General features: G+C 41.8%; 62 protein-coding genes and 1 tRNA gene (2 of these 63 cut by a window edge). 35 read left to right on the forward strand and 28 right to left on the reverse strand.

The window, feature by feature from the left end:
• On the reverse strand, nt 1-711 hold the 5' portion of the coding sequence (gene mmp10, locus BHR79_RS00285) for a methyl coenzyme M reductase-arginine methyltransferase Mmp10 (protein WP_072560197.1). 522 nt of this gene lie to the left of the window's left edge; only the first 711 of its 1,233 coding nucleotides appear in the window; the start codon lies at nt 709-711; the stop codon falls past the left edge of the window.
• 290 nt (nt 712-1,001) lie between these two features.
• Between mmp10 and mcrB the strand changes: the two genes are divergently transcribed.
• The 8 genes from mcrB (at nt 1,002) to BHR79_RS00325 (ending at nt 10,150) form a co-directional block, all read left to right on the forward strand.
• Entirely contained in the window at nt 1,002-2,306 is a 1,305-nt protein-coding gene (gene mcrB / locus BHR79_RS00290; protein WP_072560199.1) for a coenzyme-B sulfoethylthiotransferase subunit beta, read from the forward strand.
• A 29-nt stretch (nt 2,307-2,335) separates the two neighbouring features.
• Nucleotides 2,336-2,830, forward strand: coding sequence for a methyl-coenzyme M reductase operon protein D (gene mcrD / locus BHR79_RS00295; RefSeq protein WP_072560200.1), 495 nt, complete (start codon nt 2,336-2,338; stop codon nt 2,828-2,830).
• 6 nt (nt 2,831-2,836) lie between these two features.
• Nucleotides 2,837-3,448, forward strand: coding sequence for a methyl-coenzyme M reductase I operon protein C (gene mcrC, locus BHR79_RS00300; RefSeq protein ID WP_072560202.1), 612 nt, complete (start codon nt 2,837-2,839; stop codon nt 3,446-3,448).
• Between the two features lie 4 nt (nt 3,449-3,452).
• The gene (gene mcrG / locus BHR79_RS00305; RefSeq protein WP_072560204.1) at nt 3,453-4,208 is read left to right on the forward strand and encodes a coenzyme-B sulfoethylthiotransferase subunit gamma; all 756 of its coding nucleotides are present in this window, start codon (nt 3,453-3,455) and stop codon (nt 4,206-4,208) included.
• A gap of 5 nt (nt 4,209-4,213) precedes the next feature.
• A complete protein-coding gene (gene mcrA, locus BHR79_RS00310) occupies nt 4,214-5,935 on the forward strand; it encodes a coenzyme-B sulfoethylthiotransferase subunit alpha (protein ID WP_072560206.1) in 1,722 nt (573 codons plus the stop codon).
• A 133-nt stretch (nt 5,936-6,068) separates the two neighbouring features.
• Complete coding sequence (locus tag BHR79_RS00315; protein ID WP_072560208.1) at nt 6,069-7,412, forward strand: glutamate-5-semialdehyde dehydrogenase; 1,344 nt, start codon at nt 6,069-6,071, stop codon at nt 7,410-7,412.
• Nucleotides 7,413-7,435: 23 nt separating this feature from the next.
• A complete protein-coding gene (gene proB, locus BHR79_RS00320) occupies nt 7,436-8,566 on the forward strand; it encodes a glutamate 5-kinase (protein ID WP_072560211.1) in 1,131 nt (376 codons plus the stop codon).
• A gap of 33 nt (nt 8,567-8,599) precedes the next feature.
• On the forward strand, nt 8,600-10,150 hold the full coding sequence (locus BHR79_RS00325) for a hybrid sensor histidine kinase/response regulator (protein WP_083432970.1): 1,551 nt from the start codon (nt 8,600-8,602) through the stop codon (nt 10,148-10,150).
• A 22-nt stretch (nt 10,151-10,172) separates the two neighbouring features.
• On the opposite strand, the gene ccsA is transcribed toward BHR79_RS00325, so the two are convergent.
• The gene (gene ccsA, locus BHR79_RS00330) at nt 10,173-11,222 is read right to left on the reverse strand and encodes a cytochrome c biogenesis protein CcsA (RefSeq protein WP_072560215.1); all 1,050 of its coding nucleotides are present in this window, start codon (nt 11,220-11,222) and stop codon (nt 10,173-10,175) included.
• Entirely contained in the window at nt 11,219-12,148 is a 930-nt protein-coding gene (locus tag BHR79_RS00335; RefSeq protein WP_072560217.1) for a cytochrome c-type biogenesis CcmF C-terminal domain-containing protein, read from the reverse strand. Before BHR79_RS00335 ends, ccsA begins: the two co-directional genes overlap by 4 nt.
• Nucleotides 12,149-12,388: 240 nt before the next feature.
• On the opposite strand from BHR79_RS00335, the gene BHR79_RS00340 reads away from it, so the two are divergent.
• From BHR79_RS00340 to BHR79_RS00370, 7 genes are all read left to right on the forward strand, one after another.
• Nucleotides 12,389-12,937 carry a CDP-2,3-bis-(O-geranylgeranyl)-sn-glycerol synthase gene (locus BHR79_RS00340; protein ID WP_268766005.1) on the forward strand — a complete coding sequence of 183 codons (549 nt, stop codon included), beginning with the start codon at nt 12,389-12,391 and terminating at the stop codon, nt 12,935-12,937.
• Between the two features lie 18 nt (nt 12,938-12,955).
• Nucleotides 12,956-13,498, forward strand: a complete 543-nt coding sequence (pyrE, locus tag BHR79_RS00345) for an orotate phosphoribosyltransferase (protein ID WP_072560221.1) — start codon at nt 12,956-12,958, stop codon at nt 13,496-13,498.
• Between the two features lie 138 nt (nt 13,499-13,636).
• Nucleotides 13,637-14,950: a phosphoribosylamine--glycine ligase gene (purD, locus tag BHR79_RS00350; protein WP_072560223.1), complete on the forward strand. Its 1,314-nt coding sequence runs from the start codon at nt 13,637-13,639 to the stop codon at nt 14,948-14,950.
• 1 nt (nt 14,951) lies between these two features.
• Nucleotides 14,952-15,860 carry an ornithine carbamoyltransferase gene (gene argF / locus BHR79_RS00355; RefSeq protein WP_072560225.1) on the forward strand — a complete coding sequence of 303 codons (909 nt, stop codon included), beginning with the start codon at nt 14,952-14,954 and terminating at the stop codon, nt 15,858-15,860.
• Nucleotides 15,861-16,164: 304 nt separating this feature from the next.
• Nucleotides 16,165-16,252 (forward strand) — tRNA-Leu (locus BHR79_RS00360).
• 109 nt (nt 16,253-16,361) lie between these two features.
• The gene (locus BHR79_RS00365) at nt 16,362-17,099 is read left to right on the forward strand and encodes an MBL fold metallo-hydrolase (protein WP_083432971.1); all 738 of its coding nucleotides are present in this window, start codon (nt 16,362-16,364) and stop codon (nt 17,097-17,099) included.
• 18 nt (nt 17,100-17,117) lie between these two features.
• Entirely contained in the window at nt 17,118-17,432 is a 315-nt protein-coding gene (locus BHR79_RS00370) for a nucleoside triphosphate pyrophosphohydrolase (protein WP_072560227.1), read from the forward strand.
• Between the two features lie 50 nt (nt 17,433-17,482).
• Here the strand turns inward: BHR79_RS00370 and BHR79_RS00375 are convergent, their stop codons facing one another.
• Nucleotides 17,483-17,749, reverse strand: coding sequence for a DUF3303 domain-containing protein (locus tag BHR79_RS00375; RefSeq protein ID WP_072560228.1), 267 nt, complete (start codon nt 17,747-17,749; stop codon nt 17,483-17,485).
• A 206-nt stretch (nt 17,750-17,955) separates the two neighbouring features.
• On the opposite strand from BHR79_RS00375, the gene BHR79_RS00380 reads away from it, so the two are divergent.
• The gene (locus BHR79_RS00380) at nt 17,956-18,408 is read left to right on the forward strand and encodes a hypothetical protein (RefSeq protein ID WP_083432972.1); all 453 of its coding nucleotides are present in this window, start codon (nt 17,956-17,958) and stop codon (nt 18,406-18,408) included.
• A gap of 80 nt (nt 18,409-18,488) precedes the next feature.
• Here BHR79_RS00380 and BHR79_RS10440 read toward each other — a convergent pair whose 3' ends face one another.
• The 4 genes from BHR79_RS10440 to BHR79_RS00395 all read right to left on the reverse strand — a co-directional run bounded on the left by BHR79_RS10440 (nt 18,489) and on the right by BHR79_RS00395 (nt 20,061).
• The gene (locus BHR79_RS10440; protein ID WP_157198638.1) at nt 18,489-18,626 is read right to left on the reverse strand and encodes a hypothetical protein; all 138 of its coding nucleotides are present in this window, start codon (nt 18,624-18,626) and stop codon (nt 18,489-18,491) included.
• Between the two features lie 54 nt (nt 18,627-18,680).
• Nucleotides 18,681-19,082 (reverse strand): secondary thiamine-phosphate synthase enzyme YjbQ, encoded by a 402-nt coding sequence (locus BHR79_RS00385; RefSeq protein ID WP_072560230.1) that lies wholly within the window; start codon nt 19,080-19,082, stop codon nt 18,681-18,683.
• A 21-nt stretch (nt 19,083-19,103) separates the two neighbouring features.
• Entirely contained in the window at nt 19,104-19,712 is a 609-nt protein-coding gene (locus BHR79_RS00390; RefSeq protein ID WP_072560232.1) for a hypothetical protein, read from the reverse strand.
• Nucleotides 19,713-19,791: 79 nt separating this feature from the next.
• Nucleotides 19,792-20,061 (reverse strand): ferritin family protein, encoded by a 270-nt coding sequence (locus BHR79_RS00395; protein ID WP_072560234.1) that lies wholly within the window; start codon nt 20,059-20,061, stop codon nt 19,792-19,794.
• Between the two features lie 82 nt (nt 20,062-20,143).
• Between BHR79_RS00395 and BHR79_RS00400 the strand changes: the two genes are divergently transcribed.
• Nucleotides 20,144-20,527 (forward strand): ACT domain-containing protein, encoded by a 384-nt coding sequence (locus tag BHR79_RS00400; RefSeq protein WP_234970465.1) that lies wholly within the window; start codon nt 20,144-20,146, stop codon nt 20,525-20,527.
• Between the two features lie 25 nt (nt 20,528-20,552).
• On the opposite strand, the gene BHR79_RS00405 is transcribed toward BHR79_RS00400, so the two are convergent.
• Nucleotides 20,553-23,597, reverse strand: coding sequence for an FAD-binding and (Fe-S)-binding domain-containing protein (locus BHR79_RS00405; RefSeq protein ID WP_072560235.1), 3,045 nt, complete (start codon nt 23,595-23,597; stop codon nt 20,553-20,555).
• Nucleotides 23,598-23,910: 313 nt separating this feature from the next.
• Here BHR79_RS00405 and BHR79_RS00410 point away from each other — a divergent pair, with 313 nt between their 5' ends.
• From BHR79_RS00410 to BHR79_RS10365, 4 genes are all read left to right on the forward strand, one after another.
• Nucleotides 23,911-25,035, forward strand: coding sequence for an ABC transporter substrate-binding protein (locus tag BHR79_RS00410; RefSeq protein WP_159429240.1), 1,125 nt, complete (start codon nt 23,911-23,913; stop codon nt 25,033-25,035).
• 17 nt (nt 25,036-25,052) lie between these two features.
• Complete coding sequence (locus BHR79_RS00415) at nt 25,053-26,126, forward strand: FecCD family ABC transporter permease (protein WP_072560239.1); 1,074 nt, start codon at nt 25,053-25,055, stop codon at nt 26,124-26,126.
• Nucleotides 26,126-26,878: an ABC transporter ATP-binding protein gene (locus tag BHR79_RS00420; protein WP_072560241.1), complete on the forward strand. Its 753-nt coding sequence runs from the start codon at nt 26,126-26,128 to the stop codon at nt 26,876-26,878. Before BHR79_RS00415 ends, BHR79_RS00420 begins: the two co-directional genes overlap by 1 nt.
• Nucleotides 26,879-27,024: 146 nt before the next feature.
• Nucleotides 27,025-29,160, forward strand: a complete 2,136-nt coding sequence (locus BHR79_RS10365; protein WP_083432973.1) for a histidine kinase N-terminal 7TM domain-containing protein — start codon at nt 27,025-27,027, stop codon at nt 29,158-29,160.
• Nucleotides 29,161-29,196: 36 nt separating this feature from the next.
• On the opposite strand, the gene BHR79_RS00440 is transcribed toward BHR79_RS10365, so the two are convergent.
• Entirely contained in the window at nt 29,197-30,012 is an 816-nt protein-coding gene (locus BHR79_RS00440) for an FTR1 family iron permease (protein ID WP_072560243.1), read from the reverse strand.
• A gap of 214 nt (nt 30,013-30,226) precedes the next feature.
• On the opposite strand from BHR79_RS00440, the gene BHR79_RS10775 reads away from it, so the two are divergent.
• From BHR79_RS10775 to BHR79_RS00450, 3 genes are all read left to right on the forward strand, one after another.
• A complete protein-coding gene (locus tag BHR79_RS10775) occupies nt 30,227-30,358 on the forward strand; it encodes a hypothetical protein (RefSeq protein WP_268766003.1) in 132 nt (43 codons plus the stop codon).
• Between the two features lie 238 nt (nt 30,359-30,596).
• Nucleotides 30,597-31,187 (forward strand): GxxExxY protein, encoded by a 591-nt coding sequence (locus tag BHR79_RS00445; protein WP_072560245.1) that lies wholly within the window; start codon nt 30,597-30,599, stop codon nt 31,185-31,187.
• Between the two features lie 16 nt (nt 31,188-31,203).
• On the forward strand, nt 31,204-31,479 hold the full coding sequence (locus BHR79_RS00450; protein ID WP_072560247.1) for a hypothetical protein: 276 nt from the start codon (nt 31,204-31,206) through the stop codon (nt 31,477-31,479).
• A gap of 44 nt (nt 31,480-31,523) precedes the next feature.
• Here the strand turns inward: BHR79_RS00450 and BHR79_RS00455 are convergent, their stop codons facing one another.
• The 3 genes from BHR79_RS00455 to BHR79_RS00465 all read right to left on the reverse strand — a co-directional run bounded on the left by BHR79_RS00455 (nt 31,524) and on the right by BHR79_RS00465 (nt 33,491).
• Nucleotides 31,524-32,369 (reverse strand): hypothetical protein, encoded by an 846-nt coding sequence (locus tag BHR79_RS00455; protein WP_072560249.1) that lies wholly within the window; start codon nt 32,367-32,369, stop codon nt 31,524-31,526.
• Between the two features lie 167 nt (nt 32,370-32,536).
• Nucleotides 32,537-32,998: an AN1-type zinc finger protein gene (locus tag BHR79_RS00460; RefSeq protein WP_072560250.1), complete on the reverse strand. Its 462-nt coding sequence runs from the start codon at nt 32,996-32,998 to the stop codon at nt 32,537-32,539.
• A 43-nt stretch (nt 32,999-33,041) separates the two neighbouring features.
• Complete coding sequence (locus BHR79_RS00465) at nt 33,042-33,491, reverse strand: hypothetical protein (RefSeq protein WP_072560252.1); 450 nt, start codon at nt 33,489-33,491, stop codon at nt 33,042-33,044.
• Between the two features lie 315 nt (nt 33,492-33,806).
• Between BHR79_RS00465 and purB the strand changes: the two genes are divergently transcribed.
• Entirely contained in the window at nt 33,807-35,150 is a 1,344-nt protein-coding gene (gene purB / locus BHR79_RS00470; protein WP_072560253.1) for an adenylosuccinate lyase, read from the forward strand.
• Nucleotides 35,151-35,158: 8 nt separating this feature from the next.
• The gene (locus BHR79_RS00475) at nt 35,159-35,746 is read left to right on the forward strand and encodes an FmdE family protein (protein WP_072560255.1); all 588 of its coding nucleotides are present in this window, start codon (nt 35,159-35,161) and stop codon (nt 35,744-35,746) included.
• Nucleotides 35,747-35,751: 5 nt separating this feature from the next.
• Here BHR79_RS00475 and BHR79_RS00480 read toward each other — a convergent pair whose 3' ends face one another.
• The 3 genes from BHR79_RS00480 to BHR79_RS00490 form a co-directional block, all read right to left on the reverse strand.
• The gene (locus tag BHR79_RS00480) at nt 35,752-35,937 is read right to left on the reverse strand and encodes a hypothetical protein (RefSeq protein ID WP_129597019.1); all 186 of its coding nucleotides are present in this window, start codon (nt 35,935-35,937) and stop codon (nt 35,752-35,754) included.
• An 85-nt stretch (nt 35,938-36,022) separates the two neighbouring features.
• Entirely contained in the window at nt 36,023-38,848 is a 2,826-nt protein-coding gene (uvrA, locus tag BHR79_RS00485; protein ID WP_072560259.1) for an excinuclease ABC subunit UvrA, read from the reverse strand.
• A gap of 118 nt (nt 38,849-38,966) precedes the next feature.
• Complete coding sequence (locus BHR79_RS00490; protein WP_072560261.1) at nt 38,967-39,170, reverse strand: DUF378 domain-containing protein; 204 nt, start codon at nt 39,168-39,170, stop codon at nt 38,967-38,969.
• 291 nt (nt 39,171-39,461) lie between these two features.
• Between BHR79_RS00490 and BHR79_RS00495 the strand changes: the two genes are divergently transcribed.
• Both BHR79_RS00495 and BHR79_RS00500 read left to right on the forward strand, forming a co-directional pair.
• Nucleotides 39,462-40,487, forward strand: coding sequence for a DUF21 domain-containing protein (locus BHR79_RS00495; protein ID WP_072560263.1), 1,026 nt, complete (start codon nt 39,462-39,464; stop codon nt 40,485-40,487).
• Between the two features lie 39 nt (nt 40,488-40,526).
• Nucleotides 40,527-40,955 (forward strand): desulfoferrodoxin family protein, encoded by a 429-nt coding sequence (locus BHR79_RS00500; protein WP_072560265.1) that lies wholly within the window; start codon nt 40,527-40,529, stop codon nt 40,953-40,955.
• A gap of 27 nt (nt 40,956-40,982) precedes the next feature.
• Here the strand turns inward: BHR79_RS00500 and BHR79_RS00505 are convergent, their stop codons facing one another.
• Nucleotides 40,983-41,279: a carboxymuconolactone decarboxylase family protein gene (locus BHR79_RS00505; RefSeq protein WP_072560267.1), complete on the reverse strand. Its 297-nt coding sequence runs from the start codon at nt 41,277-41,279 to the stop codon at nt 40,983-40,985.
• Nucleotides 41,280-41,363: 84 nt separating this feature from the next.
• On the reverse strand, nt 41,364-42,206 hold the full coding sequence (locus BHR79_RS00510) for a TatD family hydrolase (RefSeq protein WP_072560269.1): 843 nt from the start codon (nt 42,204-42,206) through the stop codon (nt 41,364-41,366).
• 199 nt (nt 42,207-42,405) lie between these two features.
• On the opposite strand from BHR79_RS00510, the gene BHR79_RS00515 reads away from it, so the two are divergent.
• On the forward strand, nt 42,406-43,422 hold the full coding sequence (locus tag BHR79_RS00515; protein ID WP_072560271.1) for an isocitrate/isopropylmalate dehydrogenase family protein: 1,017 nt from the start codon (nt 42,406-42,408) through the stop codon (nt 43,420-43,422).
• Nucleotides 43,423-43,455: 33 nt separating this feature from the next.
• On the opposite strand, the gene BHR79_RS00520 is transcribed toward BHR79_RS00515, so the two are convergent.
• Entirely contained in the window at nt 43,456-44,784 is a 1,329-nt protein-coding gene (locus tag BHR79_RS00520) for a homocitrate synthase/isopropylmalate synthase family protein (protein WP_072560273.1), read from the reverse strand.
• 278 nt (nt 44,785-45,062) lie between these two features.
• Between BHR79_RS00520 and BHR79_RS00525 the strand changes: the two genes are divergently transcribed.
• On the forward strand, nt 45,063-45,566 hold the full coding sequence (locus BHR79_RS00525; protein ID WP_072560275.1) for an amino acid-binding protein: 504 nt from the start codon (nt 45,063-45,065) through the stop codon (nt 45,564-45,566).
• Nucleotides 45,567-45,568: 2 nt separating this feature from the next.
• On the opposite strand, the gene BHR79_RS00530 is transcribed toward BHR79_RS00525, so the two are convergent.
• The 3 genes from BHR79_RS00530 to BHR79_RS00540 are packed head-to-tail and all read right to left on the reverse strand — an operon-like array spanning nt 45,569 to nt 48,712.
• On the reverse strand, nt 45,569-46,765 hold the full coding sequence (locus BHR79_RS00530) for an NAD(P)/FAD-dependent oxidoreductase (protein WP_072560276.1): 1,197 nt from the start codon (nt 46,763-46,765) through the stop codon (nt 45,569-45,571).
• A gap of 9 nt (nt 46,766-46,774) precedes the next feature.
• Entirely contained in the window at nt 46,775-48,058 is a 1,284-nt protein-coding gene (gene aroA / locus BHR79_RS00535; RefSeq protein ID WP_072560278.1) for a 3-phosphoshikimate 1-carboxyvinyltransferase, read from the reverse strand.
• Nucleotides 48,059-48,712: a thymidylate synthase gene (locus BHR79_RS00540; protein WP_072560280.1), complete on the reverse strand. Its 654-nt coding sequence runs from the start codon at nt 48,710-48,712 to the stop codon at nt 48,059-48,061.
• Between the two features lie 121 nt (nt 48,713-48,833).
• Here BHR79_RS00540 and BHR79_RS00545 point away from each other — a divergent pair, with 121 nt between their 5' ends.
• Nucleotides 48,834-49,277 carry a DUF488 domain-containing protein gene (locus BHR79_RS00545; RefSeq protein WP_072560282.1) on the forward strand — a complete coding sequence of 148 codons (444 nt, stop codon included), beginning with the start codon at nt 48,834-48,836 and terminating at the stop codon, nt 49,275-49,277.
• On the opposite strand, the gene htpX is transcribed toward BHR79_RS00545, so the two are convergent.
• The 5 genes from htpX to BHR79_RS00565 all read right to left on the reverse strand — a co-directional run bounded on the left by htpX (nt 49,274) and on the right by BHR79_RS00565 (nt 53,211).
• On the reverse strand, nt 49,274-50,128 hold the full coding sequence (gene htpX, locus BHR79_RS00550) for a zinc metalloprotease HtpX (RefSeq protein WP_072560283.1): 855 nt from the start codon (nt 50,126-50,128) through the stop codon (nt 49,274-49,276). The genes BHR79_RS00545 and htpX overlap by 4 nt on opposite strands.
• 94 nt (nt 50,129-50,222) lie before the next feature.
• Nucleotides 50,223-50,351 carry a hypothetical protein gene (locus BHR79_RS10780; RefSeq protein ID WP_268766002.1) on the reverse strand — a complete coding sequence of 43 codons (129 nt, stop codon included), beginning with the start codon at nt 50,349-50,351 and terminating at the stop codon, nt 50,223-50,225.
• A gap of 80 nt (nt 50,352-50,431) precedes the next feature.
• Nucleotides 50,432-51,385 (reverse strand): DUF5667 domain-containing protein, encoded by a 954-nt coding sequence (locus BHR79_RS00555; RefSeq protein WP_072560285.1) that lies wholly within the window; start codon nt 51,383-51,385, stop codon nt 50,432-50,434.
• A 27-nt stretch (nt 51,386-51,412) separates the two neighbouring features.
• Nucleotides 51,413-51,667, reverse strand: coding sequence for a hypothetical protein (locus BHR79_RS00560; protein ID WP_072560287.1), 255 nt, complete (start codon nt 51,665-51,667; stop codon nt 51,413-51,415).
• A 5-nt stretch (nt 51,668-51,672) separates the two neighbouring features.
• A complete protein-coding gene (locus BHR79_RS00565; protein ID WP_072560289.1) occupies nt 51,673-53,211 on the reverse strand; it encodes a hypothetical protein in 1,539 nt (512 codons plus the stop codon).
• Nucleotides 53,212-53,473: 262 nt separating this feature from the next.
• Here BHR79_RS00565 and BHR79_RS00570 point away from each other — a divergent pair, with 262 nt between their 5' ends.
• From BHR79_RS00570 to BHR79_RS00585, 4 genes are all read left to right on the forward strand, one after another.
• Entirely contained in the window at nt 53,474-54,310 is an 837-nt protein-coding gene (locus BHR79_RS00570) for a helix-turn-helix transcriptional regulator (RefSeq protein ID WP_143743592.1), read from the forward strand.
• A 91-nt stretch (nt 54,311-54,401) separates the two neighbouring features.
• Nucleotides 54,402-54,908, forward strand: a complete 507-nt coding sequence (locus BHR79_RS00575) for an amino acid-binding protein (protein WP_072560292.1) — start codon at nt 54,402-54,404, stop codon at nt 54,906-54,908.
• Between the two features lie 12 nt (nt 54,909-54,920).
• Nucleotides 54,921-55,919 (forward strand): homoserine dehydrogenase, encoded by a 999-nt coding sequence (locus BHR79_RS00580; protein WP_072560294.1) that lies wholly within the window; start codon nt 54,921-54,923, stop codon nt 55,917-55,919.
• Between the two features lie 16 nt (nt 55,920-55,935).
• Nucleotides 55,936-57,621, forward strand: coding sequence for an ATP-dependent DNA ligase (locus tag BHR79_RS00585; RefSeq protein ID WP_072560296.1), 1,686 nt, complete (start codon nt 55,936-55,938; stop codon nt 57,619-57,621).
• On the opposite strand, the gene hmgA is transcribed toward BHR79_RS00585, so the two are convergent.
• Nucleotides 57,622-57,671, reverse strand: partial view of a hydroxymethylglutaryl-CoA reductase (NADPH) gene (gene hmgA / locus BHR79_RS00590; protein WP_072560298.1) — the end only. The gene runs 1,195 nt beyond the window's last position; only the last 50 of its 1,245 coding nucleotides appear in the window; the start codon falls outside the window, past its right edge; its stop codon occupies nt 57,622-57,624. It abuts the gene before it with no gap.

Below are 57,671 nucleotides of genomic sequence, written 5' to 3' on the forward strand. Positions count from 1 at the left end.
TTCCTCTATCGAATGTGTAGTGATATTTTCCAGGACAGGGGAATTGCGCAGGATCAAACCTTCTTCGCGACTGTTGGCAAAACGCATCAATATTGCTCCTTTTGCATCCATTTCCTGAAGATCTGAAAGGGTTTTTTCCAGGATATCACCATCATTTACACTGGGAATCAGGACGATAGCAGCATATACATCACATTTTTCACAGAAGCGGCGAAGAATTTCAATTGAAGCTTCCGGCTCAGGATCATTCATGTATTTGGCCCTGAGTTGAAGGTCGGTTGCAAAAACCGTAAAAGAAACCTCACTGACACCGTTTTCAATGTAAAAGGAAGCGTCATCGGGATCGTCAAAGCCTTTTCCGCTTGTGTATCCCAGATGAATGGGCTTTCCAAAACGAGAAAGCGAGCTGACAAGTTCCTTGAGGTCAGGATAGCAGCTGATATCGCCACCCCCACTGATTGTGAATTTATCCGGTTCAGAAGATGAAAAACGTAAATTCTGGGATACATCCCTCATTATAATCTGCAGAGGTTTAAAGCCGGGATAGGATTCCCTTATACTACGTGTACAGTAATCACAACCCTTTGCAAAAGGAAAACAGTGCTTGCAACCAAAAGGTGGTACTTCCTGTACCTTCTTAAAATAACAATATGAACAAAACCCGCGGCAGTCAATTCCAGGACTGCCTCCAATATCAGCAACAATCTCCATGTGTCCAAGTGGTAGAAAAAGATATTACTAAATCTTTGTGGTTAATTAAGTAAAAAATCAAATGCAATTGATTATACATCATGAATAATCGTTGCATATCCTACCTGGTCAAAAAACGAATGCAAAAGTTTTAAAGGCAAAAACTCCATTGCTGACATGAATAAATTAAAGAAAACCGACTGGAAGGCATTCTCACCCTGAAAGTGCTTACAGCATATCCTCGCTCAAGCGTGGTTGCTTTCCAAATGGGGATTTTCTTTCCATTAAAAAAACTTAAAGGAGGAAAATACGTGTCTGACAAAATAGACATCTACGACGACAGAGGAAAACTCTTAGAAAGCGGCGTTGCAATTGAAGAGCTCGCTCCTACAAGGAACGCAGCAATTCAGCGTATCATCGGAGACACAAAGAGGACTGTAGCAGTCAACCTGGGAGGTATTCAAAAATCTCTCGCAACCGGTAAGATGGGCGGAAAGGCTCGTCACATGCCGGGACGTGAAATGGAACTCGATATTGTCGAAAACGCTGGTGCAATTGCAGATTCCGTAAAGGATCTTGTACAGATAGACGGTGATGACGACACAAACATCGAGACTCTCGGTGGCGGCAAGCAACTTCTTGTTCAGCTTCCAACCGCAAGGCTCACCGCCGGTGCTGATTACTCTTCCGCACTTACCGTAAGTGCAGCAGCAACCGTCCAGACCATTGTTGACATGTTCAACATTGACATGTTCAACGCACCTGTGGTCAAAGGAGCAGTATGGGGTAACTACCCACAGACAATGGATATGGCCGGTGGAAACATCGCTTCAATCCTGAACATCCCACAGAAGAACGAAGGTCTGGGTTACTCCCTGAGGAACATCATGACCAACCACATTGCTGCAATTACAGAGAAAAAAGCAATGAACTCAGCAGCACTGTCTTCCATCTTTGAACAGGCAGGTATGTTCGAAATGGGTAACGCAGTCGGAGAATTCGAGAGACATCAGCTTCTTGGATTTGCATGCCAGGGCCTTAACGCCAACAACGTAGTATACGATCTTGTAAAAGACAATGGTAAAGACGGAACCGTCGGTACCGTAGTACAGTCTGTTGTAGAAAGAGCAATTGAGGACAATGTAATCGAAGTCGACAACACTGCTCCTTCAGGTTATAACTTCTACAAGGCAAACGATGTATCCATGTGGAATGCATACGCTGCAGCCGGTCAACTTGCCGCTACAATGATAAACTGTGGTGCAGGCAGGGCTGCCCAGAATGTGTCATCCACAATTCTGTATTACAACGATATCATTGAGAAAGAAACTGGCCTGCCTGGCTGTGACATGGGTAGGGCACAGGGTACTGCTGTCGGATTCTCTTTCTTCAGCCACTCTATCTATGGTGGCGGTGGCCCCGGTGTATTCAACGGTAACCACATTGTAACCAGACACTCAAGAGGATTCGCAATTCCATGTGTATCCGCTGGTGTATCACTTGATGCAGGTACACAGATGTTCTCCATCGAGAAAACATCCGGCCTCATAGGTGACGTATTCGGTTCAATCAAAGAATTCAGAGAACCAATAAAAGCAGTTGCTGAATCACTCTAAATGAGTCACAAAGATTGAAGGTACCAATAATGGAAACTTCTGCTTCAGACACAAAAAAACCCATACAGATCGAAATATTCCCAAAACGTATGATAAAACCCGATACCGTAGAGGGGCTGCTCAATAAAATTTGCAGTCTGGAAGGTATACAAAGGGCATTCATACAGGGACCGCGCCTACCTACAAAAGTACCATTCGGACCTGCTGTCGGAACACCCGTACATCATCCATTAAGGACAAATGTACATTTTGGTAAGACCGAAATGGGTCTGGAAGTACTTGTGGGAAGGATTACACTGGAACTTGCCGGAAAGGAAGTCATGGAAGATATAAATGCAATTTGTGAAGACACACTTCCCTGCGGTTATGACATTAGGGAAGGGCGTTTCATCCAGACAAGGCAAACGGTTTCAGATTATGCAAAAAGGGGTCCTACTGCCGATCCTGCCCTATATGGTCTTTATGACCCGAAAAGCAAGATCGAATCACAGGTAAACCTCCTGAGAACAAACGAAAAGGAATGATTCCAGATGTTTGACCGGGAAACCCAGGTTGTAGATTGCAGACACGGAATGGGCCTTGGCAAAGGAGGCGGACTTGCCCAGAGAGGTACACTCTCCGAAGCCGGCAGGACCGACGTAGTCGCAGTCGCTATGAGTCCCGGGAGACGCCATATCACCAAGCCTATTTGCGAACTGACTTACGGAATGCGCAAAGAAGACATACAGGTAAGTGTGCTTGTGCTCAATTCGGGATCAGGAGTTCCCGATGAACAAATGAAATCCGGTTCCTTCGGCATCAACCCGGAGGAGATCAAACAGATAAATAGACACAAGATGGCAGTCATTCATACAGGAAACATTCGTGATCACGTTGTCAGGAAAGTAAGGGAAATATTGGTCCATGCAGAAGTGCCGGCAGTGGTTGTCTGTCAGACAATCGTGGACTTTGAAGATTTTGCAAAGGCCGGTATCCATACTAGATTGGTAAAACCTCAAGATAAAAACATCCAGACAAAGGGAAAAGTGATGGAGATTGTGACTGGAGTGACGCGAGGAGAAACTTGTCCACGAGACAAGTTAAACGAACTCGTCAAAGCAGTGAAATCCACAATGAAATCAATTGATAACAAAGGAGTGTAATCATATGGCATATGAAGCACAGTTTTATCCCGGAGCAACAAGTGTTGCGGAAAATAGAAGGAAACACATGTCCGGTAAAGTCGAAAAACTCAGGGAAATCTCTGATGATGACTTAACCATTATTCTCGGACACCGTGTTCCCGGTACAGATTACCCAAGCACCCACCCACCACTGGCGGAAATGGGCGAACCAGAATGTTCCATCCGTGAAATGGTAGAACCTACAGATGGTGCAAAAGCAGGTGACAGGATCAGATACGTACAGTTTGTAGATTCAATGTACAATGCACCTTCCACCCCATACTTCAGGTCCTACAACGCTGCAATTAACTTCAGAGGCGTAGACCCAGGTACACTTTCCGGCCGTCAGGTCGTTGAAGCCCGTGAAAGGGATATGGAAGAACTTGCAAAATTCCAGCTTGAAACCGAAATGACCTGCCCTGCACTTGCATGCCTTCGTGGTGCCAGTGTACACGGTCACTCCCTCCGTCTTCAGGAAGATGGTGTAATGTTTGACATGCTCGAAAGAGTACGTCTGGAAAACGGAACCATCATCGTCCAGAAGGACCAGGTAGGAAGACCAATCGACAAGAAGGTCGATCTCGGAAAACCAATGTCCGACGAAGAAGCTGCAAAAAGGACCACAATCTACCGTGTAGACAATGTCCCATACAGGGAGGATAAGGAAGTCCTCGAATGGGTACACAGGGTCTTTGAACAGAGAACCATGTATGGATACAAGCCAGCTGTACAGGAGTGAGTAAAATGGCAGACGACAGAAAAAGAATGTTCCAGAAAGATTTAGAAACTAAATTCACAAAGGAGCACGGCACCAACAAGATGGAAGGCGGCGACATTACAGATATGAGAATTCCATATTACCGCCTCGGTGTCGACCAGAACCCCAGGAAACTGGAAATGAAGAAAGTCGGTAAGGATATTGCAGAAAAGAGGGGCCTTGCAGGATACAACCCAATGATGCACTGCGGTGGTATCCCTCTCGGTCAGAGAGCTCTGACACCATCCTTCATCTCCGGCAATGATGACATGATGGTCGAAAATGATGACCTTCACTATGTCAACAATGCTGCAATGCAGCAGATGTGGGACGACATACGCAGAACCTGTATTGTCGGTATGGATATGGCCCACGAAACCCTCGAGAAAAGACTGAGTATCGAGGTAACCCCTGAAACAATCAACCACTACCTCGAAGTGCTCAACCACGCACTCCCTGGCGGTGCAGTTGTTCAGGAACACATGGTAGAGAGCCACCCTGCACTAGTCGATGACTGTTACGTGAAAATATTCACAGGTGACGATGAACTTGCAGACGAGATCGATGACCAATTCCTCATCGACATCGACAAACAGTTCCCTGCAGAACAGGCAGAACAGCTCAAATCCGCAATCGGCAATACCACCTGGCAGGCAGCCCACATCCCAACCATCGTATCCAGAACAACAGACGGTGGTCAGACCACAAGGTGGACTGCAATGCAGATTGGTATGTCTTACATCGCAGCATACGGAATGTGTGCCGGTGAAGCAGCTGTAGCAGACCTTTCCTACGCAGCAAAGCACGCAGGTGTTGTCAACATGGGTGACATGCTCCCTGCAAGACGTGCACGTGCACCAAACGAACCTGGTGGTGTTACCTTTGGTAACCTCTCAGATATCATCCAGACCAGCCGTATAAACCCAGATGACCCTGCAAACGTAACCCTTGAGGTAGTCGGTGCAGGATGTATGCTCTACGACCAGATCTGGCTCGGATCCTACATGTCTGGTGGTGTCGGTTTTACCCAGTACTCCACTGCTGCATACACCAACAACATTCTGGATGACAACCTGTACTATGACGTTGAATACATCAACGACAAGTATGACGGTGCAGCTGACAAAGGTATCGACAACAAGGTCGCCCCAAGCATGGATGTTATCAAGGATATCGCAACAGAGTCCACACTCTACGGTCTCGAGAACTACGAGAAATACCCAGTTGCACTTGAAGACCACTTCGGTGGATCCCAGAGAGCAACCGTCCTGTCCGCAGCCGCCGGTAGTGCAGGATCCCTTGCAACCGGTAACGCAAACGCCGGTCTCTCCGCATGGTATCTCTGTATGTACCTGCACAAGGAAGGTCACGGACGTCTCGGATTCTTCGGATTCGACCTGCAGGACCAGTGTGGTGCAACCAACACCTTCTCCTACCAGTCCGATGAAGGTCTGCCCCACGAACTCCGTGGTCCAAACTATCCGAACTACGCAATGAACGTTGGTCACCAGGGTGGCTACGCTGCAATCGCAGCCGCAGCACACGCCGGTCGTGGAGATGCATACGCACTCAACCCACTGATCAAGGTCTGTTTCGCCGACGAAATGCTCCCATTCGACTTCTCCCAGCCAAGGAAGGAGTTCGGACGCGGTGCGCTTCGTGAGTTCGAGCCTTCTGGTGAGAGATCCCTCATCATCCCGGCCAAATAAGCACAATGTTGAAGCAGGGTCACCTGCTTCTTCAACTATTTTTTAAGTCCTCGATCAAATAGCTAAAAGCTTTTTTTATATGATGATCTTATTTGCTCTTGCCATAGTTACAACCATATAATCAGGTGTTCCCATGACCGATAATACAGAGAAAAAAGTCATACCAGCAAAAGATGCCTCCATCAAACTTGCCAGCATAAATACACTCCTAAAAAATAAAGGGCTTGAAGCAATGGCAGAGGCCCTTGATCAAAATAGAAATTCGATACTTAAGGCAAACCGCAAAGACCTCGAATATGCTGAGCAATTAAAAAACCAAGGGAAAATCTCACAGGCTCTTGTGGACAGGCTGAAAGTAAATGATAGCAAAATCGATGGAATGATCGCAGGTATAAGAGATGTCATGGAACTTGAAGACCCCACAGGCAAAACTCTCAGCTGCTTAGAGCTTGATGAGGGACTGGAACTGTACCAGGTAAGTTGTCCTATCGGCCTTATAGGGGTTATTTTCGAGTCACGTCCTGATGTTGTTCCGCAGATCATGTCCCTGTGCCTGAAAAGCGGTAATGCAACGATCTTTAAAGGTGGAAGTGAAGCCTTTAATTCAAATCGTACTATTTTCAACATACTTAAAGAAGCCATAGAAGAAATCGGGGATATTCCTGCAAAGGCCTTTCAACTGATGGAAACCCGGGAAGAGGTAATGGACATCCTGGCACTTGATTCCTATATAGACCTGCTCATACCTCGTGGTTCGAACGCTTTCGTGAAGTTCATACAGGATAATACCAGGATACCTGTATTAGGTCATGCAGACGGGATATGTCATGTCTATGTGGACAATGAAGCAGACATAGAAAAAGCGATTGATGTCTGTTATGATTCAAAGGTACAGTACCCGGCAGTGTGCAATGCAATGGAAACATTGCTTGTAAACAGTGATATTGCAAGCAAGTTCCTGCCCGAAATGATCGAAAAATTCGTCAAAGCAGGTGTAGAGGTCCGGTTGGATGAGAAAACATACACTATTGCAGAAGATAAAGGCATCCGGGGTTTGAAAAAAGCATCCGAGGAAGACTGGAGTACCGAATATAATGATTTGATACTGTCTGTGAAAATGGTTGATTCAATGAATGAAGCAATCGATCATATTAACAGGTACGGTTCCCATCATACAGATTGTATAGTTACTAAAAGCAAGGACAAGCGCCGTACATTTACCGAACTTGTGGATTCCTCAAGCGTCATGGTCAATGCCTCTACAAGATTTGCCGATGGCTTCAGGTATGGTAAAGGTGCAGAGGTTGGCATCAGCACAAACAAAATACATGCACGGGGGCCCGTAGGAATGGAAGGTCTTTTGATATACAAGTATATTCTTCTTGGAAATGGTGACAGAGTATCCGATTATACCGGGGATAAGGCAAAAAAATTTACCCACAGAAAGCTGGATAAACAGATTAGTGACATTATTTGAAATGATATCCGGGGATAGTGAGTTTGAGCAAAAGAAAAGTCATCCTTGACAACGCTAAAAAAGTTGTCATCAAAATAGGAACAACTTCCATAAGTAATGATTGTGGAGGATTGAATGAGGAATTCATGAAACATGTGGCCTCACAGATTGCATACCTCCACAGTCTGGAAAAAGAAGTCATTCTTGTTAGCTCTGGCTCCATTGGAGTGGGAATTGACCTGATGCAACTTGGCTGTAAGCCACGGGAAATTCCGGTTCGACAGGCAGCAGCAGCCGTTGGTCAAAATATTTTGATGCAAAAATGGATGGAGGCTTTTAGTACTTACGATCTCAATGTTGCCCAGATTCTTTTGACCTACGACTCCTTCACCAGCAGGTTAACCTATCTCAACCTGAGAAACAGCATATCCACGTTACTGGAATATGGGGTAATCCCAATTATCAATGAGAATGACAGTACCTGTGTGCACGAGATAGAAGCTACCCTTGGAGATAATGACAGGCTTTCCGCAATGGTTGCCAGTAAAATGGAAGCCGATTTGCTGATACTCCTATCGGATATTGATGGTTTATATGATAAAAATCCTAAAAGGCACAAGGATGCTGTATTACTGAAAACTGTGTCTGAGGTTACACCAACTATAGAAAGTTATGGCGGGAGCCCTTCAAGTACAAAGGGTACCGGTGGCATGAGAACAAAAATAGATGCTGCCAAGATATGCAATATCGCAGGCTGCCATATGGTAATTGCAAACAGTTCTATCCAAAACGCAATCCTCAAAATAATGGAAGGCGAAGAAATCGGCACCCTGTTTTTAGCTGAAGGAGAAGTACATAAGAACCGCATTCGATGGATTTTACTTGCTCATTCCTCAGGCACAATCGTGGTAGATGAAGGAGCCAGAGATGCGGTAAGAAACCGCATGAGTCTCCTGCCTTCGGGTGTAATTGGAGTGGATGGTGATTTTGATCGCGGAGATATAGTAAAGCTCGAGTGCAACGGGCAAGTATTCGGGAAAGGAATTACGGATTATACCTCAGATGAATTGCAGAAAATAAAGGGAAAACATACCAATATGATAGCAAATATCCTGGGATATAAAAATTATGATAATGTTCTAAATAAAGATAATATAGGGATTTTTAGAGAATGAATTAATATATAAGTATGAATATCTAATATAGTAATGGCATCTGGATGTGGTGACATGCTTGATGATATAATACCTACAATTGCCCTTATAAGCAGCAAAAATAACGATAAATTGCTAGGGTACCTGTCAGCATACAGGATACTACAAACAGAACCCAAAAAAGATACTATTTCTTTTATCAAAAAAAATACACCGACTATAGTTATAATTGACAATACTGTACCTGAAGAGGTTAACTACCGCATTTGCAGGGAGCTTAAGCAAAATACAGGTAATCGATATCTCCCCATAATTATGGTCACCAAAACAGACAAAGAAGAGATAAGGGCAGCTCTTACAGAGGGGGCAGATGATTTCATAACCGACCAGTCCGATGATCTGGAAATTCTCACAAGAATCAATTCCCTGTTACAAATAAAGAACCTCTATGATAAACTTTCAAAAGAAAGGGATCAGGCACAGACTTACATCGATGTTGCCCAAACAATAATAGGCGTAGTTGACAGGGACCTGAAAGTAGTACTTGCCAATAAAAAAGCTTCTGAAATTCTGGGGTATTCCCAGGAAGAAATTATAGGACAGAAATGGTTCGATGTCTTTTTGCCGGAACGAATAAGGGACATGATAAAGACCGGCTATAAAATGGTCCTGGAGGGGGAAATTGAACCTCCCGAATTCTCAGAAAAACCTATTCTTACACGTACAGGTGAAGAACGATTGGTTTTCTGGCATGATGTTGTGCTCAAAGACGATAAGGGGAAAATCATGGGTACCATCAGTTCCGGTGAAGATATTACTGAAAAAAAACAGGCAGAAATGGCCCTTTTAGAGGCAAATAAAGAACTTCAGGAACTGGACAGCATGAGAAATGAATTTCTCGCCAATATAAGCAAGGAATTACAAATACCTCTTGCATCCATCAAAGGTTTCAGCGATTTGCTCGCCAAAGGCGAGTTCGGGGAAATTAATAGCAAGCAAAAAGACGCCCTGCTTACAATAAATAGAAATTGTGATAGGCTACAGCAACATGTCAATGCTCTTCTCTATGCCAGTGAAGACTTTAGTCAAAATGTGATATACAATTTTGAAGATACAGATATAAATTCCCTTCTCAACAAGACCCTGAATGACCTGACAATTAATTTTACAAAATATAACCTGACACTTGAAAGAAACCTAGAAAATATTCCACATATAAATGCTGATGAAAGACACCTGGAAAATGCTATTTTCCATATACTCGATAATGCAATCAAGTTTACTCCTGCAAATGGTAACATAAAAGTTTCCACCAGTAGAACAGGCAAATACGTCGAGATAAAAATAAGGGATTCAGGAATTGGAATAGCCAAAGACAAGTTAGAAAATATTTTTAAAAGTTTTTATCAGGTAGACGGTTCCACAAGAAGAAAATATGGAGGAACTGGCATTGGCCTCTACATCTGCAAGAAAATCATTGAAGGTCACAATGGTCAAATCCTGGTGAAAAGCTTAGAAGGAAAGGGTAGTGAATTCACAATTCAACTCCCGGTTCGCACCCGACCTGATCATACCACTACTGAAAGCCTGGCTGTTGCCCGCTAAAAATAAAAAGCAAAGAACAGTTTCAATCCTGTTCTTCAAAATACCTTTTTGCAAGCAGCGATGTTCCCATAAGCGTAATTCCTGCAAGGAATATACCTATTAAGAGGCCTTCTGCATTGAAATCCTGCCAGGAATGGACAGAAGCCCACATACCACTTCTCGTAACAAAAGTTGCAAAAATTACAAGTATAAATGAGAAAATAGCCATTGCTGGCGCCAGGAACCTGAACTGTCCCTGCCTGCCGTATATTGTATGCAGATAAGCTGTCGCAGTTATCCAGGGAATTAATGAAGAGGTCTCAACCGGATCCCAGCTCCAGTACCATGCACCCCAGCCAAGTACCTCATAGGCCCAGAAACCACCCAGACCTATCCCTGCAGTCAGGAATAACCAGGAAACCCGCATCCAATTATTGGCTATTTTGCGCCAGCTGTTGTCATTAAGGAGCAAACCCGCAATAGCAGATGCAAAAGGAATAGTAAAAGCTGCATAGCCCAAAAAAAGGATGGGAGGATGGACGGCCATCCAGGGATTGCGAAGCAGCGGATTCATGCCCTGTCCATCTGTTAGGTGATAGGGATGGACAAACGGATTCCAGTTGCTTACCATAATGGAGCCGGCTTTTGAGTAATATACTGCAAACGGATTGTCAAGTACAAGCAGCATGAGGAATACCGAAAGAATACCCAGGGATAGTATCCTTGTGACCATGAATACATTTCCTTTGGAAAAGCGCAAGGAATACCTGAGAACCAGAAGCATAACCGAAATGGCCCAGGCCCACAACAAAAGAGAACCTTCCTGACCTGCCCAGAAAGCTGAAATACGATAGTATGTGGAAAGATCAAGACTGGAATGATTATAAACATACTCAAAGAATGCAGCTACATCATAAAGATAGTATATCAGCATGACAGAAGCAGCTGTGACCAAAACAGTACAGGCAATTTCAAGTCTTAATGAAAGTTTCCGGTAATTCTCATCTTCCCTGCGAAAACCCAGGTATGAATAGACCATAGCAAACAAACCAAACAGAAATGCCACCCATATAATAATCATTCCAAAATTCATGTGGCCACCTCATTTTCATTGTCTGGTAGCACTGTACTTCCAAGGAGCAGTATTAACATACCACCAAGCATTATGTAAATACCAGCCCACAGAAAACTGATAAATGGAACTACCCGCAGATACAGATCAACTTCTCCGGATTTTTCATCGAGGGCTTTTGGGGCAATAAAAACCTCTTCCATGATTGCGCGGTTAATATAGGTAGAAGTATAGGTCTGTCTCCATTTTATATCGGTTATATACCTAACTGTACCCCTGTCAAACTCATTCCCGTTTTTGGAAATTATAAGACCAACATCCGTTGCATACGATGAACCGGGATAATTGTCATAGGGAGTACCTTCAAAACTTGAATCCATACCCATCACACTCACAGAATAAGGAATCCCCTCAAATGATGTTTCTTCACCAATGCTAACTACAGCTGAATCTTCTACTTTCATTGCCGAACTGAAGATGGTGCCGAATATCACCAGCAAAATCCCAATATGGATAATGTGGGCACCTATTCCCTTGAAACGTGATTTGCCACTGCGTTTTCTGATAACATGAACCAAGCGGTACAGGGATGCCGCAAAAACAGCAAGCATGGGAATTATAGAAATGTCTACAAGCAGTTTCCCGGTAGGAGAAAACACTGCCATGAGTACAGACAATAAAACTATACTTCCAAGCAGGATACCAATATACCTGCTGGAGATATGGGTGACAAGCAGGCAGGCACATAGCAGGATTACAAGTAAACCGGCAATCGGTGCTGCCCTGTTATTGAAATATGTTGCATCCATACCTATTTGCATACCGCTTAAAAACTGAACCACAAGGGGTGTCAGCATTCCAATTGTTATCAAAGCTGCAAGTGCCCCGAATGCTGTCACTGTTACAAAGATAAGGTTTTTTCTGGAAATGAGGTTTTGTAGATCCATGTAAACAAGCCTGTCCTGTAAGAAATATATTAGCAGAAAGGAAGATTTTCATGTATAAAGGAGTTTGTACATTTTAGTTCACACTGTTAATTATTTAAACTGATAGTGATTCTTCTCAAAAGAATAATGTTCAGGGAATAGTTCAAATCCCACCGGCCACACAGGAATAAAAACAGCAAACCCTTATATAAAAACGAAAATAATTGAAGTCAAAAGGGGCTGATCAAGACGCTTGATACAATTATTATCGCTGTGTGGTTAATGTTGCCTGCCTACCTTCCAAGTCCTTTTGCAGCTCTTTTGGGAGGAGGAAGACCCATTGATGGCAAAAGAACCATGGGTGACGGAAGAAGGATACTTGGTGACGGAAAAACGATAAGGGGATTTGTCGCCGGAAGTTTAATTGGGATCGTTGCCGGGATTCTGCAAACATGGATTGCCTTTAGCAGAATCGAGTTTATGGGGATCAGATTACCACCTTTTGGTTATACAATCCCGGATGTAATAATTCCGATTGCTGCTCTTTCGATTGGCTCTCTTCTTGGTGATCTGGCAATGAGTTTTGTTAAAAGGAGGATAGATTTGAAAAGAGGAGCTCCTTTGCCTATTGCAGATCAGCTTGATTTTGTAGCAGGTGCCTGGATATTGACCTACCTGGTAGCTCCACAATGGTTTGTTGCAAATTTCACCCTGAATATCATTATAGTTTTACTGATACTAACACCCCTTTTACACATAGGGACCAATATAATAGGTTATGTACTTGGAATCAAGAAAGAACCCTGGTAACCTCAGGAGACCATTGCCATGCAGGAAAACAATGAGAAAGATGAACTCATAGAAGCTCTCAAGAAGTGTGAAGCCGTCAAGTTCGGCCAGTTTACCCTTGCCTCGGGAAAAAACAGCAAATATTACGTAGACATAAAAAAGGCAATTTCGGATCCTGTAACCCTCAAAAAAATATCAGATATTGCCTCAACCAGAATTGATCTTCCTACAACAAGTCGTATTGGCGGAGTGGCCCTTGGAGGAGTTCCTCTTGCAACAGCTGTCTCCCTGAAAACAGAGATTCCCCTTTTACTCATACGCAAGGATGCAAAGGCTTATGGAACCGGGGGAAGGTTTGTAGGTGATCTGGAACAAGGAGATAAAGTCATACTGATAGAAGACGTTACCACAAGTGGCGGATCTGTTCTTGAAGCGATCAATCTTCTCCGGGACTTCGGTGCCAATGTCGATGAAGTGATTACCGTTGTTGATAGGGAAGAAGGAGCAGAAGCAAATTTGTGGAATGAAAATGTGACATTGACTCCACTTGTTAAAGCATCCGATCTGCTCAAAGATAAATAAGCTGCAAAAGCGGAAAGTATTTATTTAATTATCCGGAATGCTCTATTCTAATAATAACTGTTTACAACACAAATTTGCATAATATAATGAATATTTAGTAACGTGTTTTATAGGATTTTTAATCAGAGAGGTCTACAGATGAATGTTTTGCTTATCGGTGGAGGTGGCAGAGAGCATGCCATTGCTGAAGCCATCGCCAGAAGTAAGAGAGAGCCTGAACTGTATGCAGTAATGAGCAAAAAAAATCCCGGTATAGCAAAGCTTTGCAGGGATTTCTTACTTGAAAAAGAAACAGATGTGGAAAAAGTGGTTGAATATGCCACTTCACAAAAAATAGACATTGCATTCATAGGTCCGGAAGCGCCTCTTGCAGCCGGTCTTGTAGATGCTCTTGAAAAAGTCAAAATCCCTTCAGTGGGTCCTAAAAAGGATGTTGCCCAGATTGAATTCGATAAATCATGGGCGAGGACTTTCATGAAGGAAGAAAATATCGAAGGATGCCCTGCTTTTAAAGTGTTCAAAGATGAAAAAGGATTGAAAGAATATATCGAGGAACTTGGTGATGTCGCCATAAAACCTGCCGGGCTTACCGGAGGTAAAGGCGTCAAGGTTATGGGCGACCAACTGCCAGATACTACAGATGCCTATGAATATGCACTTAGCATCCTCGAAAAAGATAGTGTGGTTGTTGAGGAGAAACTGAAAGGAGAGGAATTCACCCTGCAGGCATTTGTTGATGGTAGCACTCTTGCTTTTGCTCCCTGCGTACAGGATCACAAGAGAGCATTCGAAAATGACCTGGGACCAAATACCGGCGGAATGGGAGCCTACTCTAACACCGATGTAATCCTGCCTTTCATGATGGTAGATGACCTGGAAAAGGCCAAAGCCATAATGCAAAAAACCGTAGAGAAACTCTGTGAGATTACAGGAATCCCGTACCAGGGCATCCTTTACGGCCAGTTCATCCTTACCAGGAAAGGACCCAAGGTCATAGAGTTCAATGCGCGTTTCGGAGACCCCGAAGCTATGAACGTAATGCCCCTGCTTGAGACCGATATGCTTGATGTCATGGAAGCTATCGTGGAAGAGCGCCTGGAAGATCTCGATGTGGTGTTTAGCAAGAGGGCAACTGTGTGTAAGTACGTGGTTCCTGCAGGATATCCGGATAACCCTGATTCAGACAAAGAGATAGTGTTTGGGGATATGGGCGATGCAATTTTGTTCTATTCCAGTGTATATGAAAAAGATGGTAAAATCTATACCAGCACATCTCGATGTGCAGCAGTTGTCGGTATCGCTGATTCCATAAGCAAGGCTGAAAAAATAGCACAGGATGCACTTGAGAATATCATCGGCGATCTGCATTCACGCCGGGATATCGGTACCCGGGCTCTTGTACGAAAAAAAGTCACACATATGAATAAGATAAGAGAGCAAAAACAGAGCTGATATAATGAAACATGTCCTGTCAATGACGGACCTTTCCAAAGAAGATATACTGGATATATTGGAGACGGGAGAGGATCTGAAAGAAAAGAGAATTAAGGGCAAGGTCACCGATCTGCTGAAAAACAAAAGCCTTGCGATGATCTTTGAAAAGTCATCTACCAGAACCCGGGTTTCCTTTGAAGTGGCCATGAGTGATATGGGTGGCCATTCCCTGTATCTTAACCAGAGAGACATGCAGATAGGCAGAGGAGAAACTGTTGCAGACACCGCAAAGGTCCTTTCCCGGTACGTGACGGCTATTACTGCCAGGGTGAACAAACACTCTACCGTGCAAGAACTTGCCGAACATGCCACCGTGCCTGTTATCAATGCCCTCTCCGATAAGGAACACCCCTGCCAGATCCTGGCAGACCTGCTGACGATCAAGGAGTACAAAAGCACACTGGAAGGGCGGAAACTTACCTGGGTAGGCGATGGCAACAATGTGTGCAATTCAATGATACTTGGTTGTGTCATGGTAGGAATGGAGATTGCTGTGGCCTGTCCTGATGGCTATGACCCGGATTATGATATCGTAAGCATGGCACGCGAAATGGGTGGCAAGGTTGAGATTCTCAGAGATCCGATAGAGGCTTCTACTGATGCTGACGTTCTCTATACCGATGTATGGATATCCATGGGAGACGAAGAGGAAAGAGATAAAAGGCTGAGTGACCTGGCGGATTACCAGATTAACAGTAATTTGCTTGATGTCGCAAAGAATGATGTAATCATTATGCATTGTCTGCCGGCCCATAGGGGAGAGGAGATATCGGCCGAGGTAATGGATGGTACCCATTCAGTGGTTTTCGATCAGGCAGAAAACCGGTTGCATGCACAGAAAGCCCTGATATTGAAACTTATCGGATGAGAAGTAGCTCATCCATTTGTTCCTTTTTCATTTTAATAACCCTTTATATTTTTTAATGCCATACTCATAGTCACCTCTCGTTGGAAAAAACAGGCAAATGAGGCTATATACAGGCCATGCATTCTTTTGATAGGGGAGAAATACAAATTCTAACCCCTTGCCGGAGGTTAAAAACTTCCGGCTTACAACCTCCAAAAACAGACTCCTATATTTAGATGTCAGGGTGAAATATCCCTGACCTACTGTTTATTCAAGACCAAAACCCTTAAGAATCAAAAGCCCTATCTATAGCCAGAAATCGTGTGCGAGGGTTGCCCAGCCAGGCCAAAGGCGATAGGTTCAGGGCCTATTCTCGTAGGAGTTCGAGGGTTCGAATCCCTTCCCTCGCACCACAACCTTTTTTGCTGTGCCATTAAAAATAGTTATTTAGTTAATTCTACTGCCCTGAGACAACATCTTACTTACAGAACTGAATAGGCAAAATTAAAATATATAAGCACTATGCCAATTGCTGAAATAAGTAATACCTCCAAATTCAGGAAAGTTATGCCACAATCCCAATCTTACAAAGTTACTCCCATACATGCGGGTGCATCAAATGCTTACCTGATTACCGGAAATAGTATAACTATAATGGTTGATTCCGGAAGCAGGGGCAACACCCACAAATTTAAGACAGCGTTGGAGAACAAAGGATTGGATTTTCAGGATATCGATTATATCATCCTTACACATTCACATTACGATCATGTGGGATGCCTGGAAGAAATAAGGAAGAAAAGCACAGCAACGGTTATTGCCCACAGGGCAGAAGTTGAATATCTAAAAAGGGGTTATACTCCATTTCCGGAAGGCACCATGTTATTTTCCCGACTGATTTGCGGCTTTGCGAATAAATTCCTCCCGGACAGGGGCAGGTATACCCCTATAGACCCTGATATAGTCATTGATGGAGAGTGTGAAATACCACTATCAGATACCACAATTCAAATATTGCCTTTAGCCGGCCATACTTCAGGCTCCATCTGCGTTATAATCGGTAAAAATGCAATTGTAGGAGATACTCTTTTCAGTTTCATGCCAGGATCGGTTTATCCTCCATTTGCAAATGATGAGAAAGAATTGCTTAAAAGCTGGAAAAAACTACTTTCCACAGGATGTAATATCTTTTATCCCGGACACGGGAAGCCATTCTCACGTGCCAGATTTGAAAAATGTTATAGAAAAAAGAAAGATTAAGCATAAAGGAGTGGAATCTTGGTCAGGACACATAATAAAGCAGTCCGGGACAATATTGCAGACATCATTACAAAATCCGGCAAAAACTGCACTGTGCAACAATTGGATGACATGGATTTTCTGGTAGAGATGGAAAAGAAACTGTACGAGGAAATCGATGAATACATGGCTGACAGGGATATAGAAGAATTAGCAGACATTCTGGAAGTGATTTACAGGATCGCTGAACTCAAGGGGTACTCGGGCAAAGATCTGGAAAAAATAAGGATGGAAAAAAGAGCCAAAACTGGCTGTTTCTCCAGAAACCTGTATTTATTTGAAACTTCAGATTAAAAGGAATTGATACAAACAACTAATTTGCATCATTTTAAAATCCCATCGATTCACACATATTCAGACATCATTTGCATAAACTTACCTGTTTCCATTACAGGGAATGTCTCAATCTGACAAAGACCTTTCCAGGGTGCCGCAGCAGCGGCAAAACTTTTAGAATCCTCTACATCCACTACAGCTACATACCGACAGGCTGAAAGGTCTGTCCATTCATTGATCACTGTCACACCTTCAGGCCATTCCCATTCGACATACTTTTTGATTACTTCTTCGTTGTCCTTCGGATCCCAGGTTATTATATCCATGAATATCATATTCTACCACTCCCATTACTTAAGGGAAAAATAATAGCCCCATTTATTACCAGGGTTACAATGAGGCATATAGATTACGAAATAAGGTTACGTAGTTTATTTTCGAATCCATGGTAACCGAACGCACTAAATAATGCTATATAGAATAAATATCAGATTATTAATTAACTTAAAAAGTACAAATTAGGTAGGGTGATAAATTGAATATGAGAAAATTATTCGTGGTTTTGGCCATTGTCTCTCTGGTTTTGCTGGCGGGTTGTTCGGGGAATGACAGCGAGAATGACCAGACATACCAGTACAGTGATGAAGAAGGGGAAGTCGAAGTTCATACCACCGGCGGAGGGGACGGAGATTGCCCTATAGGCACAGTCATGACTGTAAATAATCCACAAACACGAGAATCCATGAAATTCGAAGTTGTGGGAACCGAAACAATTGATGGCATTGAAATGTGCAAAGCCGTCTATGAAACCAACGCCGCAGATACAGAAATAGCTTCAGGGGAATATTTGTGGTCAGAGGATGATAATGCCTTTATTATGAAGATGTATGACAGCAGCGGCAAAACTGTGTACGAAATGGCCAGCATCAATGGGGATACAACCATTATTGATGCAGAGGGTAATGAGATGCACTACAATACCGGTAGTGAATAAGTATCAATCTTTCACAAAGTACAGTATTCAAACTTGATGCTGTACATTAATCCTTTATGGATGATTTTTTGTAAAAAATATCATTCACAGGTATCCAGCAGATGTCGGCTTTGTCCTACCCGCTCATTTCCCGGATGCACCGGCTCCACATGTGCCACTTTCTTTTTCTTATCTTTGCCTTCAGTTTCTTTCTCCTTCTTATTCTCTTTTTCCACCATAATAGACCACCTATACATAATTAGCACTGATTAAAGATATTAGGGGCTGATAATTCATCCCCTAAAATCAGATGATGATACCACTATATCTACATTCCTCTTGCGCGGCCCATCCAGTTCCACAAGAAATATGCTCTGCCATGTACCAAGCTCAATATCTCCTTTTCTCACAGGCATCGTTTCACTGTTTCCCAGAAGAACAGATCTTAAATGGGCATCTGCATTGTTATCTATCCTATCATGATAGTAGCCTGCACTTGAAGGAACCAGTTTTTTCAGCAATTCCATTATATCAGAAACCAACCCCGACTCGTTTTCATTGACGATTATCGCGCAGGTTGTATGGGAAGTGCTAATCACACATATCCCTTCATCGATATTACTGCTTCTCACCACACTGGATACTTTATCTGTAATATCCATAATTTCAACACGTTTGCTGGTGGAAAATTGCATATAATCCCCTCCATAATCAAATCACAAATCATCACTGAATGCCTTTTCAACTACCCCGGCTGCTATATTTTCAGCAAGGTGGCGTCTATAGTAGGGATAGGTTACGAGACCTTTTGTAGTATCGTTTATGGTGAGTTGCCCATGTCGCAATAACTGATAACCATCCATAGAAGAAAAGACAACCGGCTTATCAAAATCATCAATCAGCATATCCAGGTATTCCATGTTGCCTGTATGGGAATAAACAAATTCTACATCCATAGTTGCAGTTGAGTAAAAGGGATTGTAGAAAATATCTGGTTCATTTACAACAACAGCAAGTGCAGTACTGTCATAAATAACTGGTTGCATTGAAACTGTTTCCACTTTAAATCCTTTTTCTTCAAGAAGGTCTGCAATCTCATCTTCAAGAATTACAGAAAATCCATTTTCGTCTTTCAAATCAAGGTAAACAACACCTGTTGGAGCCACAGCGGATGAATTCGGTTGGGAGAATGAATAGCCACTTATCTTTTGATCGACTCCTGTATTTGAATTAGAAGCGCCTGCATCCACAAATGCCAGAAATAGCGCAAATATTACAAAGACGACAATTGAAACTATCAGAATACGATTATTTTTTACATTCATAATTGATCACAAGGTCCCCTACCCACCTCTAATATCAAAATAAACAGCCGCAAATATATAAATTTTATCTGACAAAGTATCATTTGCGGGCAAGGGAATAATCTGCCATTATTTCCAGATATTCCTGATCATATTCAAGAAGTACAGATTGGAACATGGCAATATGAAGTTTTTCTTCCTTGGCAATATCCAGAAGTACTGCACGTAGATCATCATCATTTGTCAGGCCAGCCATCTGTTCATAAATATTGACCGCATCGAATTCTGCGATTATAGCTGCCCTTAATATCTCTTTATCGATGTCTTCTGAATCTATCTCTTCAAGTATTGCAGGAATTTGTGATAACAACTTTCAACCCCTATGAAAAGCATGTGTTCATTTTATAAATAATATAAGGAAACACAGGTAGCAGAACAACGGAAGCAGGAAAGTGGAAAACATAACACAAAATTCAATTGGCCTTATATTGATAAACGAGAAATTTGGGATTTGTAAACTAAAAGCAACTGAAAAGTTACCTGAATGGGTATTATCTTCCAGCATCTTTTCCCTAACCAGAACCAAAGAAGAACTTTCCGTCATCTGCCCGGAAAATATTGAATGCGAAAAAGACTGGAATTTCTTCAAAGTAAAGGGGCCGTTAGAGTTTGACCAGATAGGCATCCTGGCAAGGATCAGCAATACACTTTCTGAGAATGAAATCAGTATTTTTGTAATGTCAACCTATGATACGGATTATATTTTAGTAAAACAAAAAAATTGCAAGGCAGCTTTTTATGCACTGGAAGCTGCAGGTATGACAATAGAAAAATGACACCCCTTATAGGGTGTGTCAAATCTTAGTTCTGCTTGATGTATTCTATCATCCGGGGTGTCAAAAGCGGTGCAATCTGTGGAAGCATGTTGGGCATCAGATTCTCCATTGCTTTTGGCATCAGGTCCGGAAGCTGTTCTTCCATGTAGTCGGGCATCTGGACATGACGGGTAACTGCTTCAAGCATATCCGGCATGACCTTCGGCATTAAGGAGGGCAGGAGCATCGGCATCATTTTGGGCATCATCGGCGCCATTAGCTTATCCATACCCGGTACATATTTGACCGTTTTCATCATTCCCCTCATATACGAAGGCATCGCTTCCATCATCTGTGGCATCAGTTCCATCATCAGATTGGTCATGTTCTCAGGTTTCATAAGATAGATCATCTGCTCAAAGACAGCCCAGCCCGCCAGAGCATCATTGGTAGTATCCGCAATATCATACCCCATACTACGGGCCACGGTTGCACCCAGATCCTGTACATCCACAGGGATATTGCTCTTCTGTGCAGATACACGCAGCTGCACCTGACAACATGGGCAGGCAGCAAGCATAATATCCGCACCCACAGCTTCGGCTTCTTTCAGGCGCATACCACCGATTACATTGGCAACGTCAGGCTCGTCTACCAGGGTCAATACTGAACCACAACAGTGTCCGTTTTCCCTGTTGTGCTCCATTTCACGGAATTCAACACCAGGAATGGCTTTTGCAAGCTTTCTGGGAGGCTCATAGATACCTCCGGCACGTCCCATATGACAGGCATCATGGATTGTAACGGTCTTTTCCAGTGGAACCTTGAGTTTGGGTTCAAGTACATCCATCCTTTCAGCAAGTACTTCGGAATAGTGCTTGACTTCAAAATCATAATCAATTCCCAGTTTTTCGGCCCACTGGCGATAATAGGTATGCCATACAAACCAGCATGCAGGGCAGGAAGTAATTACGGTTTTGACACCCTTTTTCTTCATGTTGCCCACATTCATTTTCATGATGTTTTCGAAAACATCCCACTTTCCGGCTGCAAGCATAGGAATACCACAGCAGGATTCCTCCTTACCCAGAATCGTAAAATCAATTCCGGCATCAGAAAGCATCCTAGCAGACGCTTCTGCGATATCTTTTTCCACAAAAGAAGCCGTACAACCTGCAAAATAGGCATAATCGGCCTTTTCCTTGATTTTAGGTTTAAGGTCCTCAGGAACCCATTCGTCCCTGCCCTGACGGTATTCCGCCCAGATATTGCGTTCCTTGTTCAGACTCTGAGCCATGATCTCAAATGGTGGGAAAGTCATTTTGCCACGCTGCTGCACAAGGTTTTCCCTCAGGCGCAACCATGAATTCTCAATGGGAAGATCCAGCTGGCACCGCACATCACACAATTCACAGGTAGTACATGCAAGGAAAGTATCCGTTTGTTCCTGATTAATCTCATCCCTTCCGGCCAAGTATTCCTTGATAAAGAACCATTTACCCCGGGGGGATTGGGATTCCCATCCACGCCCGTAATACTGATCGCATTCATTTACACAATAGCCACACTGTGCACAGGTATAAGCATGGGAAATTATGTCACCCGGGATGTTTTTCTGATCTTTGAATTCAGTCTTATCCACCCCTGACATGTTACCCACAAAGCGCATCAGAGGTTCCATTTTACCTGCCATGGAAAGAGCAGAAGTGAATAATCCCCTGCCGGTAAATGTCTCAGGATTCATGATATCGGAAGGATCGAGCTCCTTTTTGACATCCATCAATTGCTTGAGCCTTTCACCGTAAACTTTCTCAGCTTGGTCAGCAAAGTAGAGACCAGAAGCATACATCCTGCCTCCGTTATCTTCAGCAATCTTGATAATACTAAGACCCAGCGAGAATGCCATATTGAACTTAAAAGACCTCTCCGAATGAGGAATAAAACAGAGGAGTACAACTTCGCCATCCCGGGAAACCATCCCTTCGATCAATACAGGCAGCGAAATTTTTTCATTAATCTCATCGATTACCTTACTGACCTTGTCCTGTGGCACTACTACCTCGGCTGGAATAAAAGAAGGCCCAAGCCTTTTGACTTTCATCGTCCTGAACCATTCACCTGTTTCATGTTTTGAAATTTGCTCAGGAAGGATGGAACCACCGGCTTCTTTGATGGTATCTTCAAGACCAGCTACATCCCTGTTATCCGGATAAAAAAAGTTGCATATATAAGCTACAGGTAAATCGGTATCCTCCAGTATGATGGGTTCACCGTGGTGCAATTTTTGAGGAGCACGATTTTTCATGTCAGCAAAACCTGGGTTTATAAATGATATGGACCAGAGCGCAATATTGCGTTCATCAATCAACTGCAGAGCTTTTTGTAAATCTGCAGGATTCCCAAAACTTGCAGAAACGGCTTTTGTTTGACTGTGTGGTCGGATCTTGACCGTGACCTGTGTAATGATACCAAGCGCCCCCAAATTACCTGCAATCTTTTGCAGATCATTCCCTTGGAACTCACGCACCTCACCTTCGGGAGTTACCAGTCTTGCGGAAAGCATTGTGTCCTGGGACCAACCGTACTCATAACTTCCGTAACCCAGACCGTTCTGCCCAAGCCAACCCCCAACTGTTGCTGCCGGTGCGCTTGAAGGCAGGGCACAGACGGAGAGATCAACATGATTCAGTTTGGATTCCAGTTTTTCCCAGACTATTCCAGCCCCGACTGTTGCTGTCAGATTTTCCCTGTCAATATCGTATATATGGTTTAACCGGCCAACATCAGCAATGATTCCTCCCTTTGTAGGAATCACACCACCATAGCCGGATGTAGCTCCAGCTCTGGGTACAACAGGTACTGAATAGCGGGAAGCAAAATCCATCAATTTGACAACGTCATCCTCATCCTTGAGTTTAACAATAGCAGCAGGTTCCGCTTTTCCAAGGAGTTTCTTTGCCATTGAAGGCAAAGCTCCTACATCATGGTTATAGAAATGACGTTCCCTGCGACTTACATTGACCCGTTCCCCGAAAAGATCGGAAAGTTCCTTTTTCTGCTGTTCTGAAAACTCAAAGATTTGTTGTGACATAAATACCCTCCATTGATAATTATGAACTAAATATTATATAAAGTGAACATGGTATATAATGGTTTTGGGCATACCGCGCAAAACCTATGTTTCGTTTTTTGTTTTATAGTGCTAAAAAATACAAAAACAATCATGAATAATACGCAACAAATATTTATAGAATTAACTGCTACGAAATTGAATAATAATAGCACTTGATATGACATTATGATCAATTATTGTATACTATTAATTTGAAGATGATCGTATGAATAGAACAAAAATATTACTCACACTGGCAATATTAGGAATTTTTCTAGCATCCTGTGGATGCATGGATTCCTCAGAACCAGAAAATAAAGGAAATGAGGGAGATAATGGAGTGTTAACCATAACCGATTCTTATGGAAGACAAGTAGTAGTTGCCAACGAGATTGAACATACTATCTGTATAGGGGCAGGCACACTACGTTATCTGTGTTATCTAGGGGAACAGGATACAATTGTCGGAGTTGAAGACATAGAACAATGGAAAGAATCTATTGAGTCTCCTGAAAGACCATACAGGATCGCAAATCCCCAGTTCGGAGATTCTGAAAAATATCCCTATATTGGTGCTTTCAGGGGTAAGTATGACGCAGAATCCATACTGACCCTCAACCCTGCCCCGGATGTCATATTCTATAGTTTCTCCAATGCCGAAGATGCAGAAAAGTTATCTTCTGATGTCGGAATACCGGTAGTTGGTCTGAATTATGGTAATACCGGGGATGGAAACATGAAGCAATCCCTCCAGATTATGGGCAAGGTAATGGACAGAGAACAAAGAGCAAACGAAGTAATAACTTTCTTTGAAGAAGAAATTGCCGAACTCAATGAAAGAACTAAGGATAAAGAAACTCCCACTGCATATATAGCAGGAATTAGTTACCGGGGCTCACACGGCATTCTTTCCACACAGCCGGATTATCCTCCTTTTGAATATGTTAATGTCAACAACGTAGCCTCGAAAATCGGAAAAACCGGAGAATGGCAAGGCTATCAGGTAGGAGATGATGCCCTTTTTAATTGGGATTCCAAGCCGGGCATAGATTATATGTTCGTTGATCTGGGCACCTATGATTTTTCGGAGAATGGGAACACTCATACCAACGAAAAATACGGCATTGATTCTTTTGCAGCCGGCGGGGTTTATGCTGAGCTGGATGCAGCAAAAGCCGGCAAACTATACGGAGTGATGCCTTACAACTGGTACACAACAAACCACGGAAATGTGCTTGCAGATGCATGGTATGTAGGAAAAGTTGTCTATCCTTCAGAATTCCAGGACGTGAACACTCAGGAAAAAGCAAATGAGATCTATTCATTCCTCTATGCCGAATCGCCTGTAAATGAGGATATCTACGAAACTATGACCGACAACTTCGGTCATGAGTTTGGACAGATTTCTTTTGAATAATACTATCAGGGGATTACATGGAATATTACTGCAAAAAATATGAGGATGAAGTGGAGACACTTCCTGAAAAGTACAGAAGTTACATTGGCAGAAAAGTTTCCTTTATCCTCATTTCAATATTGTTGACCGGCACAATATTCCTGTATTCCCTTTCAGTAGGCAATGCCGACCTTACAATCTTTGACATAACCCGCACGATACTTGGAATGCCAACTGAATTAACACATTCCAAATCAATTATCTGGAATCTGAGAATACCCCGTGCTATTGCTGCAATAATTGCAGGTGTCGCCCTTTCGATATCAGGGGTCGTATTGCAATCCATCCTGCGCAATCCTCTTGGATCTCCCTATACACTGGGAATATCCCATGCAGCCGCTTTTGGAGCCACACTTTCAATCCTGGCAGGTACACGCAACTGGCTGCCGATGCTCGATTTGCCTTACATGACAACGCTTTTCGCTTTTGCTTTTTCCCTGATATCAACTTTAACAATCCTGGCAATTGCAAAATACAAAAATGCAACCCCGGAAGTGCTTATACTTGTTGGAGTGGCATTGAGTTCATTACTTACAGCTGCCACTATGTTGTTACAGTTTTTTGCAGATGACTCGGAACTACCGGAAATAGTGTTCTGGACATTCGGAGATCTTGGAAGGGCTTACTGGGAGAGTATCTACATAATGGGGTTTATCACACTGCTATCTTCAGCCTATTTCCTCTATAACCGCTGGAATTATAATGCGATTGATGCAGGAGATGAGGTAGCCAGGGGACTGGGAGTGAATGTTGACAGAGTGCGTCTGACAGGAATGCTTGTGGCATCACTGACAACTGCAGCAGCTGTGTCTTTTCTTGGGATAATAGGATTTGTTGGACTGGTGTGCCCGCATATCGCCCGCCGGTTTGTAGGAGATGACCAGCGCTTCCTGATACCTTCTGCCTGTATTGTAGGTGCGGTTCTTCTGCTTGCTTCTGACGTTGCAGCACGCCTGATAATTGCACCCTATGTACTCCCCGTAGGAATAATTACTGCATTCATGGGGGCACCTTTATTCCTGTATCTGCTTATCCGGGGGTATAGCCACTAATGCTCAAAATAAGAGAACTTCAGTTTGACTATAAAAAAAGGGAAGTACTCAAGGAAATTGAATTTGATCTCAAACCCGGGGAAGTACTGACAATCCTGGGACCTAATGGTGTAGGGAAAACCACATTGCTTCGATGTATCAACACAATTCTTGCTCCAAAATCCGGAAGTATAATTGTAGAAGGGGAAAATGTTCTGGAACTTCCCCGTATAGAAATAGCAAAAAGGCTCGGCTATGTTCCCCAGAATACCGAACCCAGTCGTCTGACAGCATTTGATGCGATATTACTGGGGAGGAGACCTCACATCGAATGGGGCATGAAAGAAAAAGACATGAAAATTACCCGTCAGGTAATATCAGATATGGGGATGGAAGAGCTTGCATTGCGCTACATTGATGAAATGAGTGGTGGCGAACTGCAAAAAGTAAGCCTTGCACGTGCATTGGTGCAACAACCCCGAATACTCCTGCTGGATGAACCCACAAGCAGCCTGGACCTGAAAAACCAGCTGGGTATCCTGAATACTGTTGTAGAAGTTGCCAGAAAAGAACACGTTTCAGCAGTAATAACCATGCATGATATAAATCTGGCAATTAGATATTCCGATCGTTATGTCCTTATTAAAGATGGGGAAGTTTTTGCACACGGAAAGGAAGAAGTAATCACACCTGAAAATATCGAAGCAGTGTATGGGGTCAAAGTGACTATTGGAGAAGTCAATGGCTACAGGGTAATCGTGCCTGTTGAGTAAGATTCACATATATTTCTGAATACTATGTAAATTCTATATATAATAGTAGTAATATATAAGTAAAATGGATACTTATTTTTCATTTATAGATACATTACAGGTGGCTTATATTATCCCTTCAATGAGGTGTGGCTATCACTTTACAAATGACTCCCTACGCTCTAATATTATTAGTATCAACGATTATATCCGCGTTTGTAGCATTGACAGTGTGGTATAGACGTACCTCTGCCGGAGGGTTTACCCTTTTTTTTCTGATGCTTGCAATTATAGAATGGCAACTTTGCGGAGCCTTTGAATCAATTGTTACAAGCTTGCCTGCAAAAATCTTCTGGTCAAAGGTTTGTTACATAGGATCACTGGCTACACCTTTGTTGCTGTTTATTTTTGCAATCCAATATACAAAAATGGAAAAATGGCTTACCCGAAAAAACATTGCCTTGCTTTGCACGATACCAGCTGCCATATTCATCCTTACATTGACCAACGAATGGCATAGCTTGATATGGACAAGTTATACACCGGCATCTGCATTCAATACTATTATTTACGGTCATGGACCGGGATTCTGGATAATGATAGCATACAACTACCTGATATTGCTAGTTGCCACACTGATATTATTGTTTTCAGGAAAATCTTCCAGAAAAATATATCGTCAACAGTTAGAACTGATTATTGTTGCTCTTGCATTTCCATGGGCAGGAAATATCTTATACCTATTAGATATGGGACCTTTCCCCGGACAGGATCTTACAATCGTAGGATTCACCCTGACAGGACTTATTCTTTCATTCAACCTCCACCAATTCAAATTCCTTGACCTGGTCCCCATGGCTCGTGATCGGTTAATGGAAAAAATGAATGACGGAATCATAGTTGTTGACAATAAAGAACGTATAGTGGACGTAAACCCTGCAGCAAAAGAGATATTCAGCAACAAACCAGAAAAATTGCTCGGCAAAAATATAGGACAACTGTTTCCTGACCTGAACACTAAAATAGAGAGAAATGATCTGTTTGAGAATGTATCCAGGGAGCAGGAGATATGGAGAAATGGATTGAAAAGCACCTATAATATCAATATTACTCCACTTGACGATAAACAAGGAAATCCTTTCGGGAAACTTATTCTGTTACATAATATTTCGGAGCTGAAGAAAACTGAAGAAATACTGCGTGAAAGTGAGGAAAAATATCGTGCAATCGTAAACAATACCCATGAGATGGTCTACATCTATTGCGGAGAACGGTTTCTGTTTGTAAATGATAGGATCTGCGAAATTACAGGTTATACAAGAGAGGAAATCGACAATATGAAAGTGCTTGACCTGGTGCACCCTGAGGAAAAGGAAAAAATCAGGCAAATCATACAAAAAAGGGCTGACTGCGAGGATGCACCCGCAACTCTTGAAACCTGTATAGTTACCAAAAATAGGGAAAAAAGGCAGGTAGAAATTGCAATAAGCAATATTACATATGAAGGCCAGTATGCGGCACTTGGCTCAGCCAGGGATATTACTGAAAGGAAAGAAAACGAAAATGTGCTTGTACAGGCAAAAATGAAAGCAGAAGAAGCAGACCGCACTAAATCCGAGTTCATGACCACCATGAGCCATGAGCTCAGAACACCCCTGAATTCAATTATTGGTTTTTCTCAAATGCTTCTTGAAGTTCCCGATAGTGAACTTTCCAATGCCCAGAACAAATATGCTTCTAACATCCTGAAAAGTGGGGAAAATCTCTTACATCTCATCAACGACATATTGGATATTTCCAGAGTTGAAGCAGGAAAAAAAGAGGTTGAAGCGGAATATTTTGATATTCACCAAGCACTCGATGACGTGGAGATGCTAATACATCCCCTCGCCTTAAAGAAAAACATAGAAGTCATTATCGATTGTGAAAATGCAAATAATTTACTCTATGCGGACATGGTCATGTTCAAACAAGTCATGTACAATCTTCTCAACAATGCAATCAAGTTCACTGCAGAAAAAGGAAAAGTATCTGTCACAGCCAAGTCCGGAGAAAATGAGACAAGTATATCGATAATCGATAATGGAATCGGCATACCTGAAGATAAAAAGGAAATGATCTTTGAGCCATTCAAGCAAATTGATTCTGCAAAAAACAGAAGATATGAAGGTACAGGGCTGGGTTTGGCTCTTGTAAGAAATTATGTGGAAATGCATGGAGGTAACGTGCGGGTCGAAAGTGAAGAAGGAAAAGGCAGCACCTTTATTTTCACAATTCCACAACAGGATATTCCTGGTAAATAAAAATGTATATTCCAGATGGAATATGTGTTTACAGCATTATGTAGTCTGCACAGTACCGTTTTTACTCTTTGAATTCAAACCTTTTATGCCAATACCAAGTGCTACATAGTAACCTATGTATGAAATTACTTCCAGCAATGAAGGGTTTCCATTATACCCGAACAAGGACTTCAGCAATGACCCTGCAATTCCATCTTCACTCAATATGTGGTTAATATCCCACAGATGTTCATTGAATACCGGAATGAGAGCCGCTTCCTGAAGTTCATGGATACCATGGGCAGTGAGTCCTGCAGCAAAGAGTATCAGGAAAACACTGGTAAGATTGAAAAACATACCCAAATTCAGGTGATATGAGGATTTGAATACCAGATACGCTATGACCACAGAAACGGCCAGTCCCAGCAAACCGCCGTAAAGAACGGTACTTGTTTCTGTGTTCATTGCCGCAGCACCCATAAAGAGTACCGTTTCAATACCTTCTCTGAATACAGACACAAAAGCCAGACCCATCAAGCCATATTCTGTTTTGGAATCTACATTCTTGCGTATATTTGCAGATATATTACTGCTTTCTTTGAGCATCCATATGATCATTGACGTGAGCACAAGAGCTGCAAGCAACATCACTACTCCTTCAAAAAGTGCCTCATTCCTGCCTTCAAATTCAATTGCAAGTATATTGAAAGTCACTGCAGCCAGCAAACTGCTAAGAATACCAAGGCCCACACCGGCATATACATACTTATTCACATAATCTCTGTTTGTTTGTACTAGGTAACCCAGAATAACTCCCACAATCAAAAGGGCTTCCAGGCCTTCCCTGAATGTAATCATAAAGCTTTCCAACATGTTTGTTCTCCTGTAATATTTAGGTACCCCTAATTAACATTGTGAACTATATAAAAGTTAGGGTTCCCATAAATATAACCGGTATTAAAATCGAAACTGGGGATAATGGACCATAAATTCAGCCGTTTAAATTCCAGACCAATGTCAAAGAATTAATGTTACAAACCCAAACATAATTAATAATAAAAAGTATATTAATATAACTGGGAAAGACATGCTCATTATAAGGAAAAATGGAAACACTAAAAGAGGAAATGGGCGGCTTAAATCTGAAATTGAACATATAAAAGAACCATATCTCGAAAAAATAGAAGAAATAAAGAAAAAATACGATATTGAGGAGTGAGAACCTTATTTATTCAATGGTGTGAAATTGACATGGATATTGTTGAATACTTTCTTAAATAAGAAATAGTAATATTTATATAATGTATTGACACACCTTACTTTCATAAATGTTGCAAGGTGTTTTGATAAATGCTATCAGCTGATGATGCGATTGAAGCTATTGTATTAATTTTTGTTATTTTAGTAGGTGGATACGTAATATATTACGTGGCAAAAACACTAATTGGGTTCTGAATATGCAATCAACAGATTTATTAATATTTTTTGGAATTATTGTTCTTATTATTACAGTATCTCTTTTCAGTAAATCTGGTTCTAATTCATCAATCAATAAGAAACATAATAAACCAAAGTATGAAAATAAATCTCCAAACCTGAATACTAATACATCTTCAACATACACTTCTGATGAGATGTTTAATAATGTGGTTAATTTCCTTCAAAATGAAGTTGTATTAAGACGTGGTAAGACAAAGAATGAGAAGGACTATCAGGATGATTTATACCAACGTATGAGTGTCCTGACAGAACGATATGGATATGAAGTTGATTATGAATCCACAAATAATAGACATAGGGTTGATTTTTCCATTGATGATAGAATTGGAATTGAGCTAAAGGTTCATCATGGTGGCACATTAGTTAAAAAACAATTATTCAACCAAATTACTGATTACGCAAAATATTACGATATGATAATTGGACTTGTATTGAATAAAAATGATAAAGATACAAATGAAGAATTGAAAAATGATATTAAATCAAAACTATTGGAACAGAACGTAATATCAGAAGACAACTACAAAATTGTTGTAATAGATATTTGAATTCGGAGTGGAAAACATGGTTGATAAAAAATCAAAGAAACAACCGAAAACATCTAAAGGCAAGATGAATAAGATGATGACAGGGGATGGAAGAAAAAATCCAGCTAAAGAGTTTGCAAAACAAATGGGATTAGATACATCAAAGAAATCTAAAAAAGAACCCACAACTGCAAAAGGTATGTTAAGTAAAACACTTACCGGAAAAGGAAATCGGAATCCATGTAAACAGTATGCAGAACAGATGGGACTGGATACATCAAAGAAATCAAGAGGTAAGAAAAAGAAGAAATGAGTAATTACATACGAAGATTATAATAAATATCTTCTCGTTTCTTTTTAAAAACATTGTTTCTGAAGAAGTAATCTGCCCGATACTATTAGTCCATAAATCCATCCAATCAGATGAGATTCCCAACCTGTAGTTCTAGATGGAATAAATGATTCATAGGGTATAATAAAAATAATTATAAAGGCCAATGTATAAAATCCTATTTTAAAATTACCTAACATTTTTGTTTTTGAATTTTCCAACAGTATAGAAATCACATTTTCTATTTTTGATTTTTTAGAAAATCTTTGTTCTATATACAATAAAGGCAATATTATTAACATTGGCACTATAAATAGCAAAATGTATGAAGGAACTGATATATTAGATAGAGATAAAAATAAAAAAATGGATAGTATATTAATTGGAATGAAAATAAAAACATGATATACGTTTATTGGAAGATGGTATTTATCCTTAACATATCGATATGATGCAAAAAACAAGTAACCCTGTAAACATTTTACAATTCCTGATAGGCCCATACCGCTTTCGATGAAAGGTATTAGAAGGAAAGAATTTACAATCGGAAAGATTAGAAGACATCTAATCATAAGAGATTTGAACTTCTTTTTATCTTCAATATACTGAAAACTCATTATGAGAAATAATGAATACAATATAATATTTTCAAATAAATGAACAAAATTTATATGCGTATAACTTGACAGAAATATATTTGTATTTAAATTCGAAGTGTCTAAAATAAAATATCGCACAAAAATAGGTTTAATTTCTGGATGGGACGATGCTAAGTACTGATAGAATAAATAAATTGCCAAAACCAATGCAATAACAGAATATAAATAAAATATACGCTCTTTTTTTGGTAATAATTTATTTATAGATATCATCTTTACTAAAAGATAATTCTATATTATAAAAATCTTTTACATTTTTATATCTATAAATTACAATATTGGAAATTATATGAATAGAAAACAATGAATACACTTTCAAAAAATCTACGCATATTATATCCTAAATTCCCCATTTCATAATGCAGGTGTACTATGATAAATTATATGAATAAATAATATACGATTGCAATTAAGATTACAAGTATCATTAATAAAAGAATCTTATTGTTCAAAATCCAATTTCTTCGGGATGGATTATATATTTCATTTATTTGTGTACTGGGAGTAGGTGTTCTATAACTGATTCGAGCTTCATCTGATTTACTATTTACTGGATAATTTCTTCTCAAAATCGGTTGAACTACTTCATAAGGATCATAGTCAACTTTGGATTTCTGTCTAGACTTGAACTCCTCATATGAAACAGGGCATTCATGTTTTTCTGGCAATCGATGATTCACACAAAAAGAATGTCCACAACGTTTACATTTGAATAAGAACCCTTCCCTTTCTGTGTTGACTCTTTTTTCACCACCAGTTTCATAAGAATATTTCATATTTGTTGGTGATTCGCTACAATACCAACATTTATTCTTATCTTCTTTGTTATTACCTGAAGACATAATTGCCCCAATAAAATCAGCATGTTGTCAAACAATACTATATTCAATTTTTACCTTTAATGGATTTGAATATATCACCTACTTTGGAAGCTAATTTTTCAGATAGAGATTTTGGTTTCGATACCGATAGTGGTTGTTTGTAAAATGTTGTTTTATCAGAAGAATAATTGTATTCATTTGTAGAAGGATTTATCACATCTATGTTTGTTTCATACCCTAACGCTATCTTGATGTGCTTAATTTCAGCTTTCAATTTTCTTTTCAGTCTGATTTTTTCATCATTGGGTATCCCGTAATTGTTTTTCACAGATTCCAATTCTGCCGTCTTATTTTCTAAAGTAACGTGTGATATTTCATATTCACTAACAGGCCTTTCAATAGAAGGACTAGGATACTTTATTTTCCATCGTGGAGGTTCATTTATAGGTGATTTTTTTATGTTTTTACCATTTTGTTTCTCTTTCTGTTCTTGTATAACCCTATCAATTCCCATTATGATGCACCCCTGTTTCATATATTTTCAAAGTATTAAAAAATGTAGGTTATGCCAAAATATCACTTAAAACCAAATTGTATAATTGACTGATATTAAGAAAACTTACTTATGATAAATGTCTGTATGGGTATTAATCTACATATTATGTGGAAGATGAAATATAGTCTAAAATTGAGTGAAATAGAGGCATACGATTGAATTATAATTAAAATCGCAAAACCACAGGGTTAATACATAGGTAATTATAATTAAAAACAATCTGTATGCCATTGTAATTAACGCACTGATCCAATTCACAAAAGGAGAATATCAATGGCCATCCATCCCATAGAATATCGATACGGAACCGAGGAAATGAAACATGTCTGGAGTGAAGAGAACCGTCTGGCATGTATCATGAAAGCAGAGGCATCCCTTGCAAAAGCAGAAGCTGATGTGGGATTAATCCCAGAAGATGCTGCTAAGATAATAGAGCAAAGCATTGAAAATGTGGAACTCAAAAGGGTCAAAGAAATCGAAGATGAGATCCACCATGACATGATGGCAATTGTGCTTGCCATCTCCGAAAAATGTGGTGAAGATGCCAGTAAATGGGTACATTTCGGTGCAACATCAAATGATATGCTGGATACAGCCACCGGCCTCCAGATGAAAGACGCCATTGAAGTAATGGAACCCAAAATCAGACAACTACTGGAAGTGCTCCTGCGCCGGGCTGAAGAACACAAAGAAACTGTGTGTGCGGGCAGAACCCACGGACAGATCGGTGTACCAACAACCTATGGACTGCGTTTTGCAATCTGGGCTTCCGAGATTGGCAGGCATATAGAGAGACTTGAACAGCTCAAGCCCAGGGTAGAGGTAGGCCAGATGACCGGCGCTGTCGGCACCCAGGCTGCTTTTGGTGAAAAGGGTATTGAAATCCAGAAAAAAGCGATGGAATATCTTGGTATCACAGGTGTGGATGTCTCCAACCAGATTATCCAGAGGGACCGTCATGCTGAATTTGTCATGTGGATGGCAAATGTCGTAACAACACTGGATAAAATTGGTGTTGAATTACGAACACTGCAGAGAAGTGAACTTGCAGAAGTAGAGGAAAGTTTCGGCAAAAAACAGGTAGGTTCCTCTACAATGCCCCATAAACGCAACCCCATCAAATCCGAACAGATCTGCGGGCTTGCAAGAATTGTACGCTCCATGATTGAACCTGAACTTATGAATAATACATTATGGGACGAGAGGGATCTTACAAACTCTTCATGTGAAAGGGTTGTTTTCCCGGAAACGTGTGTATTAACCGACCACATCCTGAAACTCGGTATCCGTGTGACCGATAACCTGCGCTTCTACCCGGAAAACATCAAGCGTAATCTTGAATTGCTCAAAGGACTAAATATGGGCGAAGCTGTCATGATAGAACTTGCAAAAAGAGGTGTCGGCAGGCAGGAAGCCCATGAAATCGTACGTACAGCTGCCATGCAGGCCCATGAGAGCGGAAAACACCTGCGTGAAACCCTACTTGCAAATAAAGAGGTATCCGGCTATCTTAATGAGAAGGATATCGAAAAACTTGTTGATCCTTACAGATATACCGGTACTGCCGTCAAGCAAGTTGAAATTACAGTTGAAAAATTAAGAAAACAATACCTATGAGGAATTTAATGGAAATTGAAGACGCAATAAAGTTTCACGGCCATCTTTGTCCCGGCTTATCCCTGGGATTCAGGGCTGCAAAAACAGCAGAGGAACACTTCAAAAACATAAGGGCAGAAGACGAAGAGCTCGTTTGCATAGTTGAAAACAAGTCATGCTCTGTGGATGCCATACAGGTGGTTAATGGATGCACCTTCGGTAAAGGTAATCTGATATACCGTGATTTTGGAAAACATGCATACACTTTCTTCAATCGGGGAAATGATAAAGCTCTGCGACTTGTGGTAAAACCTGATGGGATGAAAAATGATGAAGAACATCAGAACCTGTTTCCAAAGATCAGAGAAGGCATTGCTACAGAAGAGGAAAAGAAACAATTCAAGCAAAAACATGAAGAAAAATCCCATGAAGTCCTGAACATGCCTCTTGAAGAGCTGTTCAAAATTGAGGAAATCGAAATAAAACCACCTGAAAAGGCAGTTATTTTCCAGACCCTCATCTGCAGCGAATGCGGCGAAGGAATGATGGAAAGCCGGGCAAGAGTTATGAACGGCAACTATTACTGCCTTCCCTGCTTTGAAAAATATGATATATGAAGGAATCAGCGATCAAGCTCTTCCTTCTCTTTTTCATCCCTTAGTATTTTGCATAGTGTCTTCTTATATTCTATCTGGGTTTTAAACCTGGCCACATCAGGAGTAGGCTCCCTGCCTTCCTGATGTGACATAATATCCCCAAGATATTCGAGGTCATTCTTGATATTCTTGCAACGGATTTTTCTTACCATACATACACCCCCGGTAAACCCGGTAACCAGTATTTTAGTCATGTAAATTTTTTCCTGAAAGAAAATAAACCTTGTGGCCGAATTTTCAGGAGAGAATATTTTTCAAAAATTCACCTGTATAGGAACCTTCGACCTTTGCCACATTTTCAGGCACTCCTTCTGCAACAACACGTCCTCCACCTTCTCCACCTTCAGGACCAAGGTCAATAATCCAATCTGCAACCTTTATAACATCCAGATTGTGCTCTATGACAATTACTGTATTGCCTCCCTCTACAAGGCGCTGGAGCACTTCAAGTAACTTCCTGACATCATCAAAATGCAATCCGGTGGTTGGTTCATCAAGAATATACACTGTTTGGCCGGTAGAGCGTTTACTCAGTTCAGTAGCAAGTTTGACACGCTGGGCTTCCCCTCCTGAAAGCGTAGTTGAAGACTGGCCTAGTTTGATGTAGCCCAGACCAACGTCAAAAAGCGTTTGTAACTTACGTTTTATTTTTGGAACATTCTCAAAAAAACCAAGAGCTTCTTCCACGGTCATATCCAGTACATCGGCTATGCTTTTATCCTTGTAAGTGACCTCAAGGGTTTCCCTGTTATACCGTTTGCCATGACAGACTTCACAGGGCACATAAACATCGGGCAAAAAGTGCATTTCAATAGTGATTATTCCCTCCCCGCCACAGGTCTCACAACGGCCTCCACGTACATTGAAACTGAAACGACCCGGTTTATAGCCGCGGGATTTGGAAAGTTTTGTCTGGGCAAATAATTCACGTATGGGTGTGAAGAGATTGGTATAGGTAGCCGGATTGGATCTGGGAGTCCTGCCAATGGGAGACTGGTCTATTGTAATTACCTTATCAACATTTTCAAGACCTTCGATAGCGGAATATTTTCCGGTTCTCTCCCTGGCACGATTGAGTTTGCGGGCTAACACTTTATTCAGGGTTTCATTGATAAGTGTACTTTTACCTGACCCTGAAACCCCGGTTACACATATCATTACAGAAAGAGGAAATTCCACATCAATTTCCTTGAGATTGTTTTCACCAGCTCCTATCAATTTTATGAAACCCTCAGGAGTACGCCTTTCCGACGGAACCGGAATCTTTAGTTTCCTCTCAAGGTATTTCCCTGTGAGAGAATCCGGGTTTTGCATAATTTCCAAAGGAGTTCCCTCCGCTACCAGACCACCTCCATGAATACCAGCTCCGGGCCCCATATCCACAACATGATCGGCGCTCATTATTGTTTCTTCATCATGCTCCACAACAATAACGGTGTTACCGATATCACGTAAGTGTTTGAGAGTGTTGATAAGCCTTAGATTATCCCGCTGATGCAAACCAATACTCGGTTCATCCAGAATGTACAGTACTCCCATCAGGCTGGAACCTATCTGGGTGGCAAGACGGATACGCTGGGCCTCCCCTCCCGAAAGAGTGGATGCTGAACGACTCAAAGTTAGATAATCAAGACCCACATCAACCAAAAAACCCAGTCTGGACTTAATTTCTTTCAATATCAGGCGGGCTATGGTAAATTCCCGCTGGTTCAGGTGAAGTTCCAGTTTTTCAAAGAAATGGAGACAATCCTCAATAGACATATGAGTTGTCTGGATTATATTGAACCCGTCTATGAAAACAGACAGATTGGCTGGCTTGAGCCTTTCACCTTCACAGGCCGGACATGGTTTGGTGCTTATATACCGTTTGAGCCGGTCCTTGGTATTCTCTGAATCTGTGCGATTGTATATCTTGGAAATGGCAGCAATTACACCTTTAAAGCGACTGTTGCGTTTCCAGATACCTCCACCTTTACCGGTATGGACCATCGGGACCTTGGTAGCCGTCCCATAGAGAATCATATTCTGATACTGTGGCTCCAGATCTTCAAACGGAGCATCCATAGAAAATCCGAAATGATCAGCAAGAGACTGGAGAGACTGCATGTAATAGCCATCTTTTCTCGTACCCCACGGTTCAACTGCTCCTTCATTGAGAGACAGGGAACTGTCAGGGATTATTAGGTCCGGATCGAATTCCATAGAAGTTCCCAGGCCGTGACATACATCACATGCTCCCTGGGGGCTGTTAAAGGAAAACATGGCAGGCTCCAGCTCCTCAAAACCGCTACCACAATGAGGACAGGCGAGTTTTTCGCTGAAGACAAATTCGTCACCATCGACAATATCAGCTATAACAATACCGCCACTTCTGGCAAGGGCCTGTTCCACTGAATCAGAGAGGCGCTCTTCTATTCCTTCTTTGATGGAAAGCCTGTCAACCACAATTTCGATATTATGTTTATTGTAGCGCCCCAATTCCAGGGAATCAGCTTCATCTAGCCGGGTTATCTCCCCATCCACACGTGCACGGGAATAACCGTCAGAACGGATGTCAGCGAGAAGTTTCCTGTATTCCCCTTTACGCTCCCGTACAACAGGCGCCAAGATGTGTAGTTTGGTTTTTGCAGGGAATTTCATTATGTTGTCCACAATCTGGTCAACACTCTGGGGCTCGATTGTACGTCCACAATCCGGGCAGTGGCGAACCCCTATACGGGCAAACAGCAATCTCAGGTAATCGTATATCTCGGTAACGGTACCCACGGTAGAGCGGGGATTCTTGCTGGTGGTTTTCTGTTCGATGGAAATAGCAGGAGATAGACCTTCAATGTATTCAACATCGGGTTTTTCCATCTGCCCCAGGAATTGCCGGGCATATGATGAAAGCGATTCAACATAGCGACGCTGGCCTTCGGCATAGATCGTATCAAAAGCAAGAGATGACTTGCCCGAGCCACTTAAACCCGTGATAACAATCAATTTATCCCTGGGCAACACTACATCAATATTCTTTAAATTGTGCTCTTTGGCACCCTTTATCATTATGTTTTTGAGAGACATGTGTCCTGTAAGTCTAAAAGGTCTTTGAAGATTAGATGTGAAAAGAGAATATTGTAGGGAAGAATTAAAGGTTTGCTATTGCAGAAACGGAGAAATACAAAAAAATAAGACCACCGAATTACTGGTGGTCTTTGCTTGCAAAGTATATCATATACAGGGCAGCCAATCCTACAAGGATATAGACAACACGCGCTATTGCACTATATCCAAAGATAAGTTCTACCAGGTTATAGTCCTGTGATATACCAAACAATCCCCAATTTAACCCCCCAATTACTACAAGAGCAATTGCTATCCAGTCTAATGCTGTTTTCTCAGTCATATTTTTCCCTCACTCAAAACCTATTTTGTATAGGCACATGAATATTACATTAAAAACTATTATAACTTTTGGTTACAGAAAACATAAAAGTTCTAATATAAAATCGAATTCAAAAATGCCTATATTATATTATATTATATTATATTATATATTTCATGAATAGCAACGAAAACTATAAACTATAAACTACAACCTTATTATCTCATGTAATAGAGTGGAAACAATAATTGATTCTGTAAATGCTAGAGTAACTTTAAATATATTGTCACACAATTATAGTGGAAGCAAAATATGGAAATCATAACCTGGGTTCTACTTTTATTTTTTGTCAGTCAATCGGCAATGTTTTCCGGCCTTACTATTGGACTTTTCGGATTGAGCAGGCTGGGATTGGAAACTGAAGCCGAATCAGGCAATAGGGATGCAAGAAAAATACTAAACATCCGAAGGGATTCCAACTATCTTTTAACAACTTTATTATGGGGAAACGTTGCCGTAAATGTTCTGATTGCCCTAATTACAGATTCAATAATGGGTGGTACTGCTGCCTTTGTATTCTCCACTGTCATAATAACCTGTTTTGGTGAGATTATGCCCCAGGCATATTTCACCAGAAAAGCCCTGAAAGCCGGAGCATATCTGACTCCATTAGTCAAGATGTATCAATTAATCCTTTATCCTTTTGCAAAACCTTCGGCAATAATGCTTGACTGGTGGTTGGGGAAAGAGGAAATAATGTTCTTCAAAGAGAGGTCCCTTAAAAAAGTCCTCCAGAGACACATACAGTCTGCAAGATCTGATATCGGTAGTGTAGAGGGCCAGGGTGCTCTTAATTTTTTGACAATGGATGACACAAAGATCACAAAAGAAGGCAACCCAATTGACCCCAAAAGTATTATTCCCCTTCCCACAAAAAACAGAAAACCGGTGTTCCCAGAATTTAAACAAAACCTTGAAGATCCTTTCCTCAAAAAAATCAGCGAATCCGGTAAAAAGTGGATTATCATCACAGATCCAGAGGGAAATCCCATACGTACACTTAACAGTGATGATCTTTTGAGAGATTTAGCCTATGGCAACATAACCATTGATCCTGAAGAGTATTGTCACAGGCCCGTTATCGTAATGTCACCAAAAACCAGGTTAGAGGAAGTAATTCCAAAACTAAGGATGTATCCTGAACACGATAAAGGAGATATTATTGACCAGGACGTGATAATCTACTGGACAGATGAAGATAAAAGAATAATGACGGGCTCGGACATTCTTTCCAGACTGCTCAGAGGAGTTGTAAGGAGAGTGGAGACAACATTCTGAGAAACTATCATATTTTAAAGGTTACAAGCAGGCTAAATTATGAATTCATCGGAAATTATGAAAAATGATAGGTCACACAAATACGACTACCAATCAAAAGAAAGACACATACCTTCTATTGAGGTTCTCAAAAATCATGGCAACAGCGGCAAGGATTACATCCATGTTGTAGTCGGGGAAAATTTGAAACATCCAAACTCGCTGCAGCATCAAATTCAATGGATTGAATTGTATGCACGCACTAAAATGCTGAATACGATCAAGATCGGAAGGGTCAACTTCGCCCCGGGAACTTCACCTGATGCATTATTCAGACTGGTATATTTTGGCAAATACAGAGAGTTCTGCGCCCTTGCATACTGCAATGTTCACGGATTATGGCAAAATTGCATTGAAATAAGAGAAGAACTTCGTTTAACAGCCGGATGCCGCAGAGAAAAATGTTTGCAGGAAGGATTCGGAGTCTAAAATTTAATAACAATGACACCAACAGTTTCATTCATTTGTATTTTCAAAAATCTGATCATATTTCCGGGTCCAGTGTAACTGCGAACCTCCGGCAATAAACATCGAGACTGCAATTGCTTCCGCAATCTCATCCTCGGTTGCACCATTATCTTTTGCGCGGGAAGCATGAATTTCTACACATTTTTCACATCTCATAAGGACCGATGAAGAAACAGCGATCAATTCTTTTGTCTTTGTGTCCAGAGCGCTGTCCTTGAAAAGCGATGCACGCATGTCTGCAAATGCGTTTGCAGTTTCCGGTAATTTATCGGTAAGAAATTTCATTAATTATCTCCTGATAGGTTATAACGAACAAGAATATAGATAATTATTGCTAACTCAAAACAATACAATTACGCTTCCAATTCTTTAAATTTCAATGTCCACTTCATAAACAGCTTCGATATTTTCCTTATGGACTTTCCAGAAAACTTCTTCCCCATAGGTTTCAACAAGTTTCAGGGTTCGCCGGGGAATTGTTTTTGGACCAAGTACTGCACCGGGACGTTGCGGATCATCAATATAATCTGTCTCCATCATGAAACGGCTACCCTGTTCAAGGGCCTTTTCAATTGCTCCTTTGCCGGCAAGTACACCTGGATACAGGCCTATTCTTTCACAGACATCCACAAGTGGAGGTGCATAATGCTTCACAACCTTCTCCAGAGGGATACCAACACTTTTGGCCCTGCTGGCAATATCCTCCAGCTCAGCTTCCCCCACACTTTCGGTATGCAGCTGGACAGCACATCCCAGATCTTTACCCAGGGAAAAAGCATGAGACATTATTGAGTTAGAAGCCTGCCACACCTCATCTGAGACAGGATAATGAGGACGTCCGCTTTTCAATCCCACAGCAAGGCCTTCGTTTACATATTCAGATGCAATCTCCAGACCCGCTTTCATAAGGGAGGTGGCATTTTCAAGTTCCATTCTTTCACATAGTTTGGTGATTTCTGCCGGATGTACACCAAGCACCGGGAAAGCACCAACCCCGATTTCATTGATCTGGCGGACAATATCCACAGTTTCATCAAATACAACACGATAGTCATCCGGTTTTACAACTTCGACCCCAAGAGTCCATGTCGGTTTGGAGACCACCATCATATGAGTCCCGCCTGCATTCTGGAATTGTTTTACAGCATCAATACCCTTTGCTCGTGGGTCAATATGTATATGCTCATCAGTAATAGGAATGTTAGGGGACATGAAAGAAAGTATGATCCCCTGCAATATAAAAATACTGAGGAAATGAAATTAGCTCAATTAATCTAATAAACCTCCCCATATCATCAAAAATATAAACTATAATTATTGCGGTCAACCGGGCAGATAGCATATATATGATGGAGACATTACAGGGGCACATCTAGCCTTATAAACATAAGTAATTATAGAAGTGATTAAAATGAGTAAAACTGCAGCAGTTATTAAAGGAGACGGAGTCGGGCCGGAACTTGTCGATGCCATGCTTAAAGTAGCAAAGGCAGCAGGCACGGATGTGGAGTTTGTACCCTGTGAAGCCGGTGCCGCCTGGTGGGAGGAAAACGGTGGAAATTCCCTAATTCCCGATGAGACATGGGGAATACTGGAAAGCTCCGATGCCTGTTTCAAAGGACCAACTACCACACCCGGAGGTGCAGGTTCTCCAAAAAGTGTCGCAGTATCAATCAGGCAGAAATACAATCTTTACGCAAATGTCCGTCCTACAAAAACATTCCCCAACACAAATACACCCCTTGGTGAGGTTGACTTTATCTGTGTACGTGAAGGAACGGAAGGAATGTACATAGGAGAAGAAGTTAAACTGACGGATGATGTGTATATCGCACTGCGTAAAGTTACCCGGCCGGCCTGCCGTAGCATTGCAAGGTATGCCTTTGAAGAAGCAAAAAAACGTGGATATGACACGGTCGTTCCAATCCACAAAAGCAACATTCTCAAACAAACATGCGGAACTTTCCTGGAAGAAGTCGAGAATATAGGTAAAGAATATCCCGATATTGACATCTGGGAATACCATATCGACAATATTGCCCAGCAACTTATCAAGAACCCGCAACTTTTCAACAAGAAAGTATTGCTTTCCACAAACCTGTTCATGGATGTTATCAGCGAGGAATGCTCCGCTCTTATAGGAAGTATCGGCCTAATATATTCCGCAAACATCGGGGACAATTATGCAATGTTCGAACCTGCACACGGCTCAGCACCGAAATATGCAGGAGAAGATAAAGTAAATCCTGTTGCAACAATTCTTGCAGGTGCCTGGATGCTTGACTACCTCGGAGAAAAAGACAATGCAAATGCTATTTTCAAAGCAACGGAAGAAGTCATTTCCGAAGGTAAGTATGTAACTTACGATATGGGCGGCAGTGCAAAACTCAGTGAAATGACAGATGCTATTGTCAGCAAAATTAAATAAAAACAGTAAATATGTATAAGGTTGATAATTACCTTATACATCTTTCTTCTTTCTTGAAAGGGGATCTGGTACAAATTCACCAGAATAGGCACTTTCCCTGCTCATGTTCTTTTCTACAACTGGTTCGAACAAGAAATATTTCTCGACATAACCCTGGATTTCCTCATCAGAGATACAGGATACACGCTTTTCATTGTCATAGAGTGCCTGGATATCCTTCTGTATGGATTTAAGCCTGGGGTCCTTTTTCTCCACAGTGATTTGTACATCAAGTAATTCCCTCAGGGTTTCCTGAATCTTATACCTTAAGACCTCGGTACCTGAGGAATCGCCTACAAGGAATATACGTTCTCCACCCACAACCTCCGGGGGATATGGTTCGTATGTGAAAGGATTCTTAATAGCACCGGCAGCATGTATACCTGACTCGTGAGAGAATACATTCTTACCAACCACGGCTTTATTACGTGGTACACGTATACCGATTTCTTTTTGCATGAATTCAGAGAATTCAGTTATGACATCAAGATTATATTTATCAAAGCCTTCTACCCTTTGGCCCAGGAACAAAAGCAATTTTTCCATTTCAGCATTTCCGGCCCTTTCACCTATACCCATAAATGTTACATTGGACCAGTTTGCACCATACCAGTAAGCTGCCATAGAATTTGCAAAAGCGAAACCAAAATCATCATGGCAGTGGCTTTCGATGTTTTTAACACCAATCTCATCTTTGAGATATTTGGTAATTGAGGGAATACCATAGGGTTCGTCCACTCCATCAAAAGGTATTCCATAGCCGATGGTGTCGCACACCCTTATGGTACATTCCGGGTCAATTTCCATTATCTTCTCAATCATTGGATAGACAAAACCATAATTATCGGCACGGGTCATATCTTCCACATGAGCACGGGTAGCAAGGCCATGGTCTACTGCATACTGAAGGGCTTCAAGGTACCTGTCCTCGGCAGCTTCTCTGCTGGGCAATCCCATCTTTTCCAGAATGTGAACATCGGAAACAGACATCAATATACCGGTTTCATTAAGACCGCCAATCTGCAAGACCTTATCTATGTCTTCTGTTTTTGCACGTGCCCAGCCCGTAACCTCAGGTACTTCATAGCCCCTGTCAAGCATGAGTTCGATGGCTTTGCGATCTCTTTCATTATAAACGAAAGTTTCCAGTTTTTCAATGCCTATCTCATGCAGATAGTCATAAATTCGAACCTTGTGGCCGCTTTTTAAGACAATACCCGGCATTTGGGCTCCATCCCTGATGGTACTATCACTGATACAAACCTCCTGATCAAGCGGAAGCTTGATTTTTGGCAGATCTCCATAATCTTTGTATACCTTCACAAAATACCTCCTTCCACACAAATATGATAATCCTAATCCCGTATTTTAATAATTAAACATTGTAAAATATTTGTGTATAACCCCTAAAAGGGATCTTTTATTCGTAAAAAGCACATTTAACCGATCAAATCAGGTTGTATTATGATGGATTTTATCCTTAAAATGTCTTTCTTCCTACATACAAAAACAAAATAAGAAGTGACCACCTAAACATTGCAAGAGATAACAAACTACAAAGAACTTAATTCTATTTATAATTTGAATGAATAGTGATTTGCATGTGGAAAATGTTACTTGAAAAGTTTGAAAAACATCCTGCCCAACAAAAGGTACTGAAAATTTTATTCGAAAGAGGTTTTCAGGTAAGTGAGGATGGGAAAGTGACCTCCGGTAAGATAGATATTGCACATACCCAACTCGCGAAAGAGGCAGGTGTGGACCGTCGGGTCGTAGATGCAACTACAGACACAATACTTGAAGATGAAACCCTTAGAAACATATTCCAGAATGTACGTTCAATTCCCTTCTTAAGGGATGTGGCTCCTGCATTGGGACTTGGAGTAATAATTATTACACCTGAAGATGCGGCAACAGTAGGCATTCTTTCAGAAGTATCAGGCGTAATCGCCGCTAATGGTATCAGTATAAGACAGGCAGTTTCAGATGATCCGTATTTTACCGATCAGGCTAAAATGACAATCATCACTGATTCAAAGGTCTCAGGGGACACTGTAAATGAAATCCTTAACATAAAAAGTGTAAAAGGGGTCAGTATATACTGAATTCACAGCAGGGTTTTCAAAAAAGCTATAAAAAAACCTTTTAGATGCCTGGAATTTAATGGGTTCATGAATTTACGCAATAATATGGAAGGATGATCCATATCCCCATACTTTTCAATTAATGAAAGTACATTCGGTTCTGCCAGGGATGAAAATAATTCATTGAGTTGTTCATCTGAAAGACTACCTACAAAGTCGTGCACTTTCATCCCCATATTTAACTCCTTTCCCAGAGACTGCTTCCAGCGAATTTCATATTCTCCCAGCCGGGATTTGGAAGTATCATTTTCAAATGCTGCTTTTGCAGCAACTTCACCTGCTATCTTTGCACAGACAGCTCCTGTATAAACACCACCCCCTGATGTTGGTTTTACCTGACCTGCTGCGTCACCGCAGATCAATACACCGTCAGAAAAAGTACTGGCTGCAACACCTATAGGAATGCCTCCCACTACAAAATCCAGCATACCATCTACTGCACGCCCTGTTTTTGAAAAATTTCTTTTAAGTTCACAGAGATATGATAAAGAATCACTACTGCCCATATTATCAGTTGCAAGTCCAAGCCTTGCAGTGCCGTCTGACAATGGAATTACCCATGCAAAAAAACCAGGCGCACAGGTACCTACGAAGAGCTCCACAAAGTCCTGGCGAATTGTTTCCATTTGAATTTCAAACTGGATTCCAGACATAATACGTGAAGGAGCCGGCAGGCCTACCATGGAAGCCACACCATGACGTACCCCATCTGCACCTATGACCACCGAGGCTTCGACCACCTCAGATTCCCCCGATCTTTGGACATGCAACCTGTTAAAACCTGAACTGTTATCTATTGCAACAACTTTTGAATTCAAAAAAATATCCACACCTTCGGAAGTTGCCAGGGATGCCAGTTTCCTGTCAAACATCTTGCGTGAGACCACAAAGGCACGGGTACGCCCACCATCTATAGGAAGACAGGTCCCCTCCGGGGAATGCACAAAAGCACCCCTGACACTGTTAATAACCGAAAGGTCATTGGGACTTATACCACATTCATCCATAGCACGTACACTCAAAAGGCCTGCACACTGGACCGGACTTCCGACAGTTGCATGTTCCTCAAAAAGAGCAACCTTTGCCCCTTGTAGAGCAGCATGTCTTGCGGCAACCGAACCCACAGGCCCGGCTCCCACAACGGCAACATCGTATCTCATGGATCACAATCACTGTTTATTCACAACAACATCAGCACCCAGGGACCTGACATCATCAAAGAAATTGGGATAGGAGATAAATATCGATTCTGCCGTATCCACGGTTGTATCACCCGCAACCATACCGGCAATCGTAAGTGCCATTACGATACGATGATCATGCCAGCCGTGCAGGTCACCACCTTTAAGTTTACCCCCTTTTATTGTCAGTTGGTCCTGGTCTTCTTTTACAGAAACACCCATCTTCTTGAGTTCTACAGCCATGGCATGTAGCCTGTCAGTTTCCTTGTACCTGACATGTTCGGCGTTCTCTATCACGGTTTGTCCTTCAGCAACAGCACCCAGGACTGCTATGGTTGGCACAAGGTCCGGCGTTGCTGCAGCATCCACCCGTACACCTTTAAGATCATGCCCATTAACCGTTACCACACCGTTTTCTTTATCCCAGGATACTCCCGCACCCATTTGCTTGAGTATGTCAATTATAGCCATATCACCCTGTTGGGAAGGGAACATGTTCTTCACAACTACCCTGGAGCTGGTCATTGCGGCAGCGGCCAGTAAATATGATGCAGATGAAAAGTCTCCTGGGACCAGATAATCCCTTAAATTGTAATTTTGATTGGGAGGAATTATGAATTTGATATTATGGTTACTATCTTCAAATATTTCAGCTCCGGCCTTACGCAGTATTTCGAGAGTGACATTGACATAGGGTTTTGAACGAAGCTCACCTTTTATTGAAAGAGTGGTACTCTGTCTTGTGAGGGGACATGCTATCAAAAGTGCGGAGATGAATTGGGAACTGATGGAGCCATCTATCTTGGCAATTGCTCCTTTCAATCCTCCTTTAACTACAAGGGGAGCACAACCGTTATTCAGAGTGGATATTACTTCCACACCCAGATCACGCAAAACTTCAATAAGGGGACCATTTGGCCTGGTTCGCAGGGAATTGTCACCCGTAAGAATCGATACACCGTCCACAAGGGATGCCACAGCAGTCATGAAACGCAGTGTTGTACCCGAATTACCAACGTCAATTACATCTTCAGGGATGTGAGGTTTCCCTTTTACCCCCTCAATAAAAAGGTCCCCTTTCTCCTCATTAATCTGTGCGCCAAGCATTTTACATGCACGGATCGTAGCCTTGGTGTCTTCCGAAATGAGAGGTCTGCGAACAACACATTTCTCAGAAAGGGAACCAATAGTGATTGCCCTGTGCGTGTAACTTTTTGAAGGAGGTGCAAAAACTTCACCCTCCACACTGGTACGACTGATTTTTACCCTCATTTAGCACACTCCTGTTACAATCTTTTCAATACGGTCCCAGTCATGTTCATAGATATGTGCAGATACACTGATCGTTGTAATAGTACCTGTTTCATAACCGGCATTCTGTGCCACATATTTTAGAAGCTGTGAAAGACCGTAAAGGTTTGCAGGATAGGCTCCTGCGAAATCATGACTGCGAAAAAGAGTGGTCATATGAACCCGATTGTTCCGGACTTTGAAATCATCGAGAATCATACATGGCACTTCATCAACTTCAGTATCAATGTATGGTATCCATGTTACAGCAGTTGCCCTGCGAGTGGTATTACTGTTTTTAAGTTTATCAATTATATAGGAGATCTGGTCCACCCGCTCATCCCAGTTGCGTAATCGCTGCCCATAAGTATATTCGAAGTCCTGAGGATTTTCCCCCGTAATCAGCTGTTTTGCATATTCATCCAGACGTTCCTGATTCCAGGAAATGTCAGCAGGTATCTCATTGGAATAAGGATCATCGATAACAATCATAAGATTCATGAATTCCTTGATTTTGCTGCCTCTTTCATCAGTTACATTTTCCCCGTGATTCCATATTATATTGAGTCCCCGATACCATGCATCGCTGATTGTATCGGCCTTAATTATTCGTCCTATGGGCGTATTGTGAACCATGTCAAATCCTCTCAAGCTGCAAGGGAATAGAATTTCATGAATATATAATCTTTACCTGAATAGACCCATATATAACAACCCATCGAAATCCTAATGAAACGGGGTATCAAATAGAGTGTTTATGGAAGACCAGCGAATATGCTATACTGTTGGTTATGGAAATAGCATTTTTAGTGAATTCCTGAATAGATTACTGGACAATGCCATAAAAATAGTTGTGGATGTACGCAGTTATCCACAATCACAGCGTCCGGAATTCAATGCAGAAAACCTGAAAATTAAACTCCCAGAGAATGAAATTGTCTATTGTCACTACCCTTTGCTTGGTGGGATGGGCAAGCGTTCTTATACAGAATATATGAAAAGTGCAGACTTCAGGAAAGGGTTTTCAGACCTATTATACCAGATAAACAGGAAATCAGACAACGATACAAAGATCGCTCTTATGTGTGCAGAAAAGAATCCACGCAACTGCCATCGCAGGCATATTGCAGATAGACTTGAAAAAGAGGGGATAAAGGTGATACACCTGACCGAACCCGGACAGGCATCCCTCACCTTTTAATGCATATTTTCCAGGCGTTTTATACGCTCTTCTGTTGTAGGGTGTGTGCGGAAAAGGTTTGCAAGCGTACTTTTCCTTATCGGATTTACGATAAACATGTGAGCCGTACTTTCAGATGCCTTCACATCTTTGGGACTTTGCCTGTAATTGCTTGCACCCTTCTCAAGTTTAGAAAGAGCACTTGCAAGAGCCCGTGGGTTTTTGGAAATACGAGCCCCTTCTGAATCCGCTGCAAATTCACGGGACCGGGAAATTGCAAGACGTATAATCGTAGCTGCAAGGGGAGCAACGATTACAAGAGCCAGAAAGCCTATGATATTATTGCCTTCACCGTCACGTCCGCCGAGTCCGCCAAATATTGCTGCCCACTGGGCCCATGTGGCAACGAGGGTGATCACACCTGCAATTGTTGCAGCTATTGCACTGATAAGTGTATCCCTGTTTCTGACATGGGCAAGTTCATGAGCCAGAACACCTTCGATCTCCTCTGAATTCAGGATATTCATAATACCTGTAGTCACTGCCACGGCAGCATGCTCAGGATTCCTGCCTGTAGCAAAAGCATTGGGCATGGATGTCTCCACAATATAAACCCGCGGCATTGGAAGGCCGGCATTATAAGCAAGATTATGCACTATCCGATACAGCTGTGGAGCTTCGGCTTCTGTAACTTCTTTTGCCTTGTACATTTTAAGCACAATCTTGTCACTATACCAGTAGGTACCGAAATTCATGAGGATAGCAAAAGCAAAAGCAACCAGCATTCCTCCTGTACCCCAGTATGAACCAACCATTACAAGCAGACCCGTGAGTGTTGCAAGTAATACTGTAGTTTTAAGCATGTTCTTCATGATATACCTCGAGCATACTTCGGATTATGTCAAAATAAGCTCATATTAGTAATATAAGAATGAATTGTAATTCTATAAAAGTATTGCGGACAACTCAGGTTACTCCTACAACACCCACCAAAAGCAGGGCTAACAGGAACATGATTACAAGAGCAAAGATAAGGAGTACATTACCTGGATTATATTGTGCACCTTCATCTCCATAAATTTTAGTGTTTTGCATAACCATCTCCTGATGTTAATCATATGTTAATATATAAACCATTCTATTAATACATGGCCCTTAAAAAAGAAAGAGGATATTCAAATATCCTCTACAGGGATACCCGATTCATTACCATCCTCTGCTTTCGTATTATTTCTTTCTTCAATAACACCTGAAGGACTGTCTGTATCCTCTGATATACCAGGAACTGCTAATCCTCTTTCTTCCAATTCAGATGTAGCAGCCTCTCTGCCCTTTTCTGATTGCTCTATTGCATCCTGTATCGATGCTCTGGCCTTTTCAGGAACTTTTTGCTTTACATCTTCGAGAACATTCAGGTGTACTGATGTTGCTTTCGCAACAATTTCGTTGGCTTTAGAGGGATCTTTACCAGCTTCCTGTGCAATAGCTGATATCTCTTGTCCAAACCGTGCATATTCCTGATACTCTTCAGATGCTTCAGCAACTCCTTCTGCATTCCCTTCTTGTGCAGATTCATTTGCCTCTTTCAACCGACTGTCCGCAATTTCCATTGCTATTTCAGCAGATCTCTCCGGGTTTTCTTGCGCCAATGCCTTTAATGCTTCCTGGTTTCCTCTTATGGACCTCTCCCTTGCATCAGCGATCTTTTCTTTTGCCTGATCTGGGACTCTTTCCTGTACACCATCAAGTACATTTATATGTTGAGAAGTTGCATTCGAAATACGTTCTGCTAATTGTTCTTTTTCATCACCAGGGGGTGATGAAGCTGCAATTTCGGTTGACTTATTGATATTCTCACCATATTCCCTGGTAAGATCGTTTATGTATTCAGGCTTTCCTTTATCAGCCATCGCCTCGGCTTCAGCCAACCTTAATTCTGCATGATCCAGTGCCCTCTCAACCTTGGCTTCTTCACTAAATGCAAAAACATCCCCGATACCTTCAATTACTTTCTTTGGCCCATAAAATGGACTATCAGGCAATATCCCTGGTTCAGGTAATTCTGGTTGTGCAGAAGCTGCACCACTCAACAAGAACATTATCAATATTGATACAATTATTTTCTTCATCTTTATTCCTCAATTATGTGAAAGTACTTACAACTCTTCTACAGTAATATTGGATTCATTATCAAAGCCTTCAAGCATCGATTCAAGTTCTGCGAGATCAGCATCCAATGATGAAATTTCCTCATCGGTAAGAGCTGCACCTTCCTGTGCAAGCAGATCTTGTGCAGCATCTTCGGATGCAGTTTCATTTTCCACTTCCGAATCACTCTGGTCTGTACACCCCGAAACCATCAGGGATGAAAACATAATCAAGACAAGCAACAAAGCCATGAGCCTTTTCATGCTATTCATTCCTCCAATGCCTCGTAATTCATTGTACCGTTCACTGAGTCTTCGCCCTCATCGATCTCCATATATTGATCGATTTGTTCATTTGTCAATGAGGTTCTGTTACCGATTTCGGTTATGATTTCATTTATATCGGTAGTATTGAGGGTAAACTCATCCTCGGTTTCATTGAACTTTATTTTTACTTCTGATTGCTCGTCCTCAATTTCTACTTCAATCTCGATTTCTTCCCCGCCATCAGAATCTCCGTCCTCCGCAGAATAGGTTCCGGCCCAGTCCATAGTTTCAGAACCTGTGGTGTAGGTACCTTCCCCGGTGAACACCGTACTGCCTGTACCCTCTGCATCAATGGAGATGTTCTCTCCTGAAACCATCATAGTAAGACGGCTGCCATTGACATGAGCATCTCCCGTGAAGTCAAGATATACTGCTGCAGGAGTACCACGTCCCATGGATTCTTCGGGAGTGATCCGTTCATATTCCCCATTCATCTCTATGGTTGAATCACCTGCAAGATCCTTCACAACAAGTTTTGCATCTGTTGCGGAGAGACTTATATCGAAATTACCTGACAGCACAGCTGTACCATTGCCTTGTGCACTGACATTTGTGTCTTCTGAAAGATTAGCAAAACCCTGCCTGTGATCCTTCAGGAATTCCAGGATGTCACGGAGCACATCATTGGCCTGACGCGTAGCATTCACTGACTGTTGCATGTAGGCGAGGGATTCACTGCTGCCTTGTTCTGCATCCAGAGCCATTTCACGGTATTCTGATGCATTTTCTATCAGCGTATTATAGCTCTCAAGCATTAGTTCGACTTCGGTTGTATTCACTCCACTTTCATTGAGACGCTCAATTTCGGACTCAAGACGCTCGGAAATGGAGTCGGCCCTATCAATATAATTTCCAACACCATTCAGGACATTGAGAGACCTGAATTTATACAGGTCCTTTGAAGCGTCATGCCAGATCTTACGCACATCCCGTGCAATTTCTGCAAGCTCTTTCCGGTCTTGAGCATCTTCGAGTTTTTCCTGCTGATCTTCAAGTTGACCGATGTATTCATCGATGCTTTCTATGGAATCCTCTGGTACACCTTTATCCTCGAAATCTTCCTTTGTATCGGACAGGCGGGTGACCATGTAATTTATTGTATCATTGAGATAAACACTGGATACATTGAATACGTCTTCGGAATTAGCGGCTATTTGTCCTTTTTGGACCCTGTCCTTAACATTCAGAAGGTGTTGTCTGGAATTCTCATAATTATTCTTCATCCGCTCCCTCTGCCCGGGGGCCATGTCACGAGCAGAAGCTTCAGGGTTTGGAGTATTGCCAGGGTTCATATTACCCCGATCTGCATTCATTTCCACATTCCTTCCCGGTACATCATCAGGGACGGAAGTATTGTTAGGGGTCATGTTTCCCCGGTCCATATTCATTCTATTATCTGGCTTTGCAACTGCAACGGCTGTAAACATACTTACACACATTGCAATGACCATAACAAAAGTCAATATCTTTCTGAAATCCATTCCAATCCTCCTTGTATTTAGCATCGTTATCAATTGCATATTATACAGATTAGAATATAAATATACTTTCAAAAAAGACAATTTTAAAGAAAAATAAAGCATTTTAAAACTTTATAGTGGTTTGATTTTCATAAATAAGGTTTAAATCTGGCTTAAATCTCAATTAAAGCCAATAAACCGGCTTAAAAAACAAAAAAAATCAAAAAATGAAAAATCATATTTTCAATAAACAATATATGCAATACTGTATTAAACTAGGGACGTGAGTAATAAACAACTTCGAATAGCCACAATTATTCTTCTGTGCACACTGATGTTGGGTAACTGTGCAGCCGCTGAAGAAACTGCAACCGTTCACGGCTCACTGTATAACTGGTACACTTTAGAACCACAGGAAAATGTTATACTCGAGATCAATACTACTCCTGCACAAACAGTTGTGGCCAGCAATGGAATATATGCATTCACACTGGAGTCTGGTTCATACCTCATAATAGCCAGAGGGTATGAAAACGGTACACTTACAGCTTACTCCGAAGAAGAAATTACAATTAAAAGGCAAGGAGATTACGTAATCGACATCCTCCTTTATCCGGCATATGAAGAAAACATTGGTGATCTCAACGATACTGAACTAAACAATTTGACAGAATCTGTAGAAGAAGGTACAAGGATAGTTGAAGAAACATCTGATGATAAGGATAACTCCTCCTACCTCTTAATATTCATAATTCCACTACTTATTATTGCAGTTTATTTTTACCGGCACAACAGGGAAGAATATAATCAAAACCCTGTTACAACCATTCCGGATATCCCCGATGCTGAACAGACCCCTGAGGTGGCACCAGCAAATGAAATTCCTCAAGAAATAAAGCCAGCAGAGAAGGACAAAAAAGAAGAGGAAGTGCCCGCAGACCTGAAAGAAATCCTAACAATAATAAAAAAAGCCGGAGGAAGAATCACCCAGAAAGACCTCAGGCAGAAACTTAATTGTTCAGAGGCAAAAGCAAGCCTGATGATCGCAGATCTGCAGAGAAGAGGACTCATTGACAAGTTCAAAAAGGGAAGAGGAAACATACTGATATTGAAAAATTAAAAAGTTCCCGCCCACCAAAACCTATAATTGTCTATTACCCGTTAGGAATAGAAAAACAGATAATCCGAATTATACCAAACGGAGGTTACCTATGAGAGTTTCAATGGATATAGAACTGAAAGACACACCAGGTCAGCTCCTTTGCGCTCTGACACCCATATCAGAATTACGCGGGAACCTGAAATCAATTGTCCATCACCATGAAGAAAGGACACCTAGAGGCACCATTCCAGTACAGCTCGTTTTTGAAGCCGAACCTGATAATCTCGATGCAATTATAGAAAAACTGAAAGAAAATGGTATCGGAATCAGCAGAGTAGATGAAAAAAGATTGATCGAAGAAGGAGCAGTCATCCTGATAGGCCACATTGTCCATACCGATATCCAGGATACTATCGACCGCATTGACAGGACCGGATACGCAGAAGTTGTGGATATTTCCCTTTCCATGCCCCACATAAACACCACTTCATCTGCTTCCCTGAAGATCTGTGCTGTTGGGATAAAGGAACTGCATGACGCAATTAGCATACTCAAAGATGTTGCAGAGAAAAAAGACCTGCTTGTTGTTGAGCCCATAAGGGCAGAATTTTCGTGAGGAGTTATACATATGAAAATTATTCGTGCATCAATAATCGGTTTTGGTTCTGTAGGACAGGGAGTAGCTCAGGTATTCCTCCAGAAAAAAGAGGAGATTCAAAAAAAGGGTTTTGACCTGAAAGTTGTTGCTGTGGCCGATTCCAGAAGTGCTGCTATCGATGAAAAAGGCCTTGATCTTGAAAAGGTTCTCAAGAGTAAAAAGGAAAATGGCCAGGTGGGAACAGAAACACTTAGCGGCCTGGAAGTTATCAGGAATGTAGAACATGAAGTTGTCATTGAAACCACCCCTACCGACATTGAAACCGGAGGAGTGGGCCTGGACAACATGTTGACAGCTTTTGGAAAGAGAATGGATGTGGTCACATCCAACAAAGGTCCCCTGGCCCTCAAATACGGGGAACTTGCAGAAGTTGCCCAAAAAAACAATGCTAAATTCAGGTTTGAAGCAACTGTCGGGGGTGCCATGCCAGCAATAAACCTGATACGTGATACCCTTGCCGGCAACTCAATTATCAGTATTGAAGGAATCCTGAATGGAACCTGTAATTACATCTTAACAAGGATGATGGAAGAGCACGCATCATATGAACAGATGCTTGCAGAATCCCAGGAGCTCGGCATTGCTGAAACCGATCCAACGTATGATGTGGAAGGAATCGATGCTGCCTGTAAACTTGTAATTCTTGCAAACTATGTATTCGGAATGAAAGCAACATACCATGACGTGGATGTAAAGGGTATTACCAGCATTACCCCCGAAGCTCTCTCCCTGGCTCAATCCGAAGGATATGTTATCAAGCAAATCGGAGAAGTGAAGGACGGATTTATCCAAACTTCACCACGTCTTGTTCCGGAAAGCCATCCACTTGCTGTTGGGGGAACCCTCAACGTTGTATCGGTGCAGACCGATCTTGCAGGCACAGTCACCTCAACTGGCAGAGGTGCAGGTTCTATCGAGACCGCAAGTGCAATCCTGAGTGACCTTATATCCATTTACAGGGAAGATTGAAAACAGGTGTTCATAAGTGACCTCTTTTGAATATTTTGCAAATACATGTGCAAGTATCGAACAGATCCCAGGTTCACTGGAAATGACCGATGTGATTGCAAAACTCCTAAAAAAGGTCACAATTGAAGAACTTCCTGTTGTGACCCATTTTATAATGGGTTCGGTTTTTCCTGCCTGGAGTGACAGGCAGATGGGTGTCGGGAACAGGCTCCTATATACCGCCCTGTCAAAATCATCAGGGGTTTCAGAGGAGGAAATAGAAAATATCATCCGTAAAACCGGGGATATAGGGGAAACAGCAGTACAGGCCCTGTCCTCCAATCCTGCCGGACAGTCCACATTCTCAGCATTTATTGAAGAAAGACCCGGCATGGAGATCAAAGAAGTTTATGAAAGGTTCACCCATATTGCAGATACTACAGGGAAACGTTCCCAAGGTACCAAAATAAAAAATCTACAGTACCTTTTCAATTCGGCAACCCCTATAGAGGCACGTTATCTGGCCCGGCTTGCTATCGAACAGCTACGTATTGGTGTGGGAGAAGGAATCGTCAGGGACGCGATATCCAAAGCTTTTGAAACTGATGTAGCCGCAGTCGAGCGGGCATTCATGCTGACAAACGACCTGGGACTTGTTGCCGTTGCAGCCTGCAATGGTGGCAATGAAGAAGTACAGAAACTTGACATCCAGCTGAATCGCCCGGTAAAAATGATGCTGGCACAGGTAACACCCAGTATCCAGTCAGCCCTGAATGACCTCGGAGAAGTTGCTGTAGAATGGAAGTTTGACGGGGCAAGGGTGCAGATACATAAAGAAGGAGATAACATACATATATTCTCCCGCAGGCTTGAGAATGTAACATCCTCCCTGCCCGATGTAGTAAAAGCAGTGCAGGAAAATGTGAATGCAGACACGGCCATTCTAGAAGGAGAAGCAGTGGCAATTGGAGAGGATGGCAAACCCCGGGCATTCCAGGACATACTTAAGCGGTTCAGAAGAAAATATGACGTTGAAGCAATTGCAAAAGCAATCCCTCTCAAACTAAACCTCTTTGACGTGCTCTACCTTAACGGGGAAAGCCTGATAGACAACCCTCTCAGGAAAAGAAGAGAGTTATTGTTCCAGAATGTCCAGGGCAGTGACATGATACTTGTAGACAGGCAGGTAATTACCGATAATGAGGAAGAAATAGAGGAAATCTATGCAGATGCCCTCAGGGGAGGGCATGAAGGAATAATGATTAAAAAGCCCGATGCACCTTATTCCCCTGGTAAAAGGGGCAAGAATTGGCTCAAGAAAAAACCACTCATGGAAACCCTGGACCTTGTAGTTATCGGTGCTGAGTGGGGATATGGACGGCGGGCAAACCTGATTGGTTCCTATGCACTTGGTTGTTATGATCCGGACACAGGGAAATTCCCTGCTATTGGTAAGGTTGCCACCGGGATTACAGACGAAAAACTGGCAGAACTTACCACTCTTTTTTCTGATTTGATTGTTTATGAATCGGGCAGAAAAATAGAATTAAAACCCGAAATTGTCTTTGAGATTGCTTTTGAAGAGATACAAAAGAGTCCCAATTATGAATCCGGATATGCCCTGCGTTTTCCCAGGCTTGTTAATGTGAGAGATGATAAATCCCCTGAAGAAGCAGAGAGCCTGGAAAGGATTGGGGAGATATACCACTCCCAGAGATCCTGATTATCTTCCCAGTTCAGCATGGGCACGTGCCAGATGACCGGCTGCCTGTG

Source organism: Methanohalophilus halophilus, assembly GCF_001889405.1.
Lineage (GTDB): Archaea > Halobacteriota > Methanosarcinia > Methanosarcinales > Methanosarcinaceae > Methanohalophilus > Methanohalophilus halophilus.

Bases quoted from the DNA above. Each gene is read 5' to 3' on its own strand.
- uvrA (WP_072560259.1), bottom strand. From the start codon at position 38,848: ATGTCTCTCAAAAACATAATGATAAAGGGTGCCAAAGAGCACAATTTA.
- BHR79_RS00530 (WP_072560276.1), bottom strand. From the start codon at position 46,765: ATGAGATACGATGTTGCCGTTGTGGGAGCCGGGCCTGTGGGTTCGGTT.
- BHR79_RS00465 (WP_072560252.1), bottom strand. From the start codon at position 33,491: ATGGGAATTGATAGGGTTATACAAGAACAGAAAGAGAAACAAAATGGT.
- BHR79_RS00315 (WP_072560208.1), top strand. From the start codon at position 6,069: ATGACCGATAATACAGAGAAAAAAGTCATACCAGCAAAAGATGCCTCC.
- BHR79_RS00415 (WP_072560239.1), top strand. From the start codon at position 25,053: ATGGAATATTACTGCAAAAAATATGAGGATGAAGTGGAGACACTTCCT.
- purB (WP_072560253.1), top strand. From the start codon at position 33,807: ATGGCCATCCATCCCATAGAATATCGATACGGAACCGAGGAAATGAAA.
- BHR79_RS00460 (WP_072560250.1), bottom strand. From the start codon at position 32,998: ATGTCTTCAGGTAATAACAAAGAAGATAAGAATAAATGTTGGTATTGT.
- BHR79_RS00375 (WP_072560228.1), bottom strand. From the start codon at position 17,749: ATGATATTCATGGATATAATAACCTGGGATCCGAAGGACAACGAAGAA.
- BHR79_RS00390 (WP_072560232.1), bottom strand. From the start codon at position 19,712: ATGAATGTAAAAAATAATCGTATTCTGATAGTTTCAATTGTCGTCTTT.
- BHR79_RS00510 (WP_072560269.1), bottom strand. From the start codon at position 42,206: ATGTCCCCTAACATTCCTATTACTGATGAGCATATACATATTGACCCA.
- BHR79_RS00365 (WP_083432971.1), top strand. From the start codon at position 16,362: ATGCCAATTGCTGAAATAAGTAATACCTCCAAATTCAGGAAAGTTATG.
- BHR79_RS00335 (WP_072560217.1), bottom strand. From the start codon at position 12,148: ATGGATCTACAAAACCTCATTTCCAGAAAAAACCTTATCTTTGTAACA.
- BHR79_RS00420 (WP_072560241.1), top strand. From the start codon at position 26,126: ATGCTCAAAATAAGAGAACTTCAGTTTGACTATAAAAAAAGGGAAGTA.
- BHR79_RS10440 (WP_157198638.1), bottom strand. From the start codon at position 18,626: ATGGTGGAAAAAGAGAATAAGAAGGAGAAAGAAACTGAAGGCAAAGAT.
- BHR79_RS00505 (WP_072560267.1), bottom strand. From the start codon at position 41,279: ATGAAATTTCTTACCGATAAATTACCGGAAACTGCAAACGCATTTGCA.
- mcrA (WP_072560206.1), top strand. From the start codon at position 4,214: ATGGCAGACGACAGAAAAAGAATGTTCCAGAAAGATTTAGAAACTAAA.
- BHR79_RS00580 (WP_072560294.1), top strand. From the start codon at position 54,921: ATGAAAATTATTCGTGCATCAATAATCGGTTTTGGTTCTGTAGGACAG.
- htpX (WP_072560283.1), bottom strand. From the start codon at position 50,128: ATGAAGAACATGCTTAAAACTACAGTATTACTTGCAACACTCACGGGT.
- BHR79_RS00405 (WP_072560235.1), bottom strand. From the start codon at position 23,597: ATGTCACAACAAATCTTTGAGTTTTCAGAACAGCAGAAAAAGGAACTT.
- ccsA (WP_072560215.1), bottom strand. From the start codon at position 11,222: ATGAATTTTGGAATGATTATTATATGGGTGGCATTTCTGTTTGGTTTG.
- BHR79_RS00480 (WP_129597019.1), bottom strand. From the start codon at position 35,937: ATGGTAAGAAAAATCCGTTGCAAGAATATCAAGAATGACCTCGAATAT.
- purD (WP_072560223.1), top strand. From the start codon at position 13,637: ATGAATGTTTTGCTTATCGGTGGAGGTGGCAGAGAGCATGCCATTGCT.
- BHR79_RS10780 (WP_268766002.1), bottom strand. From the start codon at position 50,351: ATGCAAAACACTAAAATTTATGGAGATGAAGGTGCACAATATAATCCA.
- BHR79_RS00565 (WP_072560289.1), bottom strand. From the start codon at position 53,211: ATGGATTTCAGAAAGATATTGACTTTTGTTATGGTCATTGCAATGTGT.
- BHR79_RS00445 (WP_072560245.1), top strand. From the start codon at position 30,597: ATGCAATCAACAGATTTATTAATATTTTTTGGAATTATTGTTCTTATT.
- BHR79_RS00455 (WP_072560249.1), bottom strand. From the start codon at position 32,369: ATGATATCTATAAATAAATTATTACCAAAAAAAGAGCGTATATTTTAT.
- aroA (WP_072560278.1), bottom strand. From the start codon at position 48,058: ATGAGGGTAAAAATCAGTCGTACCAGTGTGGAGGGTGAAGTTTTTGCA.
- BHR79_RS00410 (WP_159429240.1), top strand. From the start codon at position 23,911: ATGGATTCCTCAGAACCAGAAAATAAAGGAAATGAGGGAGATAATGGA.
- BHR79_RS00545 (WP_072560282.1), top strand. From the start codon at position 48,834: ATGGAAGACCAGCGAATATGCTATACTGTTGGTTATGGAAATAGCATT.
- mcrC (WP_072560202.1), top strand. From the start codon at position 2,837: ATGTTTGACCGGGAAACCCAGGTTGTAGATTGCAGACACGGAATGGGC.
- BHR79_RS00555 (WP_072560285.1), bottom strand. From the start codon at position 51,385: ATGAAGAAAATAATTGTATCAATATTGATAATGTTCTTGTTGAGTGGT.
- mcrD (WP_072560200.1), top strand. From the start codon at position 2,336: ATGGAAACTTCTGCTTCAGACACAAAAAAACCCATACAGATCGAAATA.
- BHR79_RS00450 (WP_072560247.1), top strand. From the start codon at position 31,204: ATGGTTGATAAAAAATCAAAGAAACAACCGAAAACATCTAAAGGCAAG.
- BHR79_RS00515 (WP_072560271.1), top strand. From the start codon at position 42,406: ATGAGTAAAACTGCAGCAGTTATTAAAGGAGACGGAGTCGGGCCGGAA.
- BHR79_RS00440 (WP_072560243.1), bottom strand. From the start codon at position 30,012: ATGTTGGAAAGCTTTATGATTACATTCAGGGAAGGCCTGGAAGCCCTT.
- BHR79_RS00500 (WP_072560265.1), top strand. From the start codon at position 40,527: ATGAATTCATCGGAAATTATGAAAAATGATAGGTCACACAAATACGAC.
- BHR79_RS10365 (WP_083432973.1), top strand. From the start codon at position 27,025: ATGACTCCCTACGCTCTAATATTATTAGTATCAACGATTATATCCGCG.
- mcrG (WP_072560204.1), top strand. From the start codon at position 3,453: ATGGCATATGAAGCACAGTTTTATCCCGGAGCAACAAGTGTTGCGGAA.
- pyrE (WP_072560221.1), top strand. From the start codon at position 12,956: ATGCAGGAAAACAATGAGAAAGATGAACTCATAGAAGCTCTCAAGAAG.
- BHR79_RS00325 (WP_083432970.1), top strand. From the start codon at position 8,600: ATGGCATCTGGATGTGGTGACATGCTTGATGATATAATACCTACAATT.
- BHR79_RS00495 (WP_072560263.1), top strand. From the start codon at position 39,462: ATGGAAATCATAACCTGGGTTCTACTTTTATTTTTTGTCAGTCAATCG.
- BHR79_RS00385 (WP_072560230.1), bottom strand. From the start codon at position 19,082: ATGCAATTTTCCACCAGCAAACGTGTTGAAATTATGGATATTACAGAT.
- BHR79_RS00490 (WP_072560261.1), bottom strand. From the start codon at position 39,170: ATGACTGAGAAAACAGCATTAGACTGGATAGCAATTGCTCTTGTAGTA.
- BHR79_RS00475 (WP_072560255.1), top strand. From the start codon at position 35,159: ATGGAAATTGAAGACGCAATAAAGTTTCACGGCCATCTTTGTCCCGGC.
- BHR79_RS00575 (WP_072560292.1), top strand. From the start codon at position 54,402: ATGAGAGTTTCAATGGATATAGAACTGAAAGACACACCAGGTCAGCTC.
- BHR79_RS10775 (WP_268766003.1), top strand. From the start codon at position 30,227: ATGCTCATTATAAGGAAAAATGGAAACACTAAAAGAGGAAATGGGCGG.
- BHR79_RS00540 (WP_072560280.1), bottom strand. From the start codon at position 48,712: ATGGTTCACAATACGCCCATAGGACGAATAATTAAGGCCGATACAATC.
- BHR79_RS00525 (WP_072560275.1), top strand. From the start codon at position 45,063: ATGTGGAAAATGTTACTTGAAAAGTTTGAAAAACATCCTGCCCAACAA.
- BHR79_RS00380 (WP_083432972.1), top strand. From the start codon at position 17,956: ATGAGAAAATTATTCGTGGTTTTGGCCATTGTCTCTCTGGTTTTGCTG.
- BHR79_RS00560 (WP_072560287.1), bottom strand. From the start codon at position 51,667: ATGAAAAGGCTCATGGCTTTGTTGCTTGTCTTGATTATGTTTTCATCC.